The sequence below is a fragment of the Streptomyces sp. NPDC000348 genome (genome assembly GCF_042898795.1).
GTDB lineage: Bacteria > Actinomycetota > Actinomycetes > Streptomycetales > Streptomycetaceae > Streptomyces.
Map to the genome: position 1 here is coordinate 57,672 of NZ_JBIAZD010000008.1, position 57,671 is coordinate 115,342.

35 protein-coding genes and 1 pseudogene (2 of these 36 cut by a window edge) are annotated in these 57,671 nt (G+C 69.8%); 23 read left to right on the forward strand and 13 right to left on the reverse strand.

What is annotated here, in order from left to right:
* The 5 genes from ACFY3N_RS17520 to ACFY3N_RS17540 all read left to right on the forward strand — a co-directional run.
* Positions 1 to 2,227, forward strand: partial view of an AAWKG family protein gene (locus ACFY3N_RS17520; RefSeq protein ID WP_390817568.1) — the 3' portion only. Its footprint begins 476 nt before the window's first position; 2,227 of the gene's 2,703 nt are visible here — the last part of the coding sequence; its start codon lies beyond the left edge, outside the window; the stop codon is at positions 2,225 to 2,227.
* Positions 2,228 to 2,286: 59 nt separating this feature from the next.
* The gene (locus ACFY3N_RS17525) at positions 2,287 to 2,736 is read left to right on the forward strand and encodes a YbaB/EbfC family nucleoid-associated protein (protein WP_390817793.1); all 450 of its coding nucleotides are present in this window, start codon (positions 2,287 to 2,289) and stop codon (positions 2,734 to 2,736) included.
* Complete coding sequence (locus ACFY3N_RS17530) at positions 2,729 to 3,088, forward strand: hypothetical protein (protein ID WP_390817569.1); 360 nt, start codon at positions 2,729 to 2,731, stop codon at positions 3,086 to 3,088. The genes ACFY3N_RS17525 and ACFY3N_RS17530 overlap by 8 nt, the downstream gene beginning before the upstream one ends.
* A 719-nt stretch (positions 3,089 to 3,807) precedes the next feature.
* A complete protein-coding gene (locus ACFY3N_RS17535; protein WP_390817794.1) occupies positions 3,808 to 4,482 on the forward strand; it encodes a ricin-type beta-trefoil lectin domain protein in 675 nt (224 codons plus the stop codon).
* Positions 4,483 to 4,628: 146 nt separating this feature from the next.
* Positions 4,629 to 26,045, forward strand: a complete 21,417-nt coding sequence (locus tag ACFY3N_RS17540) for an EndoU domain-containing protein (RefSeq protein WP_390817570.1) — start codon at positions 4,629 to 4,631, stop codon at positions 26,043 to 26,045.
* A 322-nt stretch (positions 26,046 to 26,367) separates the two neighbouring features.
* Here the strand turns inward: ACFY3N_RS17540 and ACFY3N_RS17545 are convergent, their stop codons facing one another.
* From ACFY3N_RS17545 to ACFY3N_RS17585, 9 genes and pseudogenes are all read right to left on the reverse strand, one after another.
* Positions 26,368 to 26,691: a putative quinol monooxygenase gene (locus ACFY3N_RS17545; RefSeq protein WP_087788960.1), complete on the reverse strand. Its 324-nt coding sequence runs from the start codon at positions 26,689 to 26,691 to the stop codon at positions 26,368 to 26,370.
* Between the two features lie 66 nt (positions 26,692 to 26,757).
* On the reverse strand, positions 26,758 to 27,582 hold the full coding sequence (locus ACFY3N_RS17550; protein ID WP_390817571.1) for an alpha/beta fold hydrolase: 825 nt from the start codon (positions 27,580 to 27,582) through the stop codon (positions 26,758 to 26,760).
* A 160-nt stretch (positions 27,583 to 27,742) separates the two neighbouring features.
* Positions 27,743 to 30,502 (reverse strand): ATP-binding protein, encoded by a 2,760-nt coding sequence (locus tag ACFY3N_RS17555; RefSeq protein WP_390817572.1) that lies wholly within the window; start codon positions 30,500 to 30,502, stop codon positions 27,743 to 27,745.
* Positions 30,499 to 30,900 (reverse strand): hypothetical protein, encoded by a 402-nt coding sequence (locus ACFY3N_RS17560; protein WP_390817573.1) that lies wholly within the window; start codon positions 30,898 to 30,900, stop codon positions 30,499 to 30,501. Before ACFY3N_RS17560 ends, ACFY3N_RS17555 begins: the two co-directional genes overlap by 4 nt.
* 40 nt (positions 30,901 to 30,940) lie before the next feature.
* Positions 30,941 to 31,297, reverse strand: a complete 357-nt coding sequence (locus ACFY3N_RS17565; RefSeq protein WP_390817574.1) for a hypothetical protein — start codon at positions 31,295 to 31,297, stop codon at positions 30,941 to 30,943.
* Positions 31,298 to 31,363: 66 nt separating this feature from the next.
* Positions 31,364 to 32,605 carry a low temperature requirement protein A gene (locus ACFY3N_RS17570; RefSeq protein WP_390817795.1) on the reverse strand — a complete coding sequence of 414 codons (1,242 nt, stop codon included), beginning with the start codon at positions 32,603 to 32,605 and terminating at the stop codon, positions 31,364 to 31,366.
* Positions 32,602 to 32,895: a hypothetical protein gene (locus ACFY3N_RS17575; protein WP_271059202.1), complete on the reverse strand. Its 294-nt coding sequence runs from the start codon at positions 32,893 to 32,895 to the stop codon at positions 32,602 to 32,604. Before ACFY3N_RS17575 ends, ACFY3N_RS17570 begins: the two co-directional genes overlap by 4 nt.
* 82 nt (positions 32,896 to 32,977) lie before the next feature.
* Positions 32,978 to 33,481 (reverse strand): annotated as a pseudogene (locus tag ACFY3N_RS17580) (SDR family NAD(P)-dependent oxidoreductase); the annotation flags it as partial.
* A 7-nt stretch (positions 33,482 to 33,488) separates the two neighbouring features.
* The gene (locus ACFY3N_RS17585; RefSeq protein WP_390817575.1) at positions 33,489 to 34,946 is read right to left on the reverse strand and encodes an aldehyde dehydrogenase family protein; all 1,458 of its coding nucleotides are present in this window, start codon (positions 34,944 to 34,946) and stop codon (positions 33,489 to 33,491) included.
* A gap of 701 nt (positions 34,947 to 35,647) precedes the next feature.
* Between ACFY3N_RS17585 and ACFY3N_RS17590 the strand changes: the two genes are divergently transcribed.
* The 4 genes from ACFY3N_RS17590 (at position 35,648) to ACFY3N_RS17605 (ending at position 38,908) form a co-directional block, all read left to right on the forward strand.
* Entirely contained in the window at positions 35,648 to 36,874 is a 1,227-nt protein-coding gene (locus tag ACFY3N_RS17590) for an MFS transporter (protein WP_390817796.1), read from the forward strand.
* Between the two features lie 187 nt (positions 36,875 to 37,061).
* Positions 37,062 to 37,307, forward strand: coding sequence for a DUF5133 domain-containing protein (locus tag ACFY3N_RS17595; protein ID WP_390817576.1), 246 nt, complete (start codon positions 37,062 to 37,064; stop codon positions 37,305 to 37,307).
* Positions 37,308 to 37,678: 371 nt separating this feature from the next.
* Positions 37,679 to 38,092, forward strand: coding sequence for a hypothetical protein (locus ACFY3N_RS17600; RefSeq protein ID WP_390817577.1), 414 nt, complete (start codon positions 37,679 to 37,681; stop codon positions 38,090 to 38,092).
* Between the two features lie 87 nt (positions 38,093 to 38,179).
* The gene (locus tag ACFY3N_RS17605; protein WP_390817578.1) at positions 38,180 to 38,908 is read left to right on the forward strand and encodes a DUF6766 family protein; all 729 of its coding nucleotides are present in this window, start codon (positions 38,180 to 38,182) and stop codon (positions 38,906 to 38,908) included.
* 305 nt (positions 38,909 to 39,213) lie between these two features.
* Here ACFY3N_RS17605 and ACFY3N_RS17610 read toward each other — a convergent pair whose 3' ends face one another.
* The 3 genes from ACFY3N_RS17610 to ACFY3N_RS17620 all read right to left on the reverse strand — a co-directional run bounded on the left by ACFY3N_RS17610 (position 39,214) and on the right by ACFY3N_RS17620 (position 42,919).
* Positions 39,214 to 39,630 (reverse strand): STAS domain-containing protein, encoded by a 417-nt coding sequence (locus ACFY3N_RS17610; protein ID WP_390817579.1) that lies wholly within the window; start codon positions 39,628 to 39,630, stop codon positions 39,214 to 39,216.
* A gap of 55 nt (positions 39,631 to 39,685) precedes the next feature.
* Entirely contained in the window at positions 39,686 to 40,906 is a 1,221-nt protein-coding gene (locus ACFY3N_RS17615) for a PP2C family protein-serine/threonine phosphatase (RefSeq protein ID WP_390817580.1), read from the reverse strand.
* A 714-nt stretch (positions 40,907 to 41,620) separates the two neighbouring features.
* Positions 41,621 to 42,919 carry a glycosyltransferase gene (locus tag ACFY3N_RS17620; protein WP_390817581.1) on the reverse strand — a complete coding sequence of 433 codons (1,299 nt, stop codon included), beginning with the start codon at positions 42,917 to 42,919 and terminating at the stop codon, positions 41,621 to 41,623.
* A gap of 517 nt (positions 42,920 to 43,436) precedes the next feature.
* On the opposite strand from ACFY3N_RS17620, the gene ACFY3N_RS17625 reads away from it, so the two are divergent.
* The 9 genes from ACFY3N_RS17625 to ACFY3N_RS17665 all read left to right on the forward strand — a co-directional run bounded on the left by ACFY3N_RS17625 (position 43,437) and on the right by ACFY3N_RS17665 (position 52,321).
* Positions 43,437 to 44,036 (forward strand): NPCBM/NEW2 domain-containing protein, encoded by a 600-nt coding sequence (locus ACFY3N_RS17625; protein WP_390817582.1) that lies wholly within the window; start codon positions 43,437 to 43,439, stop codon positions 44,034 to 44,036.
* A gap of 236 nt (positions 44,037 to 44,272) precedes the next feature.
* Positions 44,273 to 44,446: a hypothetical protein gene (locus tag ACFY3N_RS17630; protein WP_390817583.1), complete on the forward strand. Its 174-nt coding sequence runs from the start codon at positions 44,273 to 44,275 to the stop codon at positions 44,444 to 44,446.
* A gap of 551 nt (positions 44,447 to 44,997) precedes the next feature.
* Positions 44,998 to 47,130: a cellulose binding domain-containing protein gene (locus ACFY3N_RS17635; RefSeq protein WP_390817584.1), complete on the forward strand. Its 2,133-nt coding sequence runs from the start codon at positions 44,998 to 45,000 to the stop codon at positions 47,128 to 47,130.
* Between the two features lie 144 nt (positions 47,131 to 47,274).
* On the forward strand, positions 47,275 to 47,451 hold the full coding sequence (locus ACFY3N_RS17640; RefSeq protein WP_390817585.1) for a hypothetical protein: 177 nt from the start codon (positions 47,275 to 47,277) through the stop codon (positions 47,449 to 47,451).
* A gap of 584 nt (positions 47,452 to 48,035) precedes the next feature.
* Positions 48,036 to 50,468: a nitrate- and nitrite sensing domain-containing protein gene (locus tag ACFY3N_RS17645; protein WP_390817586.1), complete on the forward strand. Its 2,433-nt coding sequence runs from the start codon at positions 48,036 to 48,038 to the stop codon at positions 50,466 to 50,468.
* Positions 50,465 to 50,905, forward strand: coding sequence for a roadblock/LC7 domain-containing protein (locus ACFY3N_RS17650; RefSeq protein WP_390817587.1), 441 nt, complete (start codon positions 50,465 to 50,467; stop codon positions 50,903 to 50,905). Before ACFY3N_RS17645 ends, ACFY3N_RS17650 begins: the two co-directional genes overlap by 4 nt.
* A complete protein-coding gene (locus tag ACFY3N_RS17655) occupies positions 50,902 to 51,300 on the forward strand; it encodes a DUF742 domain-containing protein (RefSeq protein WP_390817588.1) in 399 nt (132 codons plus the stop codon). The genes ACFY3N_RS17650 and ACFY3N_RS17655 overlap by 4 nt, the downstream gene beginning before the upstream one ends.
* Positions 51,281 to 51,871 carry an ATP/GTP-binding protein gene (locus tag ACFY3N_RS17660; RefSeq protein ID WP_390817589.1) on the forward strand — a complete coding sequence of 197 codons (591 nt, stop codon included), beginning with the start codon at positions 51,281 to 51,283 and terminating at the stop codon, positions 51,869 to 51,871. The genes ACFY3N_RS17655 and ACFY3N_RS17660 overlap by 20 nt, the downstream gene beginning before the upstream one ends.
* Positions 51,872 to 51,958: 87 nt before the next feature.
* Positions 51,959 to 52,321, forward strand: a complete 363-nt coding sequence (locus tag ACFY3N_RS17665) for a cupin domain-containing protein (RefSeq protein WP_390817590.1) — start codon at positions 51,959 to 51,961, stop codon at positions 52,319 to 52,321.
* Positions 52,322 to 52,415: 94 nt separating this feature from the next.
* On the opposite strand, the gene ACFY3N_RS17670 is transcribed toward ACFY3N_RS17665, so the two are convergent.
* Positions 52,416 to 53,624: a S8 family peptidase gene (locus tag ACFY3N_RS17670; RefSeq protein WP_390817591.1), complete on the reverse strand. Its 1,209-nt coding sequence runs from the start codon at positions 53,622 to 53,624 to the stop codon at positions 52,416 to 52,418.
* 224 nt (positions 53,625 to 53,848) lie between these two features.
* Between ACFY3N_RS17670 and ACFY3N_RS17675 the strand changes: the two genes are divergently transcribed.
* The 5 genes from ACFY3N_RS17675 to gap form a co-directional block, all read left to right on the forward strand.
* Positions 53,849 to 54,433, forward strand: a complete 585-nt coding sequence (locus ACFY3N_RS17675; protein ID WP_390817592.1) for a helix-turn-helix domain-containing protein — start codon at positions 53,849 to 53,851, stop codon at positions 54,431 to 54,433.
* Positions 54,430 to 54,975: a GNAT family N-acetyltransferase gene (locus tag ACFY3N_RS17680; protein ID WP_390817593.1), complete on the forward strand. Its 546-nt coding sequence runs from the start codon at positions 54,430 to 54,432 to the stop codon at positions 54,973 to 54,975. The genes ACFY3N_RS17675 and ACFY3N_RS17680 overlap by 4 nt, the downstream gene beginning before the upstream one ends.
* Positions 54,976 to 55,005: 30 nt before the next feature.
* The gene (locus ACFY3N_RS17685) at positions 55,006 to 55,365 is read left to right on the forward strand and encodes an MmcQ/YjbR family DNA-binding protein (protein ID WP_390817594.1); all 360 of its coding nucleotides are present in this window, start codon (positions 55,006 to 55,008) and stop codon (positions 55,363 to 55,365) included.
* 380 nt (positions 55,366 to 55,745) lie between these two features.
* Entirely contained in the window at positions 55,746 to 56,702 is a 957-nt protein-coding gene (locus ACFY3N_RS17690) for a GlxA family transcriptional regulator (RefSeq protein WP_390817595.1), read from the forward strand.
* Between the two features lie 105 nt (positions 56,703 to 56,807).
* Positions 56,808 to 57,671, forward strand: partial view of a type I glyceraldehyde-3-phosphate dehydrogenase gene (gene gap / locus ACFY3N_RS17695; protein WP_390817596.1) — the 5' portion only. 135 nt of this gene lie beyond the right edge of the window; only the first 864 of its 999 coding nucleotides appear in the window; it begins with the start codon at positions 56,808 to 56,810; its stop codon lies beyond the right edge, outside the window.

A 57,671-nucleotide genomic window follows, 5' to 3' on the forward strand; every position in this document is an offset into this window, starting at 1 on the left:
GAGCACCAAGAATTTCGCCTACAACGGGTTGGCGGTCGCGGACGTCCACGCTGTCGATATCAAGGCGTTCACGCGCACGGCGCAGGCGTTCGACCGGGTGAAAAGTTTCTTTGTGGGCCAGAGTGACACGCTGGAGCGATGGGAGAATTCGCTGGGCGACGAGCAGGCGTCGTGGAAGGGAAAGGCGGCCCAGGTCTTCCACAACCTCATCGTTCAGGTGCGATCGAACTATGCCGACTACGTGGATCAGTTCGGAGGCAAGGATTACGAGCCCTCCCACACCACGCTCGACGGCTACCGGCCCCGCTCTCCCTTCGCCGATGCCCTGGCGGGAGCTCAGCTGAACCTGTCGATCCAGGCCAACGTGCTCCTGAGGGCATGGAACGCATGGGCCGCCGACGGCAAGAACGACCCGCACCGGGCAGTGCTGGAAGAGCTGAATGAGGTGTGGAATTGGGTAGTGAAGAACAACATCAGTCAGGTAACCAAGGTCGAGCATCACGGCAGCCGCTCGGGCATGTCGACTACGTACCACACCACCGAGGCCTTCAGTCAAGTCCACCCCAAGTACGGAGATCTCGCGGAACGCAGCACCTACAGGAAGATCGCCGAGGCGGCGGTGGAACGGTGGAACAAGCGTGTTGAAGATGAACTCGAATACTATGCCCGTGATGCCCTGGCCAGTCTCAACAACCATTGGCTCGACGCTGCGGCAGTCTTCGCTCAGCAGGTGGAGACCACCAGTCGCACCTCGCTGACGGAGACCTGGCAGAAGGAACAGACTCAGCTCAACCAGGAGAAGCTCGACCAGACCAACGACGCCCTCACCAAGAGCTTTGGCGGCCTCGGCAAGGCCGTCACCGACTTGATCAGCGGATTGAACGACTTCGGGAGTGAGCAGGGCGGCAGCCCCCAAAGCCTCAACGTCAATACGGACAGCCTTGCCGGAAAACTCTCCCAAGGCCAGGACGGCCCGAAGGCCGGGCTCGGTGATGTCGGCACCGGCGGCGGGTCCCCGGATTCGGCAGGGCTGCCGACAACCGTGCCGCTGAACCCCCTGCTCGGAATCGGCTCGGCCTCCAGCCCGAACTCCGACCCGGCCGGTACGAACAGCAGTCTCCGAAACCCGGACGGCAGCACCACCGTCCTCAATTCCGACGGGTCGTTGGCCACCGTGCACCCGGACGGTGGCCTGAGCGTCTTCAACCCGGCCACCGGCACCATGACCACGACCTCGCGGGACGGGAAGACAAGCAGTACCTCTCTTGACCCGGGTGTGGTGCTCGAGAATCCGGACGGCAGTACGACGACGCTGAACCCCGAGGGGAAGCTGACCACGATGTTCCCGGACGGGAGCAGCACGGTGGTTGATCCGTCGTCCGGTGAGACTGTGACGACCCGTCCCGACGGCTCGGTGACCACTGAGTTTCTGAATCCGTCGGTGGCCACCGGCCCCACGCCCGATGACAGCACGGCGCCGCCGTCGCATGCCGAGATCTCGGCCCGACGCCCGGATCTGACTCGTCTGAACGACTTGGTGACCAGCACCGATCTCAAGGGTGATGCCGACGTGGGAAGGGCCGGCATGACCCTTCCAGCCGCCGCATTCGTGGCGGACGCGACCGATTCCTCCTTCACATCCGACGACTTCGCGACTTCTCAGCTCAACCCAGCGGTCAGCCGGAGCGGTGACGACGGCACGTTGTCGTACGAGGAGGACGACAGCACCCCCTATTCCGGAGGCGCGTTGGGGGCGCCCTCGACCAACGAGTGGGCCTCCGAGACGGGGTTGCCGAGCGGCGCCGTTCCTCTGAATCCGGACCTCGCTGGTGTAACGGATGGTGCCGGCAGTGGCAGCGGCAGCGGCAGCACGGGCATGCCCATGATGCCGATGGGCATGGGTGGCATGGGTGGACCCGGCGGAGCCGGAGGGGGCGGTGGCTCGTCGAACGGCGAACGGGTCCGCAACGTGCTGACCGATGGCGACGGCGCCGCCGTGCGCAGGCCGAAGCCGCGTGCCGATACGGCCGAGGACGGCGAGGACAGGGCTTACGCCAGAGGAGGACGAACCACCACGTCGTCGTCCTACCTTCCGGCGGGCGGCCAGGGTACCCAGGGTGCCCAGCGGACGGAGTCGAGCGGCCGGGATCGGTCCGGTTGGGAGCCCGAGGACGGGGACGTCTGGGGCGCGGACGAAGGCGGCGCTCCGGCGGTCATCGGCCGGTGACGTCGGCCAACGGACAGGACAACAGGGCGAAGGAGAATCCGGTGACTGAACCGGCATCGATGGAGAAGAAGCTGGCCGATGCGATGGCCGAGCTCGAAGCGACCCAGGAGGCGGTGGCCAAGGCTGAGGCGGAGCTGAGGGAGGCGTCGTTCACCGTGCGGTCCAAGGACCGGGCGGTGGAGGTGACCGTCGGTCACCAGGGCGAGCTCACAGCACTGAGGTTCCTGGAGGGCAAGTACCGGAGCATGGCGGCGGGGGAGCTTGCCGCGAGTGTCCTGGACGCGGCGGAACGTGCCAGGACACAGATGTCCCGACATGTGATGGAGACGTTCCAGCCTTTCACCCAGCCGAGCACGGCGGTGCCGGAGCTGGCGGGAGTGAACATCGACTGGGCCGAAATCTTCGGTCCCGCGGTCCTGGAGGCACCGGAGCGGGCGGTCGGTCGCAGGGGCAGTGGCCGACTGCATGACGAGATCAACGAGGACGGGGAGGACGATCACGATGTCTGATGCCAACGCCTACACCGCTGATACCGCCCGGATCCAGGGTGGTATCCGGCAGGTTCACGAGATCAGCACGGCGGCGCAGAGCATGCTGCGGAATTTCGAGAACCGCCTGAAGCCGACCGCGGGCTGGCCCGGCGAAGACGACAGTTTCGCCAAAGCGACAAAGCCGCATGCGCAGAGGGAGAACGTGACGGCTGCGCAAACCATGCGGGCGATAGCGGAAGCGATCGTCGCCATCGCCGATGGCACCAGCGAGAACGTGAAGAACATCCGGTCCACGCAGGCCGGGAACCTGGACGCCATCCTCCGGTCGTCGGGCGGCAACTCCACTGGAACCAACGGCAGGAAGCACTGACTCCGGCACGGCAATCCCCTTCCCACCGCTGGTGAACAAGCTGTTTGTTCGTCCTTGGAGGCGAGCGGCCGTCCATGGAGTCCGGTGCCCCGCCCTGGGGATATTCCCGGACCGTGCCGCCGGGTGTCGAGCCCCTGCCACATATCCAGGGCAATGTTCGTATGATCCCGTCGCACCGTAGGAATGACACGATGACCACAGCACAGCCTCAGGGCACCCAGAACATTCCGTCGCAGGCCGGGGAATCGGCAGCAGCGCAAGGAGACACGGCAACAGGGGCGGTAGAGGCTGCGGGTTCCCCGGCGGTGCTGTCGGCTTCCCCGGCCGGAGGCGTTACACCTGTGCTTCCCGTCGTAGGGAGTGCCGAGCAGGGGACTCCCGGCCCGGAGCCGGAGCCGGAGTCGGCGTCGCCGGTCGTCGGGGAGTCGGAAGCGGCAGGTGTCGCGGCAACCGCCGGGGAGGGTGGTGAGGCGGGAGCGGAGCCTGCTGCAGCGGTCGATGTGGAGGAAGAGGCAGGTGAGACGGCTGGTGGCACGGACAAGGCTGCCGCGGACGTCCCGCCTGGGCGGCCGCACAAGAGTCTGCTGGCCGGGGCTGCGATCGTGGGAACTCTTCTGATGGCGGTGCCGTTCCTGGTGAGCAGCGGCGATGAGGAGGAGGGCGTGGCTCCTGCTGGTGCGATGCCCGGCACGGTGCTGGGGTCTCCGGCGGGTGGCGTCATGGTCGGCCCCATCGAAACAGCGTCGCCGACCGCGAACAGTACTTCTCAGAAGGCGCGTTCGGGCAAGAGTGCCGCTGGGCAAGGGGATGCTGGTGGGCCCCGGGCGGGAGGGGAGAGCGCTGCCGGGACACCTGTAGCCCGTGGGGTGGGGGGCAGTGGCCCTGCGTCGGCGGGTAAGGATCCGAAGCCGTTGCCGCGGCCCACGGTGGGTGAGGATCCGAAGCCGTCGCCGCGGCCCAGCGCGGCTCAGACTCTGGGTAAGTCCAAGTCGTCCAGGAAGTCCTCCGGTGTGCCCGGTGTTTCCATCCGTAGCCACCACTCGGGCCAGTGCATCGATGTCACGGACGGTGGGGGTGACGGTACGCCGTTGCAGATCTGGGGCTGTAACGGAGCGGCACAGCAGACGTGGCGTTTCATGGGCGACGGGACGGTGCGCTCCATGGGGCTGTGCATGGATGTCGCCTGGGGGGCGACGGGCAACGGTGCCGTGATTCAACTGGCCAGATGCAGTGGCCATCCCGCCCAGCAGTTCCGGCTGAACTCCTCGCACGACCTGGTCAATCCGCAGGCTGACAAGTGCGTTGACGTGAGGGAGCAGCAGGTGGCCAACGGCAGCCGGTTGCAACTGTGGGATTGCAACGGACAGGACAACCAGAAGTGGAGCGCCGGCTGAGGCTGACCGTTGGGTCGCGATCGCTGATGGCACCAGCGAGAACGTGAAGAACATCCGGTCCACGCAGGCCGGGAACTTGGCCTCGGTTCTTCGGCCACCGGGTGGCACCTCTACCGGAATCAACAGCAGAAAGTACTGAATCTGTCATGGCAATCCAGGTCTCACCGCTGGTGAACAACATGCTGTTCGTCCTCATCGGCGAGCGGTTGATGCAGGCGAATGAGGACCTGGCTCGTGACAGTCATGCGGCGTTCAGGAGCTTGGCTCATGATGTCCGTGGCCTGTCGGATGTCATTGAGCGTACGGTTTCGGGTACTGCGAGGGCGCTGCCGCCGCAGGTGGGGAACGATTATGTGCGTGCCATGGGTATGTTCGTGGATTCGGGTGGTACGGGGTATCTGAAGCAGTTCGCGGGGCAGTTGGACGATATTGCCGATGGCCGGGTGAAGACCTCGTACGACATCATGGAAGGCAAGTGGCAGATCAGTGCTGAGGTCATCCGGCTTCTGATCGAGCTGAAGACCCTTTTTTGGTTGTCGGCTGTCACGGGTGGTGCTACTGCGGGCAGGGCGGTGGTTGCGCAGCAGCGGAGTCGTGTGGCGGTGCTGTTGATTCTGCATCAATTGCTGAGCAAGACGCATTTGCTGCCGGTGTTGAGTGAGGCGTTCGAGGAGGCTTTCCAGTCGTTCGCTGTGCGTCTGGGGATGATTGCTTTCACGTCGGGTGAGCAGAGCTTCAACGGCTTCGACTGGGGGCAGATCGGGCAGGACGCGGTGTTCGGTGGTCTTGCCGGTGGATTTTTCGGTGGCATCGTCGGTGGCAACGAGAAGTTTTTGTCCCTGTTCCGTGATGATGTCAGGCGTGGGGCGTTTGCCAAGAGTGTTGCGGATGATGTGACGGTGAAGGTGGGGGCCGAGCCGGGGACTGGTCATGTGGACCGGGGGAGTGGTGTCGCCCGGCAGCCCAATGCTTCCAGTGTTTTCCTTGCCTCGGGTGGTTCGGAGGCGCTTGCGGAGATTCTGGGCAGTGGGTTTTTCAACGGCAACTGGACGACCTCGTGGGACACGTTCCTGGGTGCGGGCGTCAGTGGCAATGTCGGCGAGGGGCTCAATAAGGGTGCGGAGAAGACCGGTCTGGCGATCAATCTGGCGTTCAGCAATCGCTTGTCCTCCGAGGTTTCTTCATGGCCTGCCGGTGCGCAGAACGCCGGGGTGAACACGGTCGGTACCGACGAGGGTGACGGTCGCGGTGGCGGGGTCGCGGTGGGTGGCGGGGAGCCGGCCGCCGGCGGCACGGGCGCTACGGGCAGTGAGGCGGCCGGCGTTGCTGGTACTGCCGGGACTGCCGGTGTCACGGGTGCTGCCGCTGCTGGTGCTGGGGTGGTGTCGGGGCGGACTCCCACGGTGTCTGGTGCGGATGCCGGGGTGTCGGATGCGGGTGTTGCAAGGGATCAGGGCGCGGTGGGGTCGGCCGGGGTGCCGTCTGCCGGGAGCCTGGGAAGTGCGGAGTCGGGCGGGGGCCGGCCGCGTCCGGCCGGTGAGGTGGGCACAGGGTCTGCGGCCGGGGGTGTCACGGAGGTTGCGGCACAGGCGCTGCCTGCCGTGGGTTCGAGCGGCACGGGTGTGTCTGCCGTCGCCGGGCGGCCTGCTGAGGTGGCGGCGGTGGGTGAGGGGCGCGCCCCGGCCGCCGAGGTGACCGCGGGGCTGGAGCCCGCGGAGCCGGTGCAGGTTGTGGCGGGTGCGGTTTCCGGCGGGGCTGGTTCTGCGGCGATGGGAGCGAGTACCGCTGCTGTTCAGGCTGCCGGCCCTGTGGCCGATCCGGGTCGGGTCGCCAACCAGCCGGTGTCTTCCGCCGGTCGGCCGTCCACGGTGTCTGAGCCGGCCGGCGACACGGGGCGTGCTCGTATCGGTGAGCGTAGTGAGCAGGCCGGTGTCCGGCCGTCCGGCCAGGTGAACCCTTCGGCCCGGTCCGGGGCTGGTGACGGCTCGGGCGATGTGGTCGCCGCCGACGTGGTGCAGCAGGCCGAGACCGATGAGCGGACCGTGCCGGAGGCTGAGGATGCCGCGCGGCGGCCGGGCCCCGGTGTGTTGTCCCTGGGTGATGGCCGGGTTGAGGACTCCTCGACGCAGGCTGGTGGGGCTGGGACGGTGCTTTCGGCGGGTCCGGGTGTGTTGTCGGGGGGTTCGTCTGGTCCGGGTCGGTTGTTGGGTTCGGGTGAGGTGCGCACCGATCGTTTCGTCCCGGGGTCGGGGGAAGCGTTCGTTGTGGAGGCTGGCGAGGGCGGGTTGCCTGGTCGGGTGCTGCCTGGCGGGTCGGGGGGGTCGGGTGAGTGGACGGAGGTCGGGTTTCTTTGGGAGTGGTATGCCGGTGACCGGCCCGGTCAGGAGACGGTCCGTCTGACCCGCCGGATCTTCCTTGACGGCCAGGGTGTGGATCCCGTCCGGGTGGAGGTGATGCGGCGCAACGCTGTCGCGGGTGTGGCGGAGTTGAACGCGCAGGGGGTCCGGTTGCCGGCTGTCCGGCCGGGGGGCCTGGTCGATGGCTCGGATCCGTCGGGGCCGCGGTTGGAGCTCGTGGTGGAGTTCGTCGATTCCGTGGCGGACGCGCATGATGTGGTCCAGGTCAGGGACGGGCGGCCTCAGGCTCCTGGGGAGATGGTGCAGAACGTCTGGTATACGCAGGCGTCCCCGGTTCTGCTTGCCCATGAGATCGCGCACGGTTACGGACCCCGTGATGCGCAGGCCCACGATGATGGGGTCCGTGATGGTGGGCGGGCACTGCTGACGTCGCCGCGTGATGAGGAGGGTCGGCCGCTGGGGGTGCCGCTGACTTCTCATGACGATGAGGCGCAGCAGGCGGGTGAGGGCCGATGGGATCTGATGGGCCCGATCGACCTCGGTGAGCCGGGGCGGTCCTACGGGCTCACGCCGCATGAACTCGGGCAGATCGCCGACATTCTGAGTCCTTTCCTGCACCGCGGGGTCAGCGCTCCGAAGCCCCGTGTGGTGCAGGAGACGGCGTATGCGCGGCCGGCGGCCCCGGTCCATTCCGACGAGGGGCTCGGGTTCGAGGACGGGCTCGGGTTCGATGTGGATGTGGAGTCCGGGGGTTTCGGGGGCTTCGGTGTGTTTCCCGGTGATGACGGGGAGGCCGTGGGGTCGCGGGTGTGGGCTGTCGGGTCGGTGGATGAGGACGCGGACGTTTTCGCTCTGGCCGAGGAGTATTCGGGGTCGGCGGTGCGTCTGGGGGACGGTGTCGAGGCGTCCCGGACGGAGTCTGCGGAGAGTGGCCTCGTTGCGGGGGGCGGCAAGCGGCTCGGTGGTTCGGAGTCTTCGGTGGACGAGGACGACACCGATCGAAGCGCGCAGTATGGGTCGAAGCGGCGGCGTATCGAGGGTGAGGCCGGCACCGGCGGTGGCGAGGGTGTGCGGGACGAGGGCGCGGACAGCGACCAGGAAGCCCTGAATACGGCATCCGCGGGCCTCACTGAGCTGCTCGGGTCGGACTTCGGTTCACAGTCTGTTTCGGCGGGTGGGCCTGCCGATGTGGACATGGAGGGCTCGGAGGAGTTCGCGGGTTCGGCTGGATCGGTGGGGCTGTCGTCTGCGGTGGGTGGGGACGCGTCCGGTGCGGTTGGTGCCTCGGATCCGGGCGGGGCCGGCAGTGATGCGCGGCGGGAGCTGGAGGAGGCCGTCGATGACCTGACGTCCAAACTGGGATCGCTGGACGCCCTGCTCCAGAAGATTGGTGCCGCTCCAAAGGACAAGGAGGCCATCCGGGAAGAGGAATGGCACTTGGTGTCGCCCGAGGTGATGGACGCGATTTATGAAAAGCGGGAAAAATACCGTGATGCGCCGCGGTTCGCAGTCCGGGCGCAGGTCGCTCGGCAACAAGTAATTTGGCTGCAGAAGGAGAGGAGTAAGGGGTCCTCATACATCGCCAACAAAGTGGGAGTCACGAGGAATCAAGTAGAACACTTCAGGTATGGTCACCACGTTTTGCCGTTGGCGGCCTTGATGAGGATTGCTGGTCTGTATGCGGCTGAGGGGGGGGCGGAACTGCAGGTGCAGCAGCCTGACTCGCAGCGGGAGCTGGAGGATGTTGTCGATGATCTGACGTCCAAACTGGGGTCGCTGGACGCCCTGTTCGAGGAGATTGGTGCCGATTCTGGCGACGACAAGAAGGCCATCCAGGACGAGGAATGGCACTTGGTGTCGCCCGAGGTGATGGACGCGATTCATCGTTTGCGGGAAACGTACCGTGATGCGCCGCGGTTCGCAGTCCGGGCGCAGGTCGCTCGGCAGCAAGTGATTTGGCTGCAGTGGAAGAAGAAGGGGTTCTCATATGTCGCCAACAAAGTGGGGGCCACGAGGAATCAAGTGAGACACTTCAGGTATGGTGACCAAGTTTTGCCGTTGGCGACCTTGATGAGGATTGCTGATCTTTATGCGGCTGAGGGAGGGCCGGAACTGCAGGTGCAGCGGCTTCACTCGCAGCGGTCTTCTTCGGAGGAGATTCCGGCCGAGCTGAGTGAATTCCTGGACGGGGTGCGCTTGGACGAGTTGGAGGACCCGCCGGCCGCGGGGTCCGTGGATACGGTCACGACTGCGCTGCTCGGGTCGGGCTTCGGTTCACAGTCTGTTTCGGCGGACGGGCCTGCCGATGTGGACATGGAGGGCTCGGGGGAGTTCGCGGGTTCGGCTGGATCGGTGGGGCTGTCGTCTGCGGTGGGTGGGGACGCGTCCGGTGCGGTTGGCGCCTCGGATCCGGGCGGGGCCGGCAGTGATGCGCGGCGGGAGCTGGGGGAGGCCGTCGATGACCTGACGTCCAAACTGGGATCGCTGGACGCCCTGTTCAAGGAGATTGGTGCCGGTCCAAAGGACAAGAAGGCCATCCGTGAAAAGAAATGGCAATTGGTGTCGCTCCAGGTGGTGGACGCGATCCATGAAAAGCGGAGAGAGTACCGTGATGCGCCGCGGTTCGCAGTTGCGGTGCAGGTCGCTCGGCAGCAAGTGATTTGGCTGCAGTGGGAGAAGAAGGGGTTCTCATATATCGCCAACAAAGTGGGAGCCACGAGGAATCAAGTTCGCAACTTCAGGTATGGTCGCCAAGTTTTGTCGTTGGCGACCTTGATGAGGATTGCTGATCTGTATGCGGCTGAGGGGGGGCCGGAACTGCAGGTGCAGCAGCCTGACTCGCAGCGGTCTTCCCCGGGTGGGGCCGACAGTGATGCGCGGCGGCTGGAGGAGGCCGTCGATGATCTGAAGTCCAAACTGGGTTCGTCGAGAGCCCTGTTCAAGGAGATTGGTGCCGGTCCAAAGGACAAGGAGGCCATCCGTGAAAAGAAATGGCAATTGGTTTCGCTCCAGGTGGTGGACGCGATCCATGAAAAGCGGAGAGAGTACCGTGATGCGCCGCGGTTTGCAGTTGCGGTGCAGGTCGCTCGGCAACAAATGGTGTGGCTGCAGAGGGAGAGGGGGTTCTCATACGTCGCCAAAAAAGTTGGACTCACGAGGAATCAAGTTCGCAACTTCAGGCATGGTGACCAACTTCTGTCGTTGGCGACCTTGATGAGGATTGCTGGTCTGTACGCGGCTGAGAGGGAGCGGGAGCTGCAGGTGCAGCGGCTTCACTCGCAGCGGTCTTCTTCGGAGGAGGTTTCGGCCGGGCTGAGCTTGGACGAGTCGGAGGACCCGCCGGCCGCGGGATCCGCGGATAGGGTCACGGCTGCGCTGCTCGGGTTCGAGGACGGGCTCGGGTTCGATGTGGATGTGGAGTCCGCGGGTTTTGGGGACTTCGGTGTGTTTCCCGGTGATGACGGGGAGGCCGTGGAGTCGCAGGTGGGGGCTGTCGGGGCGGTGGATGAGGACGCGGACGTTTTCGCTCTGGCCGAGGAGTATTCGGGGCCGGCGGTGCCTCCGGGTGCCCAGGGTGATGCTTCGGCGGCGGACGGGGTGGATGACGGTGTCGAGGCGTCCCGGGCGTCCCGGACGGAGTCGGCGGAGAGTGGCCTCGTTGCGGGGGGCGGTAAGCGGCACAGTGGTTCGGAGTCTTCGGTGGACGAGGACGACACCGATCGAAGCGCGCAGCGTGGGTCGAAGCGGCGGCGTATCGAGTGGCTCTACGGGCTCGGCGCGGCGGATGCCGTCGATGACGTGCTGGGCGGGTTGGGCGGGATTGATCTGAGCAGTGCCTGGGGCATGGTCCCCGGCGCAGAATCCGAGGTGTCCTTCCCCGGCGCGGTGGAGACTGGCCGGGCCCGGATCGAGCCGGTTCCGCTCGATCGAGAGGACGCCCCCCAGTGGGTCGGGGAGCCCTACGGGGGCTGCCTGTGGATCAGGCACTTCGAGGCACGCCGGTATCTGCTGCCGTCGGGCGAGTTCGTCTCCGTCGCGGTGGTCCGCCTGTTCCTCGACCAGGAACCGGGTCAGCAGATCCCCGGAGAGGCGCTCACCGAGCTGGGGCAGCGCGCCCAGCAGGGTGTCGACGAGCGGTGGAACACCGGCCACAGGCTGCCCAACGGCGATCTCTTCCGGGTCGAGCTGGAGTTCGTGAACGAGAGGGATTCCGTACACCACGTCGTGACCGTGCACTCCGGCAATCCGCGTGCCGACCACATGAACTGGGGAACCGACACGGGACCGGAGGTGCTGGCGCACGAGGTGGGGCACCTGCTGGGCCTGGAGGACGAGTACCGGGAAGGCGACCGCAACCGCCAGCGTGCCGTGTATGAGGACGAGGGCCTGATGGGCCCCTTCGCGCGGGACGGCCGGGGCCGTCCCGCGGTGGACAACGACCACCTCGCCGTAGTGGACTCGGGCCGGATGCGGATCGCTCCGCGGTACCTGCGCCAGTTGGGGGCGTGGATCGAGGGCGCCCTGAAGACGGCCAGGCTCCAGACCGCGCACGGGGTGGCCTTCTCCACCGAGGACACCCTGTACCCGCGCGCGGACGGGCTGCCCACGCGCGCCCACTTCGCCCTGGACGTGCGCAGGTCGGTGCTGTACGGCGAGGCCCGCACCGGTGGGGGCGGGCGCATCACTCCCGCACCGGCCTCGGACCGTCCCCGGCCTGTGGCGCTGGAGGGCACGGACAGGCCCAACGGGACCTACCGCGCCACCTATCCGGACCTGCACCGGCGACCAGTACGGGAGAATCTCACCGATCTGATCGCAGGCGGTCTCCTGCTTCCGGCTCACCCGGACCCGGGGCCGGACCCGGGGCTGATGATGTTCCCCGCGCACTGGACCGAGGAGGACGCGGTCTACGCCGCCGAGCAGGCCTACCTGCACGCCCTGCGGAACGGCACCGTCCAGGCGGTGCCCGGGCGGTACGGTGTCCACACGTGGCGGGGCGAGTACGCCGGCGTGTGGATCGAGGGAGAGGTCCGGCAGGGGGTCTTCACCGGCTTCCGCCCGAGCGACGACCAGGCCGACACCCTCCCCCCGCCTCATGCCGCACCCCCTGCACTTGCCGCCGACAACCACGGCGGTCCGGTCTTCGGCCGTCATGTGGAGGACCTGGTCCGGTACGGCGACCGCCGCACCCGCACCGGCGCCCACCACGAACCCGGACTGACGCCGGCGGACCAGATGAGGTTCCACGGTCTGCAGATCAACCGCGGCCAGGAGCACCACAACAAGACGTACGACGCCCAGGTCTTCTTCCTCCACCCCGGGCTCCGCGTGGGTGAGAGCCGCCCGTTCCTGCCCCGTGCATGGGAGCAGCACGTGGACGGGGACAAGCATGTGATGTTCCCTCGCGAGTGGAAACCGGACACGCTGCTGGACAACGTGGAGAAGGCGCACGGGTCCGCGCTCGACGCGGGCACCGTCAGACAGGTCGACGACCGTGGCACGTACCACTGGGTCGGTACGGCCGCGGGCGTCCGCATCGAGGGCCTGGTCCGCGACGGACGGCATCTCGTCTTCCGGCCCACGTACGTTCAAGCGCACGTCAGCTGGCCCGAGTCCAGGCCGGTCGGCGAGGTGCGGGTTCCCTCGGTGACGGTCGCGAGCGACGACGGCCGGGTGCTCCCCTTCGACATCCGGCACCTGCTGTTCGCCAACGGTCAGCGCGCTGTCGAGCTGACCGTCCGGATACATCTCGCCCCCGCGCCCGGCACCGATCTCGCATGGATGGACGAGACCTTCGACAAGGTTCGGCAAGCGATGCGCGGTGCCTTCATGCGGACCGCGAACGTGTCGCCGATGAACGGTGCTCTGGTCGGGCTGACGCTGCTGCGCACCGATGACGTGGAGCAGGCCCATCACACACTGTTGGTGGTCGGGCGCGACGAGCGCCTCATGATCGGTGGAATCGTCGGCTTTGTGCCGAACGGCGCCGAACTGCGCACTTTCGTCGAGCAACTGGTGTACGGCTGGGCGCCGCCCGCCGACGCCTGGCGACTGCCCGCCGACGCCGACCAGGACGACGGATCTTGGGCACTGAGCCATGCCGTCGAGCGACTCGCATTCGCCGACCCCTTCGGCCGGCCCACCACACTGCGTGAACCCGATCCCTCGGCGAGGGGTGACTGGCCCTCGAACGTCCCGTCCGACGCCCCGTCGGCTCCGCCGGCGGACTTCGGCGACCTGGACGAAATGGAAATCTTCATCCTGTCCCTGGACGGTTTCGCTCTGGCCGAGGAGTATTCGGGGCCGGCGGTGCCTCTGGGTGCCCGGGATGATGTTTCGGTGGCGGGCGGGGTGGATGACGGTGTCGAGGCGTCCCGGACGTCCCAGACGGTGCTTTCGGCGGGTCCGGGTGTGTTGTCGGGGGGTTTGTCTGGTCCGGGTCGGTTGTTGGGTTCGGGTGAGGTGCGTACTGATCGTTTCGTCCCGGGGTCGGGGGAAGCGTTCGTTGTGGAGGCTGGCGAGGGCGGGTTGCCTGGTCGGGTGCTGCCGGGCGGGTCGGGCGGGTCGGGTGAGCGGACGGAGGTCGGGTTCGTCTGGGAGTGGTATGCCGGTGACCGGCCAGGTCAGGAGACGGTCCGTCTGACCCGCCGGATCTTCCTTGACGGCCGGGGTGTGGATCCCGTCCGGGTGGAGGTGATGCGGCGCAACGCTGTCGCGGGTGTGGCGGAGTTGAACGCGCAGGGGGTCCGGTTGCCGGCTGTCCGGCCGGGGGGCCTGGTCGATGGCTCGGATCCGTTGGGGCCGCGGTTGGAGCTCGTGGTGGAGTTCGTCGATTCCGTGGCGGACGCGCATGATGTGGTCCAGGTCAGGGACGGGCGGCCTCAGGCTCCTGGGGAGATGGTGCAGAACGTCTGGTATACGCAGGCGTCTCCGGTTCTGCTTGCCCATGAGATCGCGCACGGTTACGGACCCCGTGATGCGCAGGCCCGTGATGGTGGGCGGGCACTGCTGACGTCGCCGCGTGATGAGCGGGGTCGGCCGCTGGGGGTGCCGCTGACTTCTCATGACGATGAGGCGCAGCAGGCGGGTGAGGGCCGATGGGATCTGATGGGCCCGATCGACCTCGGTGAGCCGGGGCGGTCCTACGGGCTCACGCCGCATGAGCTCGGGCAGATAGCCGACATCCTGAGCCCCTTCCTGCACCGCGGGGTCAGCGCTCCGAAGCCCCGTGTGGTGCAGGAGACGGCGTATGCGCGGCCGGCGGCCCCGGTCCGTTCCGACGAGGGGCTCGGGTTCGATGTGGATGTGGAGTCCGGGGGTTTTGGGGACTTCGGTGTGTTTCCCGGTGATGACGGGGAGGCCGTGGGGTCGCGGGCGTGGGCTGTCGGGTCGGTGGATGAGGACGCGGAGGTTTTCGCTCTGGCCGAGGAGTATTCGGGGCCGGCCGGGGTGGATGACGTTGACGAGGGCGCGGACAGCGTCCCGGAAGACCTGAATACGGCATCCGCGAGCTTCACTGAGCTGCTGCCGGACTTTGGTTCCCAGTCTGTTTCGGCGGGTGAGCCTGCCGATGTGGACATGGAGGGCTCGGAGGAGTTCGCGGGTTCGGCTGGATCGGTGGGGCTGTCGTCTGCGGATGACGGTGTCGAGGCGTCCCGGACGTCCCGGACGGAGTCTGCGGAGAGCGGCCTCGTTGCGGGGGGCGGCAAGCGGCTTGGCGGTTCGGAGTCTTCGGTGGACGAGGACGACACCGATCGAAGCGCGCAGTATGGGTCGAAACGGCGGCGTGTCGAGGTTGAGGCCGGCACCAGCGGTGGCGAGGGCGTGCGGGACGAGGGCGCGGACAGCGACCAGGAAGACCTGAATACGGCATCCGCGGCCATCACTGAGCTGTTCGGGTCGGACTTCGGTTCACAGTCTGTTTCGGCGGGCGGGCCTGCCGATGTGGACATGGAGGGCTCGGGGGAGTTCGCGGGTTCGGCTGGATCGGTGGGCCTGTCGTCTGCGGTGGGTGGGGACGCGTCCGGTGCGGTTGGTGCCTCGGACCCGGGCGGGGCCGGCAGTGATGCGCGGCGGGAGCTGGAGGAGGCCGTCGACGGTCTGAGGATCAAACTGGGATCGCTGGACGCCCTGTTCCGGAAGATTGGTGCCGATCCTGACGACGAGAAGGCCATCCGGAACGAGGAATGGCACTCGGTGTCGCCCGAGGTGATGGACGCGATTTATGAACAGCGGGAAAAGTACCGTGATGCGCCGCGGTTCGCAGTCCGGGCGCAGGTCGCTCGGCAGCAAGTGGCGTGGCTGCAGAAGGAGAGGGACAAGACTCTCTCAGACATCGCCAACGAAGTTGGAGTCACGAAGTATCAAGTCCACAACTTTAGGAATGGCAACCGAATTCTGTCGGTGGCGGTCTTGAAGAGGATTGCTGGTCTGTATGCGGCTGAGGGAGGTCCGGAGCTGCAGGTGCAGCAGCTTGACTCGCAGCGGTCTTTGCCGGGCGGGGCCGGCAGTGATGCGCGGCGGGAGCTGGAGGAGGTCGTCGACGGTCTGAGGTCCAAACTGGGTTCGCTGGGCGCCCTGCTCCGGGAGATTGGTGCCGAGTCTGACGACGAGAAGGCCATCCGGAACGAGGAATGGCGCTCGGTGTCGCTCCAGGTGATGGACGCGATCCATGAACAGCGGGAAAAGTACCGTGATGCGCCGCGGTTCGCAGTTGGGGTGAAGGCCGCTCGGCAGCAAGTGGCGTGGCTGCAGCAGGAGAAGAATAAGACTCTCTCAGACATCGCCAACGAAGTTGGAGCCACGGCGGACCAAGTCGGACACTTCAGGCAGGGTAAGTATTTTCTGCGGGCGGCGGTCTTGATGAAGATTGCTGGTCTGTATGCGCGTGAGGGGGGGCCGGATCTGCAGGTGCAGCGGCTTCACTCGCAGCGGTCTTCTTCGGAGGAGGTTCCGGCCGGGCTGAGTGAAGTCCTGGACGAGGTGGAGGACCCGCCGGCCGCGGAGTCCGTGGATAGGGTCACGGCTGCGCTGCTCGGGTCGGACCTTGGTCCACAGCCTGTTTCGACGGGCGAGCCTGCGGAGGTGGGTGGGGACGAGTGGGCGGAGGTGGCTGCGCTGCTCGGGTCGGAGTCCGATCCGCGCCCTGTCTCGCCGGACGAGGATTCAGGCGTTCTATCCGAGGAGTACTCGGGGCCGGCGGCCGTGCATCTGAGGGCCCAGGATGACGCTTCGGCGGCGGACGGGGTGGATGACAGTGTCGAGGCGCTCCGAACGTCCCAGACGGTGCCTTCGGCCGCTCCGAGCATGCTGTCGGGGGGTTCGTCCGGTCCGGGCCGGTTGTTGGGCTCGGGTGAGGTCCGCACCGATCGTTGGATTCCATGGCGTCGTGATGGGGAACGGCCCGTTGAGCCGTTCGAATTCGCTGTTGCGCCGGACGGTAGGCGCAGAGTGCAGCGGCCTGATGGGCAGCGTGGGTTTTCCGGTGAGCGGACGGAGGTCGGGTTTCTTTGGGAGTGGTATGCCGGTGACCGGCCCGGTCAGGAGACGGTCCGTCTGACCCGCCGGATCTTCCTTGACGGCCGGGGTGTGGATGCGGGTCGGGTGGAGGTGATGCGGCGCAACGCTGTCGCGGGTGTGGCGGAGTTGAACGCGCAGGGGGGCCGGTTGCCGGCTGCCCGGCCGGGGGGCCTGGTCGATGGCTCGGATCCGTCGGGGCCGCGGTTGGAGCTCGTGGTGGAGTTCGTCGATTCCGAGGCGGACGCGCATGACGTGGTCCAGGTCAGGGACGGGCGGCCTCAGGCTCCTGGGGACATGGTGCAGAACGTCTGGTATACGCAGGCGTCTCCGGTTCTGCTTGCCCATGAGATCGCGCACGGTTACGGGCCTGGTGATGCGCAGGCCCACGATGGTGAGGCCCGTGATGGTGGGCGGGCGTTGCTGGCGTCGCCGCGTGATGAGCGGGGTCGGCCGCTGGGGGTGCCGCTGACTTCTCATGACGATGAGGCGCGGCAGGCGGGTGAGGGCCGATGGGATTTGATGGGCCCGATCGACGTCGGTGAGCCGGGGCGGTCCTACGGGCTCACGCCGCATGAACTCGGGCAGATAGCCGACATCCTGAGCCCCTTCCTGCACCGCGGAGTCAGCGCCCCGAAGCCCCGGATGGCTGCGGAAGCGCTCTCCCCTGACGCGGCACCCGCGGTGAACATGAGCATGGTGGAGGAGCGCGATCGCCGTTTCGTGCGGCAGAGTCATCCGGGGGAGATCCTGTTTCGATTTGATGATCGTCCGCCGGAGGAAATCTATAAGGTCGGCGGCTTTCACCCTCGAGCTCCCGAAAACCTCACTCAAATTTGGGATTGGGCCAAATATACAAATTCTCCGTCGCAGTTTGTCTCGACCACCCGTAAACCCGAACTGTGGTTCAAGGGAAAGCGATATCGTTACGAGATCCATACATCGCTTATGGAGGACCCCTGCGGCATCGACATCAATGTCACCATAACCCTGCAAAAGGTGGGTGGACGGCTCCCTCGGGATTGGAGGAATTATTACCCGCGCGAGGAAGAGATCGCCTTCACAGGTTCGATTCCGGCGGAGGCTGTCGTCAGCTTTTATGACGGACACGAAAAGCGTAGGGGGACCTGGAATCCTGAATCCGGCGAGGTCGAGTGGTCGGCCGATGGTGAGGAGCAGCAGGGCGCGGTGCTCCCGTCTCCTGACCAGCTCGGTCAACCAGGTGGGGGTTCGGAGCCGACCGGCGTGCCGCATGTGACCGAGTCTGCCCCTCCGCCTGCGTCGGTTGACTCTGTGCCGGCCGGTGCGGGCGGGTCTGAGGCTTCGTCCGATCCGAGTGAATCGTCTGACACTTCGAGTGCCGACGGCAGCGACGGGAACGAGATGGCGTCGCCCGATGCGACGCCCGCGTTGTCGCACGAGCAGGCTGATGGGCCAATGGTGACGGCTGGGAACCCGGCCGGCCTGGATCCGGAGCCCGGGGACGCCGGCGTGAATCCCGACGATGACGAGTCCTCGGCGATGGCCGATCTGCAGTCGACCACTGCAACTGCCGTCGCGCAGGACGAAGATGATGGTGCGTGGACTGGGCGGCCCGCGCCCGGCCGACCGGAACTCGGGGAGAACGTCGCACTGGCTGCTGGCCTGTCGGCCGACGGCGAGGACTCCTCGAGACGGGCCGGTGGGGCGGGGGTGTCTTCGGTCGGTCCAGGTGTGTTGCCGGGGGATTCGTCCGGTCTGGGCGAGCTGTTGGGTTCGGGTGAGGTTCGTACCGATCGTTGGCTTCCTTATGGTGTCAATCCTGGACGGTCCGATGAGGAACGGTCCGAGGGAAATCGGCGTCGGGATGGGGAACGGCCCGTTGAGCCGTTCGAATTCATTGTCGCGCCGGACGGCAGGCGCAGAGTGCAGCGGCCTGACGGTCGGCGTGGGCATTCCGGTGAACGGACGGAGGTCGGCTATGGCTGGGAGTGGTACGCCGGTGACCGGCCCGGGCAGGAGACCATCCGCCTGACCCGCCGGCTCTTCCTCGAAGACCAGGATGCGGATCCGGCTCGGGTGGCTGCCATGCGTCTGCGTCTCGCTGCGTTTATGGAGCAGGTGAACCGGGAGGGGAACCGGCTGAACGTTTTCCAGCCTGATCAGGTCACCGGCCCGCAGTTGCCTGGCCCCCGGGTGCAGTTCGCTGTGGAGTTTGTCGGTTCGAAGGACCGCGCGCACCAGGAGGTTCAGGTCCGGGACGGCCTGCCCGGTGGAGACCGGGACATGGTCCAGAACCGTTGGTACACCGATGTGCACCCGGCTGCCCATTTCCATGAAGTCTTCCACGGATACGGTCCCCGTGACGACGATGCCTCGGAGAAGGTCCTGCTCACGCCTGGAGGGCGCAGCACACAGGTGCTTTCTGCGGGTGAATCGAGCTTGATGGGGAAATTTGAGAATCTTCAATCGCGCATCGTCATCACGTCCGACCATCTCCAGCAGATCGCAGATATCCTGACCCCCTACCTTCCTTATGGCGGCCGCGCCCTCACAGACCGGGTCCCTGCTGATGGCGCCGCCGGGGGTGAGGCAGACGCGGTGGTGGTGCGGCCGACCGCGGAACCCGCTACGGAGTCGGTTGCCCTTTCCGACGGTGCTTCCCCTGGTGAGACACAGGAGGCGCCAGTCAGCGGAGACACGGCGCCTGCGGTGGACTACCGCATGGTGCACAAGCCGGAGATGGCACCTTCCGGCAGTGGCCTCGACCACGAGCCCACTGAGCCGGGCGACGACTCCGCGAGTGTCCCGGATGCCGGTCGGCAGGAAATCGTCTTCGCCCGGATCGAGACGGCACTCGAGGTGCACCGGCCGCCGCGCATCGATCACTCGATGCCGTCGCCGTCCCTTGAGGGCGGACCGGTGCGCTTCGACGATGACAGCAGGCTGCCGGGGTACCTGACCGGGGACGGCGCGGACGACACCGAGGGGCGAAGTTACGGCCACAGCCAGGTCACGTTGCGCGGTGCCGACTTGGCCTTGCAGGAGATCAGCGAGATCGTCTCGACCCACCTCGGCGGCGAAGCGTCGACCGTGCCCGGTCTGAGCGAGGTGCTGGCAGATCTGAGCCAGGCGATGCGCACCGCCCCGCAGACGTTCCACGGTGACGGGTACCAGTCCTCCGCCTTCGGGAACTCCCCGATACGGGTGCTGCGGGTGGTCACCCGGCCGTACGGCAATTGGGAGCGGTTCACCGATCTCCACGGAGAGCCGGTGAAGATGGAAGTCGCTCAGCGCAGCCAGGTCACCGCAGGCGCCGTGCAGTCCGTGGGGGCAGGCCGGCGGGCGGCGCGAGGTGTCTCCGTCCTGCCCGCCCCGGGCGCAGCCGCTTTCGCACGTCTCGGCGTGACAGCCGGCTCCACCCGCACGGCCGAGTACGGCATGCAGGACGAGACGGTCAGCCAGGTGGAGACACGGACGGCGGAGACGTCGCACCTGCATCTGGATGACGTGGCGTACGAGGTCTCCCTCAGCGACGCGCCCGAAACCGTGAGCTCCGGTGGGCGGCCTGCCGGTTCCTCCGCCACAGGAGAGACGTTCACCTTCGCGGTGCGCAACGGGCTGGCGGTGCGGCTGGCGGACAGTGAGACCCTGGCCGCCGATCCGGGCCGTGTGCCGGACCGCATGGAGCTGGACGAGCGGTCCGACTACCGGTTGGTGCACACCGAGGGTTACGGACCGGTCCGGGGGTTGGCGGAGCAGCTCGTCGGCGGATTCGGAGCCGTTCCCGGCAGCGCGGCGTACGAGTACATCACCGGGCTCTTCACCTCGGAGAACTTCCACCGCGCAGCGGACCGTCTGGCCAAGGGCAATGTCCCCTCGGACCCCCTGTTCGCCGAGGACGGATCGCCGCTGGGGGCGTTCGTCGTGGAGAAGGTCGTCCCCGGAGAGGCCGAACTGCTCACCGAAAGCAGAGCCGCCGAGATGCGCCACACCATCCAACAGACAGCCACGAACGAACGGACACTCTCCACGACATCCAGCCGAGGAGTCAATCTCACGCTCGGTCCTTCCTTCGACCTCGGCCCCCTGGGCAGCCTGATGGCCGGCCCCTCTGTCGGCTACGACCGCAGCAGTACGCACAGCAGTACATTCGGCGGTTCGGGAGGGCGGAAGATCGTCGGTCGGGCCAAGAACGTGCCGACCGTCCTCTACAAGGTCCAGAAGACCGTGCATGTGCGCAGGACCGGTGGTGAGGTCATCACGTTCGACACCTGGAGCCTGGACCGGATGACACACACCGAGGCGCGGCGTCTCGCGGGCTGGGACGACGGCACGACTCTCCGCAAGAGGGAACCCGCCAACGAGCCGTATGCCCCGGCCTACTTGACCAAGGACCGCCCCGCTGTACTCGGTATGAGCAGGCCCGAGGCCTTCATCCACGACAGCGACCTCGTGAACGACGAGGACCAGCAGAAGGGCTGGCTGCACGCCTTCACCGACAGGGTGATCGGCAGCGCTGCCAAGACGTACCCGGACCTGCTGGCACCGCTGGAGGACTTCGGCGATCCGAACCACTCACGCTGGCGCGACCGGGAGCACTACAACCTCGCGCTGCGGAACACACTCCGTGTGATGAACGCCCTGTCACATCACCGCATGGCGGGCAGCCTCGAGGAGCTCATGACGGGGCTGGTGATCGAACTGGACGTCGCTCCCGGCATGTTCATGCGCCCTCGCCTTTCGATCAGGATCCGCGGTGTGCTGACCGGGCGCCGCTACGAGGGCACCCAGAACGACCTGATCCTGCGGCACAGCACGCCGGGCACCGAACGCCTCGACGGCTCGCAGAGCACGACGCACACCCGTGAGCTGGGAACCGACGTGTCGCTCTGGGGTTTCGCGGACACCGTGAATGTCTCGGGCGGTTACAACCGGAGAGGGCAGAACGGCCGCGGGACCCAGTATGGAGCCACCGCGTCGCAGGAGCAGCTGGCCATCAGCTCCCTCCCCTCCCACCTGCACAGCTACCGGCTGGAACTGACCGCGGAGATCGGCGGCTTCTGGCGCTACCGCAGCGGGCCGAGGGCGCTCACGCTCGGATGGCTCGGCCGACAGGAATACCTCCAGGACGAAGGGAGCACGGACCTCGTCGGCGGCAGCGCGGACGAGTTCGTGGGCCGGGTCGTGCTGGCCGTACCGGACGAGTACACGCCCGCCACCGATCCGGACGTGGCCGAGGGCACCGTCGCCGTCGAGGCGGTGGAGCTGGACCCCGCGCACACGCAGGCCTTGGCGACCCGTGACACCGCGGTGCTTTCCGAGGGGCATGGTCCTGACGTGTTCGGCGACCAGCCTCACCAGACTCTCGGCGTCGGCGCGGACGAGCGGCTCACGGACGTCGCCGTGGATCTCATGCGAACGGTCTCCGGCGCGTCCTGGCACTTCTCCCGTCCCGGAGCCCTCCCTCATGACGCCATCGTGCGATTCGTCCAGCCGCAGCTCCTGACAGGCGGCTTCGACCAGAGATCCGGGCCTCTCGGCTCGCGGATCTCCGTGATCGCCAAAGGCCACTGGCGGGACAGAGTGGGCGAATTGGTCCACCGCATGCGGATCCTCAACCTGCGCGTGGCATCCGGGCCGATCAAGTTGGGGACGGAGATGAGCGTCAGCAGTGATCTGCGCATGGCGGAGTCGGCGACCGCGGCCACGAGCAGTGGCTGGACCATGTCCGGCGGCGGCACCACAGGCGGGACCGAACTCAGCACCGTCGCCGGAGTGCAGTACCGCAGAGGCAGCTCTCGCACCGAGATCACAAAGGTGACCCGCACCGTCACCTCGGACATCAACCGCGACGACAGTGGCTACAAGATCCTGCTGTCCGGGGACGTTCAGCACGACATCGTGGCATCCGTGCGGCCGGAGGGGATTCTCGGCCCGTACCGCAACAGGTCCGACGGAAAGCAGCTCACCTTCCCCTCGAGCTATCTGGGCCAGGTGTCGGAGAAGGCCGCGCACCAGCTGGGAATCCTGAAGGACGGATTGGGGGACGTCCCCCGCTACGTGTCCCATCAGTGGGCCCAGACCACATGGTGGCACGACCACCCCTTCGGGTCGTATCCCGTCAACTCGTTGGACACCACCAAGGTACTGGCCGCCTTCGACGAGCAGTTGCGGCGCTGGAACGTGGACGAGGCGGACCGTGAGCGCGTGCACTCCCTTGTCACTCCGCGAGCGGTGCGGGCCCTTCGTGAGCAGATGACCTCCACCGGCGCGGCCGCGCGCACCCGGGTCGGCCGTTGGCGCACCCCGTTCCTCCGCATCGGAAGCCGCGCCGGTTCTTTGCGGGTGGAACTCATCGCGGGGGAGTCGGAGTTCGTCGGCCTTGACCACGGCGTCGTCATGGAGGACACCCGGATCGCCACCGTGACCCGGACGGACGGAGGGTCCTCGGCCCGCTCCCGCGGTATCGGTCCGACCGTCATGCAGCAGGTGGCGACGGCGGCCCCGGGATCCGAGCCGGGACTGGGCGGCCTCGAGTCCCTCCGACCGCAGTTCGGTGTGCAGACCACCAGTTCCGACCTGACCTCCCACGGCCGTTCCCGCGCACGCACGAAGCGGCACGTCTTCTACGCCCGAGAGCCGCACGCCGACTACCGCACCCCCTACACGCTGCGGCTCACACTCGACCTCGGAACGGACGAGCCCACCCTCACCGCGGAGGGCCCGGTGGGCACACTGCGCGAGCAGGTGCCGCTGAGCTTGAGCGTTGCGCGCATCGGCCAGGCGGACGATGTGCTCGGCCCGCCCTCGCTGGACGACCCCAGCGGTTCGGTCGTCCTGTGGCCGAGGGACGGCGCCGTCCTCCGGCACATCGCCGCGTGGCGTTCCGCACGGCAGCCGCACGGCGCACAGGGGCCGATCCGGTTGCCGTCCAGCGGCTTCCATGTCCGCCGGATCGTCGGCCTCGAAACGCTGAGGGAAGCCGGCGTTCTGGCCATCGCCACGGCATACGGCTCCTTCGTCGCTCCCGCCGGCTCACCCCTCACGCTGACCGGCGAGGACCTGGCCGACGCCCTGGGAGAGGCCCGCAGCACCGGGCTGACCCGCCCCGGAACCGACTCTGCGCTGGCCCTGGACAACGCAACCGGCGACGCGGCACTGGCCGCCTTCTTCGAGGACAGCGCGACCGCCACCGGTTACGAGGTCCCCGGCCTGAACGAGGGCGGCAGCGCCGGTGACTACCGGCTCTACTCCGGACCGGACTTCACCCGGGCCACGCTGCTGGCGGTGATACCGGTCAGCACCATGGAGAGCGCCGAACGGCACAGCGCAGGCCGGGTGGGGACTCAGGAGCACGCGAGCGGCTTCGAGTACTCACTCGGCGGGCGGGCGGCTTTCGCCGCCGACGATGCGGGCTCTGTCGCCCCGTCCGCCTCCATGGCCGGCCCGAGCACCGCGGAGGCCGGTGGTCAGGCCGTCGCCGGCCAGGAGAGCGCCCAGCTCAACACCAAGGTCGCCGGCCGCAGCTTCGTGTTCGCGATCCCGACCGACTGGCTCGGCGTGGCGGAGGTGACCCGCAGCAGCCCGTTCGGTCCCATCAAGTCCCGTCCGCAGGCGGTTGAGACACAGGGCACGATCATCGCCCTGGTCCACGAGGACGTGGCCCGCGAATGGGGCCTGATCAACGACGGGAACTTCCCGTCCCGGGTCGCGGACGCCTGGACCCAGGTCGTCAAGGCGGGCCAGGCCTGGACGGACGCGGACAGCACCTACTGGGAGCAGCGTCGCGCCCTGGCCGATCTGCAGGGGGAGGAACGAAAGCGTAAGCGGGCCTCCATGAAGGATCTGCCGCAACGGGCCAGGGCCCAGGCCACCATGAATCATCTGCTGCAGCAGGCCGACGCCGCGGCCGAGGAGTTCCACCGCGTGCGGGCGGCGGCCGACCGGCTCACACGGTGGCACCAGCTGCCGGCCGAAGCCCACCAGGCCGGTGAGCCGGAGCTGCGCGCAGGCCTGACCGAACCGCCGCCTGTGGTCTTCCAGCCGGTCCCGGTGGCGGAGACCGACAGCGCCGACGCCGAGCGCTACACCGTGCGGGAAAGCACACCCGACGGTCCTGGCCGGCTCATCTCGCCGGGAGGCGACCACTACACGGTTCACGACGTCCCCACCGACGGCGACGCCTTCTTCCACGCCCTCGCCGAAGCAGTGCACCACGCAGCCCCCGACCGGCTCACCGCCCGGGTGGACGTGGCCGACCGGCAAAAGATCATCGACGGTCTGCGGCGCCTGCTCGCCGACGAGCTGAGCAACCCCGGGGCCCGCGGTCTGCTCAAGTTCACGTCGCCCGACACCAAGGACACATTCAGCGATGCGGAACTGGCCGCCAGTGGCGTGGCCTTCCGCGAGGGCAGCCCCGAGCGCCGCGAGTACGAGGACTCGGGCCGTATACCGCTGCACGCGGAGCTGCCGGCCGAGCAGCGTCGACGTCTGGCCAGTACGCAGTTGCTGCGCAGCGGGGACACCGAGGGCGACGCGGGATGGAACCACGGCGCCGCCGACCTGCAACCCTCGCTCGCCGCCCGTGTCTTCGGCGCGCGGATCACCGTGGTCCGTGCGGACGGAGCGTTCCAGGACTTCCGGCCCCTGGACACCGTCGGTGAAGGAGCGGACGAGGAACTGGTGCACCGCGTCCCCGACGAAGAGCTTGTGCACATGGTGCTGCTGTCGAAGGACGGGCACTATCTGCCGGCCCTGCCGTCCGGCGACCCTCGGCGAGAGCCGCCGCTGCCCGCTCCGGCCGAGCGGGACACGATTGCCGGGGCCCTGGAAACCGAGACGCCCGGCGGCCAAGGGCTGCGTCCCGCGTACTCGACACCACCGTGGGAACGCGGAGCCACCAGCACCTGGCGCGCTGTCGTCACCCACGGGAAGCCGGCCACACTCGTCGACCCGGGCGGCACCGTTCACGAGCTCAAGGAACCAACCGGTGACGGCAACGGCTTCTGGTCCGGGATCGCCGACGCGCTGGAGCTGGCGGGTGCCACCGCGTCGGCCGCCGAGGTTCGGCAGCAGTCCATTCCCACGTCCCTCCGGTTGGACCGTGAGCGGCCGTTCACGGACGAGGAGCTCGTTCGCGCCGGGCTCTCCGAGAACGGCATCCTGTCTGCACGCCTGCGGCGAGCCGATGGCCGGATCCCCGCGGATTTCGAACTGACGAGAAGTCAGGAAGAAGCCCTCATCCGTCAGCAGGTGTTCACACCCCGCCGCTGGGACGACGCGACGGAGCGGAACGCAGCCGAGCTGGCAGCCGCCCGGGGCTTGACCCTGACGGTGGTCGCGGAGGACGGCACCTCGCGTACCCATGCCCCCAGCGACGGGACGAGCGGGCCGAGAGTGATCCTCTGGCGCAGGGGCAGGGATTACCTGCGGGCCGAGCGGCCGATGCCCGATCCGAAGCTCGTCGATCTGCTGAACGAGCCGGCCTTCGCGGAGACCCGTGTACGGCGTGAGCATCTGGAGGCGATCGGGCTGTCCTTCTCGCCGGAAGAGACGACCATGTGGCTGCTCGCGCCGGAAATCATGGTGCGGGAATTCCGGCTGAGCGTGGAGAACCGTGAGGCCCTGCTGCGTGCTCATCCGGACGATCTCTTCCCCGCGTCGGTGAGGGACGCCTACAAGAGGTTGGGGCCGGGCGGGAACGCGTGACGGGCGGAGGGGGCGGCCGGGGGTGTGAACGGAAGGAAGGCACATCGTCCCGCCCCCGTGCCGCTCCCGAAGACTCGAGGGCGCCGGCGAGGTGTACCTGGTGGGGTTTCCCCCGACCTCCCCTACTGGCACGGTCCGCCGCGCCGGCGTGTCGAACGTCAGCCGGGCACCGGCAAAGTCCGACGAAGTCTTCTCCCGAAGGGTCGGTGCCCCGCACGTCCGACTCGGACACCGACCACCACTCCAGCGGACGTGACCCCTTGCCGCTCAGCCGCCGTCGGCACGGGCAGGGCTTCCTCACTCAACCCGGACGAGGCCTGCTCTAGTGGGCGGGGCGGAACGGACGCAGCAGGCGGATGCCGTCCTCGATGGATCCGTCGATCAGTTCGAGCATCTGCGGGACGAGTTCCCGCATCCGGGGCGCGGCGAGGTGTGCGTCGAGGTGGGCGCGTGTCTCCCAGCGTTCGTAGATGACGAACTCGCCGGGTCGGCCCTCGACTTCGTGGGACTCGTAGTCGATGTTGCCGGGGTCGTTGCGCGAGGGGGTGACGGCGGCGGTGATGAACGCCTTGAGGTCGTCCTCCCTGCCCGCCTTCGCCTTCGCGTCCCAGACGACGGTCACGTAGCCGGTGGGTGTTGCGGTCATGGTGATTCCTTTTCTGTTCCGTGTCGTGTTCCGTGCCGACGGGCTGTGTGTCGGTACCGAGCCGGGTCAGCTCCTGATGAAGTCGAGGAGGTCCGCGTTGACGGTGTCGGCATTGACGGTGCACATGCCGTGCGACAGGCCCGGGTAGACCTTCAGGTCCGCGTGCTCGACCAACGTGACCGCCGACTGGGCGGAGTTGGCGATCGGGACGATCTGGTCGTCGTCGCCGTGCAGGAGGAGCGTGGGCACGTCGATCGCCCGGAGGTCGTCGGTGAAGTCCGTCTCCGAGAACGCTCTGATCCCCTCGTGGTGCGCCTGCGCGCTGCCGGCCATCCCCTGGCGCCACCAGTTCTGGATGATGCCCTGGGAGACGTCCGCGCCCGGACGGTTGAACCCGTAGAACGGCCCGGAGGCGATGTCGAGGTAGAACTGGGAGCGGTCGGTGGCCACGCCCTCGCGGAAGCCGTCGAAGACCTCCACCGGCAGCCCTGCGGGGTTGGATTTCGTTTGGACCATGAGCGGCGGGACCGCTGCGATGAGGACGGCCTTGGCAACCCGGCCGGCACCGTGCCTGGCGACGTACCGGGCGACCTCTCCGCCACCGGCGCAGTGGCCGACGTGGACGACGTCGCACAGGCCGAGGTGCGCCACCACGGCGGCGGCGTCCGCCGCATAGCGGTCCATGTCGTGCCCGTGGCCGACCTGGGCGGAGCGCCCGTGCCCGCGGCGGTCGTGGGCGACGACGCGGTAGCCCCGCCGGACGAGGAACAGCAACTGGGCGTCCCAGTCGTCCGAGCTCAGCGGCCAGCCGTGGTGGAACATGACCGGCCGGCCCGAGCCCCAGTCCTTGTAGAAGATCTCGACTCCGTCGCCGGTGGTGACGAACGGCATGGTCCGCTCCTCGTGGTCTCGCCCGGGTACCGGGCGGATTCGATGTCTCCACGAGAATGGCTCGGCCACCGTGCCGACAGCCTCCGTCAGCTGACTGACATCCGGCCGACGGCTCGCCTACGTCAGTACCGGGGCAGTGCTGAGACCCGACCGGTGGTTCTTACAGCCGGGTGGCCGGAGGCTCGGGAGGCAGCGCCTCCAGAGCGTCGCGGAGCCCGGCCCGCGACGTGATCCCCAGCTTCGGGAACACACGGTAGAGATGCGACGACACGGTCCGCGGCGAAAGGAACAGACGCGACGCGATCTGCGGGTTCGACAGCCCCGTCGCCGCCAGCCTGGCGACCTCCAGCTCCTGCGGGGTGAGGGCCTCACCAGCCTTGTTCCGGCCGGTCCGCGTCATCCCGGTGGCGCGGAGCTCCGCCGCGGCCCGGGCCTCCCACGAACGGGCCCCGAGCTCCTCGAAGCGGCCGCGGGCGGCGGCCAGCTGCACCCGGGCCTCGCGGTTGAGCCCTTGACGGCGCAGCCTCTCGCCGTACGCCAGATGAGCACGGCCGGCCTCGAAGGGCCACTGCTCGACGCCCGGCAGCCCAAGCGCCTCCTCGAAGCACCGGACCATGTCCTCGGCAGCCGATGTCATCGCCGTGACCGTGGCCGTGCTCAGCGCGAACCGCGACGAGAGGTGACCGACACCGGCGTCGCGCAGCGCGTCCGCGTGCCGTCGTGCCTCCGCGTGCCGCCCGGAGCGCACGGCGGCCTCGACGAGGTCCGGCGCGGACCACACGGCCTCGGGGTTGAACGGCGGCAGCACACCCGGGGCGCAGATCGCCGTGGCGTGCCGGAACGCCGTCTCGAAGTCGGCGGCGCCGAGGGCCACCCGGGCCGCCGCCTGGTGGGCGCAGTTCTCCAACCGCCGCAGGCCCCTGGGACCCGACCACCCCCAGATGTCCTCGCAGTGCTCCCGGCACGCGTCGAGGGCGCCGCGCTGGGCCGCGGCCATCGCAGCGACGTAGTGCCCCACCTGGGCGAACAGGTGGTACCCCGTCTCCTCGGACAGTGCGATGAGCTCGTCCGCGGCGCCGGCCGACGCCTGCCACCGGCCGGCGTACAAGTCGTCCATGGCGACGAACATCAGGGCCGGCATGCTCGACCCCACCGCGCCGCCGTCGCGTATGACCCGGGACACGGCCTCGCGACAGCCCGGAAGCCGGTCGAGGTACGAGGCGGTCAGGGCGGTGCGGATGACCACGTCGGCGTCACTCTGGTCCCTCAGCCGCGCGATCTCCTCGTCCAGGCGGCGCAGCATGCCGTCGGTGACGGAGCCGAGGTCGTGGTGGACGCGCCCCAGCGACGCCGCGGCGGCGGGCGCCGCCTCGGGGAACCGGGCGAGCACGTCGACCAGAGGCTGCCAGTGCTCGGGCCGGCCCGAGTACTGGCTGGCGAGGGTGAGGGTGAACAGCGCGGTCTCCAGCTCCTCATGCGGCGGTCCGGGCGTCACCGGGGCCTGCTCGACCGCCTCCATCAGGAGTGCATGGGCCGTATCGGCGTCGCCTTCCGTGACGAGCACCAGGAAGCCGGCCGTCGCGGCCGCCGAGAGCGACCGGGCCGCCGGATTGCCCTCGACCTCACGCATGATCTCGTGGCTGACCTCCAGATGGCCTGCGACCCAGGCGGCGGCATAGGCGGCCTGCGACAGGCGGCGCCTGCGGTCCGCTCGGTCGGGGCTCAGCTCGGCCGCGCGCCGCAATCTCGCTATCGCGCCGTCAGCGTCACCGCGCCGCAGGCTGCTCCGGGCCGCCGACTCCACGACGGCGGCGACCGCCTCGTCGGGCGCCGTCGTGGCTCTCGCGAGGTGATCACCGCGCCGCTCGGGCTGGTCGGCCAGCGCGTCGGCCAGCCGGCGGTGGGCGCCGCGCCGCTGTTCACCGGTGGAACCGTCGACTACCGCGGACCTGACCAGCGGATGCCTGAAGCGCACCGCGCGGCCGTTCTCCGTGACCATGACCAGGTGGTCACGCTCCGCGGGAGCGAGTTCCTCAAGGCTGCCCGGCCCGCCGGCCGCCTCAAGGACGCCGATGTCGCCGGAGCCCTCAAGAGCCGCGAGCAGCAATACCTCACGCGTTCCCCGCGGCAGTCGTCCGACGCGGGCGCCGTACAGAGCGCGGACATCCCGCCCCGGGCCGCTCGCCCACCCCGCCCCTTGGCCGTGTCGGTCGCCGGACACCCCGGTGGACCCGGCGAACTCGAGCAGCGCCAGGGGATTTCCCTGCGCCTCGCGGGCCACGGTCGAAAGAACCCGGCGGGGAAGGTGAGCAAAGCGTCGGGACAGCAGCCGCAGGGCGTCCGCGTCACCCAGCGGCGCGACCTCGAGTTCCGACAGACCGGTGGACCGGAAGGATTCGCCGGACTCCGCCCGCTGCGCTCCGAGCAGCCCGATGCGGCGGCCCCCCAGTCTTCTGGCGACGAAACCCACCGCGGCCCGGCTCGCCTGGTCGACGACATGAAGGTCATCGACCACGAGGAGCAACGGCCGCTCCTTCGCGGCCTCGTCGAACAGGGACAGTGCCGCGTTCAGGACGGCGATCCGGCTCGGCGCGGGACCGGCGCCGAGACCGAGGGCGACCTCGAGGGCCTCCCGCATGGAACGCGGCAGACGACCGAGCTCGTCCGGCAGCGAGCCGACGAGCTGATGGAGCCCCGCGAAGCTGATGTCCGTCTCGTACTCGACACCGCTCCCGCGGACGACCCGCACTCCCTTCGCCACCGCCAGCTCGGCGGTGGCGTCCAGGAGTGCCGTCTTCCCCACGCCCGGATCACCGGTGAGCAGCAGGACAGCTCCGTCCATCCCGGCCATGTCCAGGAACGCCGCAAGCTCGGCGAGCTCGCCCTCCCGGCCGACCAGCCCGGTCGGGCCGACGTTCATGCCTGTCCCTGACTTCGCCCACATCCGCCGCGTCCCTCGTCCTGCCTCGCGAAGCAGTCGAAACACCAGCCACGCACCTGACCAGGAAGTATTGCAGAGGCCTGCGCGGCCATGATGAACGACTCGTCGAGCAGCTCGCCTCCCGCGCCCACACCAGCGGACAGCGCAAGATCCACGTCCGACGCGACGAAGACGGACGGATCATCGGCGCCGGCACCGGCGGCGAGGACGACGGCGAAGACCGGGAACACTACGACGCCGACGCCAACCAGCATCCCGATCAAGAGCTCCGAGCCCGTGAACTGCACGAACGCCTCGGCATGCCCACCGGCGAGGCATCCGTCGACATCACCCGCAGCCGCCTCGGACGCCTCACCCGCCAGGGCTTCCTCACTCAACCCGGACGAGGCCGCTACCAGAAGCGGACTTGACGCCCGCTCAGGTCTGCCTCGTTGATGGTGACGCGGCCCTGGTGTGGAGCCAGAGGTAGTCCTTGGTGGAGAACAGGTCCTCGTTGTCAGCCTTCCCGGGGAGCCCTTCGAGTCGGCTGATGACGGTGATGTGGGTGGCGACGACGTTGGCGGCCTGAGCGGCGTTGAGGACCTTGGTGGTCTCGGCTCCGTCGATGCGCGCGCGCCCCACTCGGCGGTGCCCACGGCGCGTACGGTCACGTGGGTCACCGCGTCCGCGCCCCGCCGTGAGGACGTTGTCCAGGGCCAGCGGGTTCGCGGTGCCGAGCGGGTGCGTCCCCGTCGTCGGCGTGAACAACGTGTCGCCGTCGTCGAGCAGGTGCACCGGGCGCACGGCACGGGCGCCGTCGTACGCCGTGCCGGCCAGGTTCCCGCGGCGGCGAGGGTTCCCTCACAGAACTGGCACCGCGACGCCTTCCTCGCCCCTCCTGCGCTCCGGGCTCGCCCCGAGCGCCGTCAGCGTCGCCCCGGCTGCCACCGCCAGCGCCGCCACCAGCCCCGCCGCGAGCACCGCCCAGTGACCCAGGAACGTACAGACGACGACCAGCAGCGCCGTGGCCGGCAGCACCGACTGCTGGGCGATCCCGACCTTGTAGAAGCGCGAGTGCAGCGCCCACACCGTGAGCAGGAACAGCGCTGTCGGCAGCGTCACCGCCGCCGACGCCGACAGCGCCGAAAGGTGCGTCCTGCCCACCGCCTGTTCCACCGCCACCTCCAGGCCGGCCCCGATCGCGGCACCCGAGACGAAGATCAGGTAATGGCCGTAGCCCCAGAGGAAGGACTGCCGGTTGGAGCGGAGGTGCCCGTGGATGGGGACCGCGAAGTACACCCACCAGGCGGCGAAGATGATCAGCAGTCCGCCGGCGGCGATGGCCAGCAACTCACCCAGAGCCTCGTGCTCGTCGATCCCCGACTTCACGGCGACGGTGGCCGCCGCGATGGTCTCGCCGAGCACGATGAGCGTGAGCAGCCCGTACCGTTCGACGATGTGGCGGGGGTGCCACGGCGTGGGGTGGGCCCGCTCCGCATACAGCGGTACGGCCATCTCCAGCAGCGCCATCACCAGGAAGACCCACGGGCGGCCGGCCTCCGGCAGGGCCAGTAGCCCCAGCCAGCCGATCTGGCACAGCCCGATGGCGTACCGCAGCGCCATCGTCCGCTCGGGGCCCCGGCTCGACCGCGCCACGCGCAGCCACTGCGCCGTCATGGCGAGCCGCATGATCACATAGCCCAGGACGACGACCGGGTACGCGTGTTCCTCGAATGCCTGGGAGACGCCTGCCGTCAGGACGAGCACGCCGGCCATCTGGATCAGCGTGACGATCCGGTACAGCACGTCGTCGTTGTCGTAAGCCGAGGCGAACCACGTGAAGTTCATCCACGCCCACCAGATGGCGAAGAAGATCATCAAGTAGTTGAGGATCCCCTCGCCCGTGTGTCCCTCGACCATGGCGTGCACCAACTGGGCGCCTGCCTGGGCTATGGCCACGATGAAGCACAGGTCGAAGAAGAGCTCCAGTGAGGAGACGCCGCGGTGGGTCTCGTCGCGGCCTCGCGCCGTGAGCCTGCGCAGTGGTCTGTGGTGTGCGGGCGCCGCGGAGCACACCGGCGGCGGAGCCGGGCTGCTTGTCATCTGGTGAGCCACGCTCCGAAATGCCGCTGCAGTCGGGGATTGATCTGCCAGACCATCGCCGCTGCCGCCGCCGGGACGAGTACAGCGAGTCGCACCGGCAGGTACAGATCCTCCAGCACAGGGTTCGTGGCCAGGCCCAGCAGGACGATGGTGGGGTAGATACCGCACACGGTGAGGAGCCACAGCTTCCAACGCCGGACGGCGGCCGGAACGGTGGGGCCGAGCCGGGGTTCGGCGTTCGCGAACGCGTTCCGGCTCTGCTCCCGGAGCGTGTGCCGGATGTCTGTCACTGCCGGTGGGCTTGGCAGTCCAGGGTCGTCGGCACCATAGGCATGGGAAACAATTCTCTCGTTCATGGACCACTCCGAATCGAAATGCTGCGTATCGTTTTGATTCCGTCGGTTCCTGCGCGACCGAGGTGATGTTGGCGCTGCGTGATGGGCTGCCCGCGCGCAACAGTGGCAGCAGTTGCCGGGTGAGCAGCACAGGGCTCAGATGGTTCACCGCCGGCCGCTGCTGGTATCCGTCTGCTGACATGCTTCGGATGGTGCTGTTCCAGGTGAAGCCCACACCCGCGTTGTCGACCAGCACGTCGAGGCGATCGTGCCGTGCCGCCACTTCGGCCGCGAGTCGCTGGGTCCCGGCCGGAGCGGACAGGTCGGCGACGTATTGCCCGGCCCCGAAGCGCTGCGCGATCGGCACCGGTCGCTGCGGGGCACGACCGTGCAGAAGCAACTGGTGCACGGCTTCCGCAAGCTCCTCAGCCGGAGCGGGACCAAGACCGTTCGTCGCTCCGGTGATCGGAATCGACGCCTGGTGCAACCTTCCCGTGCAGGGGGACGGCCCGGCGCCCAGGTGGGCGCCGGGCCAGGTCATGATCTGATCAGTGAGCGGCCTGGGTGTGGTCCTGCTCCACGTACACCTTGAGGGCCTGGAACTCCTCGATCGCGCGCGGGCCGCACAGGTAGCCGTAACCGCTTCCCTTGACGCCGCCCTCCTCGAAGTCCTCGCTGATGGCTCCCCAGGTGTTGATCCATACCGTGCCGGTGCGGATGCGCCGGGCGATCCGGCGGGCCTTCATCGAGTCCGAGCTGAACACCGAGGCGGCCAGGCCGTAGATGGTGGCGTTCGCCTTGGTCACGGCGTCGTCCTCGTCGTCGAAGATCTCGAACGTCTGGACCGGGCCGAAGACCTCTTCCTGCACGATCCGGACGTCGGTGCGGTCCACCTCGATCAGGCTCGGCCGGTAGAACGCGCCGGCGGCCAGCGGGCCGTCGGTGACCACACCGCCGCGCAGCAGTACCGTGCCGTACGAGGTGGCTTCCTCGACGATCGCGTCCACCCGCTGGGCGGACGCCCGGTCGATCACCGGGCCGAGCTGGGCCTTCTCGTCGTCGCCCGACCCGAGCCGCACCTGCGCGAGCGCGGCGGTGAGCCGAGTGCGCACCTGGTCGGCGATGTCCCGGTGAACCAGTACACGGGAGCCGGTGCAGCAGAACTGCCCGTTCATCAGCACCAGCGACTGCACCACGGTGGGGATCACCATGTCCAGATCGGCGTCGGGAAAGATCACCATGGGCGCCTTGCCGCCCAGTTCCAGACCGAGCCGCTTGAGTGTGGTGGAGGCCGCGGCCGCGATAAGGCGCCCGACCGGCGTACTGCCGGTGTAGTTGATCACGTCGACCTTGTCCGAGGAGACCAGGAACGGGGCCCCGGTGTTGCCGGACTCGGTGAACACGCTGACCACGCCTGCCGGGATCTCCGGGACCGAGGCCAGGACCTGCGCGAAAAGCTCATTGGTCAGCGCGGTCTGAGCCGGAAGTTTGACCACGACGGTGCAGCCGGCGGCCAGCGCCGGGCCCAGTGCCCGCACGGTCAGCATGATGGGGGAGTTCCAGGGAGAAATGATGCCGGCGACACCGAGCGGCTCGGGCACCGAGTGGGTGTACTGGCCGGGTGCCGTCTCGGCGGCGCGCCCGGCGGTCTGAGTGCGCGCAGAGGCCGCCGCGTACCGCAGCCACCCGACCGCACCGCTGACCTCCCACGTGGTCTCACCCAGCAGCTTGCCGTTCTCCCGGGACAACATGGCCGCAACCTCGGGTACCCGGGCCTCGAGGGCGTCGGCCAGCCGGCTGAGTGCGGTCGCCCGGAGCGAGGGAGTGCGCGCCCATTCGGTGGTCTCGAACGCGGCGGCGGCCGCGTCCACGGCGGCCGAGGCCTCTGCCTCGCCACCGTCGTAGAACGAGCCGACGACAGTGCCGTCGGCCGGGTCGATCGATTCCAGAACCGAGCCGGAGCCTGTCCACTGTCCATTGATCCAGTGCTGCGCGATGGTGTTCATGGTCCGCTCCTCGTGGTCTCGCCCGGGTACCGGGCGGATTCGATGTCTCCACGAGAATGGCTCGGCCACCGTGCCGACAGCCTCCGTCAGCTGACTGACATCCGGCCGACGGCTCGCCTACGTCAGTACCGGGGCAGTGCTGAGACCCGACCGGTAGCTCTCAGTGGGCGTTCACATAGGACTCTTCCGGTGTGCCTGCTTCACCCATGACCCACTTTGGGCGTCTTCACCGACTAGAGGTTATTCGTTCCCCGCAAGGTCGAGCACTCGGCTGTCCGTCTCATGTGGTTCTGCGCTCATACGCCTGGATCAAATGCCCTCTGAGACGTCAAGCCCGGAATTTGTTGAAGGGAAAAGCAGGGCCACGGATACGGGCATGGACCACACCGTCACCCGCGTATGTGTTCCCGTCAACGGAACCCTGCCGAAGCCGCATGAGTACGGCACATCGCACGCGCATACGGCGATGCGCGCAGCGAAGAAGAAGACCTGCCCAAGTAGCGCGTGACCCGGACAGTCGCACGGCATCGCCGAAGTGCCCCCACACGGGCTCCGTCCCCTGCGGCGACCGCACCTTCGCCATGAGCGGATTCGCGACGTCACCTTCACACGCAGCGCTGATGTCGCAGATCTGCCAGCCCTTCTCCGATCCGCCTGTTGAACTGATCACGCAACAGCACACTCATCACAGGACGGAATCCATGGCTTCATCCACCACCGTCACGACGCACGACTCCGGCGGGATCGCTTCGACGCACCGATCCCCGGCGATCGGATGGCTGGCCGTCGTTGCGGTGATGCTGGGCATCTTCTCGATCGTCACCACGGAAATCCTTCCCATCGGACTTCTCACCAAGATCGGCGCCGGCTTCACCGTCTCCGACGGCATGGCCGGACTGATGATGACCATGCCCGGCTTCCTTGCGGCGATCGCCGCACCGGTCATCACCGTGGCGACCGCGAGAATCGACCGTCGCCTGATGTTGTGCGTTTTCATGGCCCTGCTCGCCGGAGCGAACTTCCTGGCGGCAGCGGCCCCTGATTACTGGCTTGTCCTGGTCTCCCGCGTCATCGTCGGCATCGTGATCGGCGGCTTCTGGTCCATCGGCGCCTCACTGGCCGAACGCCTGGTACCCACCGAATCCGTTGGGCGTGCGACAGCAGTGATCTTCTCCGCCGTGCCCCTGGGCTCCGTACTCGGCGTGCCCGCCGGCACGTTCATCGGCGACCTGGCCGGATGGCGCACCGCGTTCATCGCCATGGGCGGTCTCACCGTTGCCGTACTGATCATGCTGCTGATCGTCATGCCACCGCTGCCGCCCCGCCGGACAACCCGCCTGAGCGTACTGCGCGGCATGCTCGACAGCGTCGCCACCCGCTTCGCGCTGCTCCTGACCGTTCTGGTCGTCCTGGCGCATTTCGGAACCTATACCTACGTCACCCCGTTCCTCGAACGGGTCACGGACGTCAGCTCCGGGCTGATCACCGTCTTCCTGCTCGTCTACGGCGCGGCAGGCATCCTCGGCAACTTCCTGGGCGGTTCCCTGGTGGCCCGTCACCCACGGGCCACCTTCGGCACCGCCGCCGGCCTGATCGCGGCCGCCACGTTGCTTCTTCCTGTACTGGGCCAGTGGAAAGCCGGAGCCATCGCTCTCCTCATCGTCTGGGGCGTGGGATACGGGGCGGTCCCGGTCTCCTCCCAGACCTGGTTCACCAAGGCGGCCCCCGACACCCCTGAAGCCGCTTCCGTGATGTTCACCGCCTCCTTCCAGGCCATGATCTCCCTCGGAGCCCTGGTCGGCGGACTCGTTGTCGACGGCAGCTCACCCTCGACGACCATGATCCTGGGCGGCATGACAGCCGTACTCATGGTCGTAGTCGTGGGGGCCCGCTGCGCCCGGCGCCCGACATGGCCGGACAACACCTGAGCCGTACGGCCTCCTTGAACCCCTTGTTCAGTGAGCATGGGCATAGACCTCTCGGTGCGGGGCAGGCGAAGGCCTGCTGGACGTTGCCCGGCGATGAGCCGTGGCGTCGGACGCCAGGGATGCGGCACGTTCCCTGTGGTGCGGCCGGCTGTCCGGTGGGACGGGATTCGAGGGGAGAGGCATCACCATGATCATTCCGGCGGAGAAGGAACTGCGCGCCGTACTGGCCCGGTTCGCCCAGGCACGCATCGAACACGACGTACGCCCCACCGGGCGCACCAGCCGGGCGCTCGAGGACGCCACGTACACGCTGTGCGTGATGACCGGGGCCCGCACCGCCGAGCAGGCTCTGCTCGCGGCGGACGCCCTGCTCGAACAGTACGGGGCGGGTCGTGCGGGTGTCCGCCAGGAGGACGAGACGCTGGCCGCGTAAGGCCGAACCCCTCTGCCCGCCGCCTTGGTGGGGCGACGGTGCGCGGCAGGATTTCTCGCTCTCGCACCGGTGACGTCGCCCTGCCGGACCGCGGGAGTGGCGTCGGTCGGCCCGCCGTCGTACTACTGGTGGTCAGGGTCCGCCGTCCGCGCGGCCGACGTGTCGACGCCCGTGAGGGCCGGCCGGCCTGTTCGGGGAGGCCCGACTGCCGGCCCGACGCGTACGTTTCGAGGGCCGGCGTGGCCCGGCCGGCGGTCGGCTCGTTCTTCTGCCGCGGGGAAGTGGCCGGATGCGCGTTCCGTGAGCGGGCGCACGCCGGCACATGATCGACCGGCTGGTCCGATCGGCCCCGGGGCCACGAAGGAGGCGGGATGCCAAGGCGCTGGTACGGCTCGGGTGCCGCCGCGGGCGTGGTGGCGGTCGCCGTGCTCACCTCGTGCGGAGCGACGTCCGGGCGGAGTGACCGTGTCACCGAGGACGTCACCCGGTTCGAGAGCGCGCTGCGGGCCGGGCGGCACGCGTATCTGTGTGCCGCCCTCGCACCCTCCACCAGGCAGGAGCTGGAGCAGTCGGCCGGAAGCCGCTGCGAGCAGGCGGTGGGTGAGCAGAAGCTGCCACCGGCCGGGGCCGTGCGGGGCGTGGAGGTGTACGGCGGTCAGGCCCGGGTGGTCCTGGAACACGACACCGTCTTCCTGGCGCGGTTTCCCACGGGCTGGAAGGTGACCGCGGCCGGATGCCGGCCACGCCCCCGACAGCCGTACCAGTGCGAGATCAAGGGTGGGTGAGAGGCCCATGAGGACGCTGTTCACCGGGACGGTTCTGGTGATAGTGGCCGGCTTGGCGTATTTCATGGCCCTGGGACTGATGCGCCGATGAGCGGCGCGGCACCGGTCCCCGAGCGGGAGACGGCTTCGACCGGGCGCCGTGTGCGGCGGTTCCTGCGCCACAACAGCCTGGGCCTGCTCTTCATGGCGGCGTTCCTGATCTGCCTGGCAGGCCAGGCGGCAGCGGGTCGTGCGGAGTTCAACAACCAGCTCAGAACCGACGGCATGGCGGCCCTCGGCTTCGGCGCCTACCTCACCACGTCGGACTTCGCCGTCGATGTCACCGAGAACTGGCAGTCGGAGTACCTGCAGTTCTTCCTCTACATCTTCGCCACCGTCCACCTGCTGCAACGGGGCTCACCGGAATCCAAGGAACTCGACAGGTCCGGTACCGAGTCCGACAAGGACCAGATGGTCGGCGAGTACGCCCGTGACGACTCCCCGCGCTGGGCCGCGGACAGGGGCTGGCGCCAAGTGGTCTACTCCCGTTCGCTCGGCTCGGCCATGGGCGGCGTCTTCCTGCTGTCCTGGCTGGCCCAGTCCGTCGCGGGCGTCGCCGCCTACAACGAGCAGCAACTGCGCCAACTGCAGTCCCCCATCGGCTGGACCGAGTACCTCTCCTCCGCGGACTTCTGGAGCCGCACTCTGCAGAACTGGCAGTCCGAGCTGCTGGCGGTCGCCTCGATGGCCGTCCTCGCGATCTACCTGAGGCAGCGCGGATCACCGGAGTCCAAGCCCGTCGGCGCGCCCCACTCCGCCACCGGCGTGGCGGGCTGAGCGCATCCGTGCCGCCCCCGCCGCGGCCCGTTCGGCCGGACGCGGCCGCCGCCTGCTGCCGTACACGGGCGGCGGCATCCCCTCGCCCCGTTCTGCGACGGCCGGCCGCACCGTGCGCGAACCCACGTCCGCAACCCCGAGTCGCACGGGCGAGCGGGTGCCCGGAAGTCCGGCGGCATGTCCGCGGACCGATGCTCCGCACCCCCGGGCCGGGAGGAGGGAGAGCGGAGCGGTCGACGCCCTCGTCGAGGCCGTACCCCGGAGGCGGGCGGCGCAGCGCCGCCCGCCCCTTGACACCATGGGCGTCACCCGGCTTCTCCGGGGGAGTCGTGCCGCTCGGTGCGCTTGCCGTGCACGGCGCGTGCGGTGCGGTGGTCGGGGTGGACGGGAAGGATCCGGCCGATGCCGGTGAGGGCCGGCATGCGCTGGACCGGGCGGCTGGGGGCGATCAGGGCCAGGTGTCCACCGGCGGCGGACACCGCGCGGCGGGCCCGCAGCAGACAGGTCAGGCCGGTGGAGTCGATGAAGGAGAGACCGGACAGCTCCAGCCACACGATCGGGGCGGATGTCTGCAGCACGGTCCGCAGTGAGCTGGTGAGCCGGGCGCCGGTGAGGTGGTCGAGGGTGCCGGTCAGGGTCAGCAGGAAGCCGTCGGACAGGACGGCGGTGTGCACGGTGAGCGTGTCCGCGGTGGCCGGCGCGTCGTCCCGGTGGTCGGGCATCGCCCCTCCTCGTGGTCGTGCCGCCCCGTCCCCTGCCCGGAGTGCGGTCGGGACGTCAGGGGGTGAGGTCGTCCTGGTGGGGGTCGCGCCACTCGGCGAGCAGGACGGTGGCGTCGTCGTCGAGGTGCCCGTCGTGGTGGGCGAGAACGGCGTGGGTGAGCCGGCGCAGCGTCTCGTGAACGGTGAGACGGTCGGCGTGGTGGCGGACGAGGTAGTCGGTGAAGCGCTTCGGACCGAACTCCCGGCCGTCCGCGTCGCGGGCTTCGACGACGCCGTCGGTGTAGAGGACGATCCGGTCACGGGGCTGCAACTGCTCGTGGCAGACGGTCACCGGCAGTCCCAGGGCGACGCCCATGGGACCGGCCGGGGGACACCGGAGCTCGTGGGGCCAGCGTCCGGAGCGCAGGAGGATCGGCAGGTGATGGCCGCGGTTGATCCAGGTGAGTCCTCCGGTTCTCAGGTCGAGGTCGGCCAGGATCCCGGTGACGTAGCGGCTGGTGCCGAACTGCTCGGTCAGGGTGTCCTCCACCGCCTGGGAGGTCTGGACGAGATCGGCGCCCTGGCGGCGTGCGTTGCGGCAGGTGGCGATCGCCATGTTGGCGGTCAGGCCCGCTGTGGCGTCGTGCCCCATGGCGTCGAACACCGACAGGTGCAGTACATCGTCGGAGACGGCGTAGTCGAAGGCGTCGCCCCCGACGTCGTAGGCCGGCTCCGAGACCGCGGCGACGGTGGTGCGGCGGCCGGCGAAGGCCGACGGCGGGGTGAGACGCCACTGCATCTCGCCGGCCACACTCATCGGCGCGGTCCGGACCAGGCGGGCGTAGGAGTCGCTGAAGGCCCTCTTGCTCAGCAACAACAGCGCCACCATCGACGCCAGCGCACGCAGCGCGTCGCGGGTCGCCTCGTCGTCGTGAGCGGTGTCCGCCCGCAGCACTCCGAGGCGCTCCACCCCGTCGGTGACAGGCACCCACCACCGGCGTCCCGCCCGCCCGGACGACGCGTCCGGCTCCACGACCAGATCCACCCGCTGGAACGCCAGCCCCGCCACGGTCGCGTCGACGGCCAGCTCCGCACCGCCGGCACCGGCGTCGAGTCCCCGCCCGGTGATCTGGCGCAGCACCGTGCCCTGCAGATCGACCAGGAAGAACGCCACGTCGCCAAGGCCCACCGCCTCGGCGCGGTCGGCCACCATCCGCGGCAGATCCTCCAGCGTCGCCATATGGCTGGCCATCATCAGATCGGTCAGCGTCCTGCTCACCTTCGCCGGTTCGGTCACAGGACGTATCCCCTTTCCACTTCGCCCCCGGAGACCCGCTGAGGGGACCGCAGGCCCACCGGGTACCCCGTACGCGCGCACAGGATGGGCCGCAGAGGGGAGGACCGTGCCACTCCGGTGCGAAGCGGCGGTCGCACCGAGGCGCTCCTCCGGATCCCGGCCCCCGTTTCCCCGGTGGCACGGGACGGTGCCGGCCGACGAGGCCACGGGCCCCGACGAAGGGACCCCCGACGAATGCCGATGACGCGTACGACGGCAGCCACACCACCCAGTGTCCGCTCCGGACCGATGCGCCGGAGGACCTCCTCCCAGGGCCGACCGGCACCGCCCCGGCCTTCACCGGGCGCCCGGCACCATCGCCGGGCGGGGGACGGGGCCGGTTCCCGGGGAAGGGGCGGTGCGCACCGTTGCGCGCGCCGGCGGACCGGCACCGTGTCCGTGCAGGTCGCCGCACCGGCTCCTTGCGGCGGCGTCTCTCCGCTGCCGGGGAGGAGGCCCGGAGACGACGAGGACGGCCTCGTGCAGGATCCGCTCGGGCGCTCGACGCCTCCCTGGGCCTGCGGGACCTCCTCCAGGAGCCGTGCGGCGATCCCGGCGGTGAGGAGCCGCTCCGGCCGGCCCTCCGCCTCGACGGCCGGCCGCGGGAGCGGAGCTCTGCCACGGGGCGCGAGCGGCCGGGAGCACGGGACCCGGTTCGCCCGGGGGCCGGTGGGATCAACCCGTGGCGGCCCGCTCGATCAGATCCGCGGCCCTGTGCAGTCCGTCGCGCGCCCGGATCGTCTCACCGGCCTCGGTGAGGGTGCGCCGCAGAGCCGTATCGCCGAGCAGGCGGTCGATCGCGCCGTGGAGTCGGGCGTCGGTGAAGCGGTACGGGTCGAGCCGGACGCCGTACCCCAGTTCGGCCATGCGCTGGGCGTTGTCGTGCTGGTCCCAGAACAGCGGCAGCAGGATCATGGGCTTGCCGAAGTGGAGGGCCTCGGTGGTCGTGTTGTTGCCGCCGTGCGTGATGACGAGATCGACGAGCGGGAGGATCCGGGGCTGCGGCAGGAACTCCTCGCCCCACATGTTCGGCGGCAGCTCGATCTCCTCGTGCAGCGGGCCTTTGGAGACGATGCAGCGGTGCGGGGTGCGGGCGAGCGAGGCGATGACCCGGCGCATGAGGTCCACGTCGGCCGAGCCGAGCGAGCCGAGGCTGAAATAAATCAGCGCGCCGTCGCCGTCGGCCAGGCCGGGGGGCAGTGTGAACCTCTCCCGCGTCTCGCGGACCGAGGAGTCGAGCCGGTGCCAGGTGGGGCCCAGCGGACGGGCGTCCGTGTAGTCGGCCGACTCGGGATAGACGTACAGGTTCAGATCGCCCTCGTGGATGAACTCCAGGTCGGGCAGCGGACGCGCGCCCTGCGCGGTCACCCAGGCGCTGAAGTCGCTCCACAGGCTCCGATGCGTGCGGTCGTACGCGGCGCGGAACTCGTCCCATCCGCTCCGGTCCCCGGCCGGGTGTCCGGAGAACGGCGGCGGAACGCGCTCGCCCTTCATCTCCAGCGGGTTGCACGAAACGATCCGCACGAAAGGAACGCCCGCCGTGGTCAACGCCGGGAAGCACACGACGTTGTCCTCGACGATCACATCCGGCCGGACCCGGTCGATGATCTCCTTCAGTTGCGGCTCGCAGTACCGGGCGCCGGAGACCAACTCCTCCCACACCGGCCTGATCCAGGTGCCCAGCTGCTCGATGGTCGGCTTCCGGAACTCGGGTGCGGTGTCGCGTACGAAGTCCTTCCAGAACTGGCCCGCTTCCTGGGGCCGTTCGGGCGGCGGGGCCAGATCGACCAGGTCCTCCTCGAAACCGAGCGGTGTGAGACGGCCCTTCCAGGAGGCCTCCGCCGCGAACACCACACGGTGCCCCCGGCGGCGCAGGACGTCCCCGATCCCCACACAGTTGTTCGTCGGCCCGTACGCGCTCTCCGGTGCGAAGAGGATGGTCAGGGGCCGTAACGGTCCTCCCGTGGATGACAAGCCCAACTCCTTTGCAAGCGAAGGATGTTCCGGAGTCTCGCACCGGGTCCGAAGGCCGGGCAAGACTGCCCGGACCGCCGAGGAGCTCACCGTCCACGACCCCCTCGCGGGCCGGTCCGTCCCGTCCGTGCGAGCGCGCCGGCCGGTGGGAGCGAGGGGGAAGGCGCAGCTCGGACGTTGTCATGCCCGAGCTGCACTCCATGACAAGGACGACTGCGCTCCCCGCCGAGGACTGAACGACCGATGCCCGGCACAGTGGAGCGGTGACACCCGAGTGGGCTCGCACCTGCCCGGCGCCGGCTCCCGGAGCCGGGCTGATCCGATGAAAGCACCGATCCGTGAGGGGAGTTGGGAGATGAGCGCCGGGCAACCCGGTTCGGGGGTACCTCCCTACCCGTCGACACCGCCACCGACACCTCCACCGACACCGCCTCCACCGGTGTCGCCTCCACCTTCACCGGTGCCGCCTCCACCGGCGCCGCGAGGCGGCAGCCGGAGAGCCGAGACGGCGGCGCTCGTGACCGCTTTCACCGGAGTCGCCGGGCTGCTCCTCGGATTCTTCGGTGTTCCCGCGCTCGTGACACCGCCCACCGCACACACGGTCACGGCCACGACGACCGCGACCGTGACGGCGACCGCGACCGCCACCGTGACGGCCGCCCCCGCTCCCGGAGCGAGCGGAACCACGGGCGGAACGCCGAGTCCGCGTGCCGGTGAGGACAAGGACGTACCGCTGATTGACATCGCACCGCTCAACGGGGCGTACGGCAACTGGGAGGTCGAGCCGGTGGTCATGGGCGGCGAACGCTTCGACAACGCCATCACCACCGAACCGGGCTTCTACGAAGGCTTCGGCTACAGCATCAATGAGCACTACGAGAGCCTCACCGTCACCGTCGGCCTCGACGACGACAGCGCGGCGTTCCCGGCCACAGTGACGTTCACGGGCGGCGAGGAGGGCGAGAAGACGCTCAAGAGCGTGAGTGCGCAGATCAACCGGCCGGTCGAGGTGACCGTCGACCTCACCGGCGTCGCCATCCTCCGCATCGAGGCCGGACAGGCCGACGGGGAGTCCACGAAGGTCGCACTCGGCGATCCGGTGCTCCACCGCCCCTGACGGAGACCGCCGGCGCCGCCGGCGGGAGCAGCGGCGACGGCGCGCGCCGGGCCAAGGAGGAAACCGACACGATGAAGAGGGACGGCATGGGGGAGCCCGAGGGCGGACGCCCCTGGGCGCGTTCGAAGGCCCGGAGCGAGCCACCGCCGGGCGGCTCCGGCGGCCCGGTCCGTCCTGGTGGGCCCGATCACCACCGTACAGAGGACGGTGACGGCGGATGGCGCACGACGCGGAGCGTGCCGTCCGCCGTCGTGGTGGTCCTGCTCGCCGTCTGGACCGTCTTCGCCGTGCAGTGGAAGGAACAGGACTGCGCCCTCGTCCCGACCTCCTACGTTCTCGTGATCACTCACGGGACTCCGAGCGTCTTCGAGGGATGCGGCGATCACCCCGTCGACGTCACCGGCGACTGAACGGGGTCGGTCACCGCGCGGGGCGGCCGAACGGTGCCTTCGCACACCTCCTCGGACCGACGGATCGGAAAGCCGGCCGGCTGCCCGCACCGCACGAACCGCTGTCCGCCGACCGCCGTCCCGGCCGCGGCGTGCCGTACGCCCGCGGGTGCTCCGGAGCCTTTCCGGGCGGCCCTTTCCGCACGGGACCGGCTCGTCCCCGGCGCCGGCGGGCAGGTGTCCCGGGCGGCCGTTCCACCGCACCGCACGCACCGGGCAGGTGCAGGACGTGCCGTGTGCACGCGTCGGCGCCGAGGGGCCGTGTCGACCGGTCGATGTCCCCAAGGCTGCCCGTCTGTTGACAGGGTGTCACACCACTCCCATCATGGGAGCGCTCCCATCGACGAGATCCGCCGCGCGACGCCCGTGTACGACCGCACCGCATCCACGCACCGTTCCCTGTGCCACCGGCGCGGAACGTCCTGCCGCCGCAACGGCACTCCGCCTGTCCGGCCGCACGGTCCCGGCGCCCGCCGCCCCGCCCGTGCCGCCGGCCCCCGAGGGAGGTCCCCATGCCCTTGCCGCAGAGACCCGGCCGGCCGGCCGGTACCGGCGTCCGCCACTTCGCACGCGCCGCCGCCGCGCTGACCGCCGCGCTCGCCCTGCTGTCCCCGCTGAACGCCGCCGGCGCCGCGTCGGCCGGCACGTCCGAGGCCCCCGCCGCGGACGCCGACGTCCGGGTCAACACCCAGGCGTCGCTGGGCCGCATGTCCGACACCGCGCGCGGAGTCAACACCGCCATCTGGGACTCCCACATGAACGATCCCGAGGTCGCCGACCTGATGAAGGCGGCCGACGTCGGGGCGATGCGCTACCCCGGCGGCTCGTACGCGGACATCTACCACTGGGAGACGCACACGGCGCCCGGCGGATACGTCGCCCCCGGCACCGACTTCGACTCCTTCATGGGCACCGTCCGCGCCGCCGGCGCCCAGCCGATCCTGATCGCCAACTACGGGTCCGGCACGCCCGAGGAGGCGGCCGGCTGGGTCCGGTACGCCAACGTCACCAAGGACTACGACGCGCGGTACTGGGAGATCGGCAACGAGATCTACGGCAACGGCCACTACGGCAACGGCTGGGAACACGACGAGCACGAGGACAAGAGCCCCCGGGAGTACGCCCGTCAGGTCCGCGCCTACGCCGAGGCCATGAAGGCCGTCGACCCCACCGTCAGGATCGGCGCGGTGCTCACCACCCCGGGCCACTGGCCGGACGGCGTCGTCGGCGAAGGCGATCCGGGCGACTGGAACCACACCGTGCTCTCCGAAGTCACCGACGTCATCGACTTCGTGAGCGTCCACTGGTACGCGGGCGGCTCCGACACCACCGCCGAGGACGCCATGACGAGGCTGACCAGGCTGCCCGGCGAACTGCGCGAGGTGCGCAACCAGATCGACCGGTACGCGGGCGCCGACTCGCCGCGCATCGGGATCGCCCTCACCGAGATCAACACCAACACCGGCGGCGCCATGCTCACCGCCCGCCCCAACGGCCTGTTCGCCGCGGACGCGTACCTGACGGCCCTGGAGAACGGTGTCTTCACCGTCGACTGGTGGAACACCCACAACGGCGCCGGCCGGATCACCACCGTCGACGGCGAGACGGACTACGGCGACATGGGGATGCTCTCCAGCGGCGCCTGCACCGGTGACGTCTGCGAGCCGGCGCCCAACACGCCGTTCCACCCGTACTACGGCATGAAGATGACCGGCGAACTGGGCACCGGGGGCGACACCCTGGTCGCCGCCGAGTCCTCCGCGCAGGACGTCTCCGCACACGCCGTGCACCGTCGTGACGGACGTCTGGGCGTCCTGCTCATCAACAAGGACCCGGACGCCGCCCGGACCGTGGACCTCGCGTACACGGGCTTCACCCCGTCCGCCGCCGCACCCGAGGTCAGCCGTTACGCGCGCGGTGACAGCGACATCACCGACCTCACCGGCGGCGGGGCGTCCGCCTCCCGGGTCACCGTGCCGCCGTACGGGATGCTCGCCGTCACCCTCACCCCGCAGGCCGGCACCGGGTCGGGTGCCTCCGACGCCGGGGCCCCGGGGACGCCGCTGCCGGAGGCGGTGACCGACACCACCGCGCGCCTGTCCTGGGAGGGCGCGACGGGCGCCACCCGCTACCTGGTCCAGGAGCGCGACGGCGCGCACACCCACGTGGTGGGCGAGACCACCGGCACGTCCGTGACCCTGCGGAACCTGCCCCCGGGCAGCACCCACACGGTCAACGTGCTGGCCGCCGACGCCTCGGGCCGGCTCTCCGCGCCGTCCGCTCCGCTGACCTTCACCACCGGCACCCCGCCGGACGCCCCCTGCGCGGTGACCTACCACCGCGACACGAGCTGGGGCAACGGCTTCGTGGCCACGGTCACCCTCCGGAACCTCTCGGACACCCCGGTCACCGGCTGGACCGTGGACTGGGACTGGCCGACCGACCGCCAGTCGGTGGCCTCCGGCTGGAACGCCGCATTCCACCAGACCGGCCGGCACGTACGGGTGACCGCCCCCGAGGGTGCCGGGCCGCTGGCCCCGGACGGCGGGTCGACGGCCTCGTTCGGCTTCGTCGGCGCCAATGACGGACCCAACCCGCAGCCGACGGTCTTCCGCCTCAACGGCAGCGTCTGTTCGGGCGGCTGACGCCCCGTCCGCCCGGGACCGGTGGCAGGGCGCCCCGGTCCCGGAGCACCCGCCGGTCCCGCGGTACGGCCCCGGAGCCGCTCCCGGACCGGGGCCGGGTGTCCGTGGTGCCGGAACCACCGGGCACGGGAGGCGGTCCCGCGAGTGACGTGCCTCCCGGGTCAGCAGGAACTTCCGCAGGACGACGAACTTCCGCAGGACGACGAACTTCCGCAGGACGACGAGCTCCCGCACGACGACGAGCTCCCGCAGGACGAGGAACCGCCGGAGCAGCCGCTCGACGAACCCCCGTCCGCGCCCGTCTCCCACCAGGAAGGGTGACCGGGAAAGCCGCCGGCGTCATGCGCCGACGTTCCGCCGTGCGCGGTGCCGGCCCCGGCCCGCCATGCTCCGTGTCCGGATCCGGCACCCGAGTGGCCGGCGGTCGCCCGCACGCCCAGATCGTCCCAGGCGCGGCGCCACGCCCGGCGCACCATCCAGGTGACCACCGTGACGAGCGCCAGTACGCACCCGCCCACCCCCACGAACGCGATTGCCATGACGTCCCCCTTCCGCCGGGCCTGCGCACCGACTGCCCACAGGCTGCCCCGTCCTCCGGTGACCCGAAGCGCCTTTTGAGCAAGACCGGAGCTTCGGCGCGGCCACGACCCGCCCGGAGCCCCCGGACCGGCGGGAACGGCCCGACGGCACCCGCGGGTCGGCCGGCCGTGGTGACGAGAACACCGTGATCGGATTTCCCGTTACGGGGTGACAGGTCCGTTTCGGCAGGCCGCGTTCACTTGCGCCGTCGAATGTGTTTTCGGCCTTCGAGCACTGTATGGCTAATATCAAGCCACCAACCGCTACTGTCTGGCGCGTTCTCGTCACAGGTGCGGCTGACCGGTGACGAGGAGAGTGGCCTGCGGGTGAGCGGATCGAACAGGAACGGACGGCGCGGAACGGACAGTGCGCGGGCCGGCCGTCGATGGAGGGGCGCGACGGACAAGCGGTCGCGGGCGGCCGGCGAGCGGCGCCTGCCGCTGCGCACGGTGCTGCTGGTGCTGCTGCTCGTGCCGAGCGTGGCCCTGGTCTCGCTGTGGGGCCTGGCCACCTACGGACTGGGCAACGAGTACCGGGTGCAGTCCGCCCAGCAAGAGCTGAAGACGGCCGTGGGCCCGCGCAACGCGGCCCTGTTCAACGCCCTGCAACAGGAACGGCGGCTGACCCAGGAGGTGCTGGTCTCGTCCCGGGCGTCCCGGACCGAGCTGAACCGGCAGCGCACGGTCACCGACCGGGCCCTGCGGGCCTTCCGGCCGCTGGCCTCCGTGGACACCAGCGACGGCCAGCAGGGCCTGGCCGCCGCGATCGCCCGGACCGTGCGGGTGACCGACCGGCTCGCGCAGGAGCGCCGCGCGGTGGACACGGGGACCGCCGACGAGGACCGGGCGTTCACCTACTACACCGAGGCCATCGAAGCCGGCACCGAGATCTTCGCGGCGATCTCCCGCGGTTCCAACGGTGAGGTGACCGGCCTGTCCCAGGTCCTGTTCGACCTGAACGGGGCCAGGGACATGATCGGCCGCGAGGACGCGGTGCTGGCTCGCGGCTGGGCCTCGGGCCGGCTGTCCGCCGAGGACTACGACCTGATCGTCGACGCCGTCGGCACCCACGAGTACCTGCTCAAGTCGCGTGTGGTGCCGAACCTCGGCCCCGAGGAGAGCCGGCTCTACACGGCGATGACCGAGAGCGAGGAGTGGAGGACGCGGGTCGCGCTGGAGGAGCGGCTGCAGGCCGCCGACGGTGAGGGCGTCGCGCTGTCGTCGGCGCGCGCCGAGGAGTGGCGGACCGCGGCCGACGGCTCGGTCGCCCGTCTCGAGCAGCTCATCGGCGCGCACAGCCAGATCACCAACGCCGCCGGCGCCGACGCCGTGCGGCAGCTGAAGGTGTACCTGTACGTCATGTCCGCCCTGGGCCTGCTCGCCGTCGTCCTGGTCCTGGTGATGACCTGGCGGCTGACCACGCTCCTGCGCCGGCGCGTGCTGGCCGTGCACGGCCAGGCGCAGGACCTGGAACAGCGGCTGCCGCAGGTGGTCACCCGGCTCGAACACGGCGAGGACGTGGACGTGGACGCCGAGGTCCCGGAACTGTCCCCGGCCGCGGACGAGTTCGGCGAGCTGAGCCGGGCGCTGAACCTGGCCAGCCGCACCGCGGTGCACACCGCGGTGCGCCAGGCGGAGCAGCACCGCGGCTTCGAGCGGCTGCTCCAGCGCATCGCGCGCCGCACCCAACTCCTGATCGGCCTGCAGCTGAAGAAGCTGGACGAACTGGAGCGCCGGCACGAGGACCCGCAACTGCTGGAAGGCCTGTTCGACCTGGACCACCTCACCGCCCGGCTGCGCCGCTACGAGGAGAACCTGGTGATCCTCGCGGGCGGCCAGCCCCGGCGCCGCTGGCGCAAACCGGTGCCGCTGCTGGACGTCCTGCGCGCCGCGCAGGGCGAGGTCCAGGACTACCGGCGCATCGAGATCGACGTCGAGGGCCGGCCGTGGATCTCCGAGCGGGCGGTGGGACCGCTGATCCACGTCCTGGCCGAGCTGATGGAGAACGCGACCGCGTTCTCCAAGCCGCCGGCTCCGGTCGAGATCAAGGCGACGCCGGTCAGCCGGGGTGTCGCGATCGAGATAGAGGACCGCGGACTGGGCATGGAGGTTGGGCAGTACGAGGCCGTCAACGCCCTGATGCAGGCGCCCCCGCAGATGGACGTGATGACCCGCGCCGACGACGTGCGCCTGGGCCTGTACGTGGTGGCCCGCCTGTCGGCGAGCCTGGGCCTGCAGGTGGAACTGCGGCCGTCGGCGTTCGGCGGCACCCGCGTCATCGTCCTCGTCCCGCGTGACCTCGTGGCAGAACGGCCCCGATCGGTGCCGGACGCGGCCGACGGTCCGTCGCCGGACGACGTCGGCACCCCCTCCCTCCAGCCGCGCCGGCCCGCCGGTCCCCGTCCCGCGGACGACACCCCCCGCGCGGACGCCCCGGACGACCTGCCGGTGCGGTCGCGGGGACGGGCGATGGCCGACGCCACCGCACCGGTACCGGCCCCCGCGGATCCGCCGGACCCGCGGACCGGACCCGCACCGCTGCCCCGCCGGACGCGTCAGGCCAGCCTGGTGGCCGAGCTGCGCGCACCGGCACCGCAGGAGCCCCCGGCCTCCCCGGCCCCGTCCAGTGCCCCCGCCCGCTCCGGTGCCACCGTCGGCGCCTTCCAGCGGCAGTCCCGCAAGAACCGCGGCGTCGGCGCGCGGCCGTCCGCGCCCAGCACCGACCAGTCCGAACCGTCCACGAGGGAAGACCGAGGATGACTCAGCGAACCACCGCCACCGACGCAGACCTGGACTGGCTCCTCGACGGACTGGTCGACCAGGTGGCCGGTACCCGGCACGCCGTCGTGCTGTCCGACGACGGCCTGGTGATCAGCCGCTCGAAAACCGTCGAGCGCTCCGACGCCGAGCGCCTGGCCGCGATCGCCACCGGTCAGCAGAGCCTGGCCCGCGGCGTCGGACAGCTCTTCCAGGGCGGCCCGGTCCACCAGGTCATCGTCGAGCTGGCCGACCTGTGGCTGTTCGTCACCGCGGCCGGCCGGGGCACCCATCTGGCCGTGGTCGCCTCCCAGGAGGTCGACGCCGAGGTGATGGCGGTCGCCATGCACACCCTGGTCCAGCAGGTGGGCCAGAAACTGGGCACCGACGCACGCACCCCGCAGTCCGACCCGCCCCCGCCCGCCGGGGCCGGCGCATGAGGCACTGGACGGAGGACCTGGAGGACGACGCCGACGAACCGCTGGTCCGCCCCTACACCATCACCGGCGGCCGTACCACCGCCGGCCGTGACGACCTGACCCTGATCACCCTGATCACGGTACGGACCGTGTCCGGTACGGACACCGCGGCCGGCCGGCAGGCACTGCAGCCGGAACACCGCACCGTCCTGCGCCTGTGCGCGCGCAGGCCCGTCGCGGTGGCCGAGATCGCCGCCGAGCTGGACCTGCCGGTGTCGGTGACCAAGATCCTCATCGGCGACCTGATCGACGCCGGCCGGGTACGCGCCCGGCCACCCCTGTCCTTCGCGCACAACGGCACCCTCCCCGACATGACGATCCTTGAGGCGGTGAGAGATGGGCTCCGCGGGCTCTGATCCGGCACAGACGGCCCAGGCCGTGAAGATCCTGATCGCCGGCGGCTTCGGCGTGGGCAAGACCACCCTGGTCGGCTCGGTCAGCGAGGTCGCCCCCCTGCACACCGAGGAATACCTGACCCGTGCCAGCGTCGGCGTGGACGACCTGGTCGGCATCGACGGCAAGACCACCACCACCGTCGCCCTGGACTTCGGGCGCATCACCATCAGTGACGAACTGGTGGTCTACCTGTTCGGGACCCCCGGCCAGGAACGCTTCTGGTTCATGTGGAACGACCTGGTGCTCGGAGCCCTGGGGGCAGTGGTCCTGGTCGACACCCGCCGCCTGGAGGTCAGCTTCGCCTCCATCGACTTCTTCGAGAGCCGTGGTGTCCCGTTCGTGGTCGCGGTCAACTGCTTCCACAACGTCCGCGACCGCACGCTCGAGGAGGTCCGCGCCGCCCTGGACCTGGACCCGCAGGTCCCCCTGGTGATGTGCGACGCACGCGAACGGGCCGAAGGCCGGGACGTCCTGCTCACCCTGATCGAACACCTCATGGCCCGCAGCGCCGCGTCCCGGCCGGCCGTGTGATCCCCTGCCCGTGCCCCTCCTCCCGGAGCACGGGACGGCCCCGGTTCCCCGCCGTGACGGGAGGGTGACACGGCGCAGACCGGTGGCATGCGCAGGTTCGCGGCCGTGAGCGGGCGGACGGTGGGCTCCGAGAAGCTGTGGATGGGCCAGACCCACGTCGCTCCCGCGACCTCCTCCTCCGACCACCACCACGGGGAGTCGGAGACGGCCATCTACGTGGTCGGCGGCCACCCCGAGTCCGTGTTCCTGGACGACTCGGGCGGCCGTACCGAGGAGGTGCGGCTGCGCACGTCCCCGGGCGACTACATCTTCGTCCCGCCGTTCGTCCCGCACCGGGAGGAGAACCCCGATCCCGCCGAGGAGGCGGTGATGGTCATCGCCCGCAGCACCCAGGAGGCGATCGTGGTGAACCTGCCCCGGCTGTACGCGCTTCCGGCCGAGGACGCCTGACCGGCGCCGGTGTGCCCCGGAGGACGGTCCGTCCTCCGGGGCACCGCGGTTCAGGTCCGGTGGTTCACGCCGGCACCGCCGGGCCGGGCAGCCGTCACGGTACGAGCTTCAGCAGCCGGTTGGGCGAACCCGTGCCGGCGCCGGTCACCTTGCCGGTGGTCGCGCCGTTCACCAGGGCCGAGGCGACCTGGGCCGGGGTGGCGGAGGTGTGGCCGGCCAGATAGACCGCCGCCGCTCCGGCGACGTGCGGGGTCGCCATCGAGGTGCCGGAGATGGTGTTGGTCGCGGTGTCGCCGGTGTGCCAGCCGGCCGTGATCGAGGAGCCCGGGGCGAAGATGTCCAGCACCGAGCCGTAGTTGGAGTAGCTCGCCCTGGCGTCCGTGCTGGTCGTGGCGCCCACGGTGATGGCCTCGGTGACCCGGGCCGGGGAGTGCGAGGAGGCGTTGGCGCTGCTGTTGCCCGCGGCGACCGCGTACGTGACGCCGCTCGCGATGGAGTTGCGGACCGCGGTGTCCAGGGTGGTGGACGCGCCGCCGCCGAGCGAGAGGTTGGCGACCGAGGGGCCGGAGTGGTTCTTCGTCACCCAGTCGATGCCGGCGATGACCCCGGCGGTGGTCCCGGACCCGTTGTTGTCCAGCACCCGTACGGCGACGATCTTCGCCTTCTTGGCCACGCCGTAGGTGGATCCGGCGATGGTGGTGGCCACGTGGGTGCCGTGACCGTTGCCGTCGGAGGCGGTGGTGTCGCCGTCCACGGCGTCGTAACCGTAACTGGCACGACCGCTGATCTGCTGGTGGGTGATGCGGACACCTGTGTCGATGACATAGGCCGTGACACCACTGCCCGCGCTGTCCGGGTAGGTGTAGGTACCCGACAGCGGGAGCGAGGCCTGGTCGATGCGGTCCAGACCCCACGGCGCGCTGGACTGCGTGGTGTCGGCGACGCTCACCCGCTGGTTCTGCTCCACGGAGGCCACCGCCGGGTCGGCGGCCAGGCGCCTGGCCTCGGTGGCGGAGAGGGCGGCGGTGTAGCCGTTCAGCGCGCTGCCGAACGTCTTCCGCACGCTGCCGCCGTACCGCTCGACCAGGTCCTCGCCGGCGGCCGAGGACGCCTTGAACCCGGCGGCCTTCTTCAGCGTCACGATGTAACTGTCCTTGACCGCGGTCGCGGAGCCGGCGGCGAGCACCGTGCCCTCGGCGGGGGCGGCCTGGACGGGAGTCGACGTGAGCCCGCCGGCCAGGGCGGCCGTCGCGGCACCGGCGATCGCCGCGAACCGTATTCTCTTGCTGCGCAGTCGTGCCATTACGAGGGAATCCTCCTCTAGGCGGCGCGCCTGGGTGGGGCGCGCTTCTGTGGGGGCGGGCGCGCACGATCACGCACCCCTGCCGGGAGCGTTGCGTTCCGCTCCCGGCCGCAAGCAAGACTCATCCATGACTCCCTTGAAAAACAAGGGAGTTGAAAGCTTGTCAACAATTCCGTCATGAACACGACACATGAGAATCTCGAATGTGGGATAGTGTCCCGGATATGAGAAACGAGAAGGCCGGGGTCGAGCCGGACCCCGTCGACGTCCGGCTCGGTGCGCGACTGGCCGCACTCAGGGCCGAGCACGGCTGGTCCCTCGGAGAGCTGGCCGGACGCAGCGGGATCAGCCGCTCCACCCTGTCCCGGGCCGAACGGGCGGAGACCAGCCCCACCGCCTCCCTGCTCAACCGGCTGTGCGCGGTATACGGGCGGACTATGTCCCAGCTGCTCAGCGAGATCGAGGCGGAGCCCGCCCCGGTGGTGCGGGCCGCCGACCAGCCGGTGTGGGAGGACGGCGCCTCCGGCTTCGTGCGCCGGTCCGTGTCCCCGCCGCACGGCGGACTGCGCGGCGAACTCGTCGAGGGCCGGCTCGTCGCCGGCGCGGACATCGCCTACGACCGGCCACCCGTGCCCGGCCTGGAGCAGCACATCTGGGTGCTGGAGGGAGCCCTCACCGTGACGGACCGGGACGTCGAGCACCGGCTCGGCGGCGGCGACTGCCTCAGGCTCCGCGTCTGGGGGCCGACCCGGTTCCGCTGCCCCGGTCCCGAAGCCGTGCGCTACGCCCTGGCGGTGGTGCGGCCGTGAACGTCGTCCCGCTGGATTCGGCTCGACTGACGGAACGGGCGGCGGAGTTGGCCGATCTGCTGGCCGACACGGTGGACGGCGGCGCCTCCGTCGGCTTCCTCGCCCCGCTCGACCGCGCGGAGGCGGCCGCCTGGTGGAGGGAACGGTCCGCGGCCGTCGCCGCCGGCCGGCTCGCGGTCTGGGTGGCGCACGAGGAACCCGCGGGAGTGCTGGGCACCGTGAGCCTCGCCCTTCCCGACAAGCCCAACAGCGCCCACCGCGCCGAACTGGTGAAGCTGATGGTGCGCCGTGACGCCCGCGGCCGGGGTCTCGGCCGGAGGCTGCTGACCGTCGCGGAGGAGGCGGCCGCCGCGCGCGGCATCACCCTGCTGCACCTGGACACCGAGACCGGCAGCCCGGCCGAGCACCTCTACCGCTCCTCCGGCTGGACCCCGGTCGGGGCCATCCCCGACTACGCGGCGGACCCCGCCGGGGTGCTGCGGCCGACGACGATCTACTACAAGCGCCCGGGAGCGGGCCCCGCGCCGGCCACCACCGGGTGAGTGTCAGTACCTGCCGCTACGGTGCCTGCCATGCCGGATGCCGAAGACGTACGACGGATCGCCCTGTCCCTGCCGGAGACCACGGAGAAGGTCGCCTGGAGCATGCCCACGTTCCGGGTCGCGGGGAAGATGTTCGCCACCCTGCCCGAGGACGAGACCTCCATAGCCGTGCGCTGCCCCAAGGAGGAGCGCGACGAACTGGCCCTCGCCGAACCGGAGAAGTTCTGGATCGCCGGCCACGAGGCACAGTTCGCCTGGGTCAGGGTCCGCCTCGCCGCCCTGGAGGACGAGGGCGAACTGCGCGACATCCTCGCCGACTCCTGGCGCCAGGCGGCCCAGCCTCGGCTCCTCGAGGCGCACCCCCGGCTGGGTCTGCCGCCCGCGGACTGAGGACCGCCCGGGCGTCGCCGGCGCCCCGTGGCGCGAGCCGTACGCCGCCGCCCGGGCCGCCGCCTCGGCGGCACGGCGGATCGCCGCGCGGCAGCGGGCCGGGGCCCCGCCGGACTCAGGGACCGGTCACGAGGACGTGTGCGGCGGCCGGCGCGCGGAGTCCGGCGGCCACCGGCCGGCACACCGCCGGGCGACGGCCTCACGACCGCGCCGGGCCGGACTCCGGCGTGCCGCGGGGTGCGAGCCCGGCCGTGGCGCGCGGGGCGCCCGCCCGCGGTGCCGGCGCCGCGGGCGAGGGGGCGTCGACGGTCCGGCCGGCGCCGTCCGCCCGGTCCGCGCGGTGGGCGTGCCGAGGCCACGCCCCACGTACCCTCTCTCCCGTGTCAGCCCCACGCCTTCGTCGCGTCGCCGTCCTGATCCTCGAGGGTGCGAAGCCGCTCGATGTCGGCATTCCCGCCCAGGTGTTCACGACCCGCGCGAGCATGCCGTACGAGGTACGGGTGTGCGGAGCCGTACCCGGCTCCGTCACCGGCGGCGACGGCCTGTCGTACTACGTCGCGCACGGCCTGGACGCGCTCGCGTGGGCCGACATCGTCTTCATCCCCGGCCACCGGTTCCCGGACCGCGACGACCCGCCACGGGCAGTCGTCGACGCGCTGATCGCCGTGCACGCCCGGGGCACGCGGCTCGCCGCCATCTCCACGGGCGCCTTCGCGCTCGCCGCCACGGGGCTGCTCGACGGCAGGCGGGCCACGACGCACTGGCACTACACGCGGGCGCTGGCGGCGAAGTACCCGCTCGTCCGGGTCGACGAGAACGTCCTGTTCGTCGACGAGGGCAGCGTGCTGACCTCGGCCGGCGCCGCGTCGGGCATCGACCTCTGCCTGCACATCCTGCGCGGCGACCTCGGAGTGGCCGCGTCCAACCACGCGGCCCGCCGCCTGGTCGCGGCCCCCTACCGCAGCGGCGGTCAGGCACAGTACGTGCCGCGCAGCGTGCCCGAACCGCTCGGCGAGCGGTTCGCCACCACCCGCGAGTGGGCGCTGCACCGCCTCGGTGAACCCCTCACCCTGGAGGTGCTCGCCCGGCACGCGGCGGTCTCGCCGCGTACGCTGTCGCGGCGCTTCGTCGAGGACACGGGCTACACGCCGATGCAGTGGGTCATGCGCGCCCGCGTCGACATGGCCCGCGAACTGCTCGAGCGGTCGCAGCGGAGCGTCGAACGGATCGCCGCCGACGTCGGCCTCGGCACCGGCGCCAATCTGCGGCTGCACTTCCAGCGCATCCTCGGCACCACGCCGAGCGAGTACCGGCGGACCTTCGCCCGGGGCGAGTAGCCCTTCCGGGCAGGTGGCACGATCCTTTCGAACCGTGGCGATCACGCCGCTGTCAGGGGCGGACGCCGCACGCGACGCTGGTGGCGAACCGAAGGGACACCACTCATGACTCGCATCGCGATCAACGGATTCGGCCGCATCGGACGCAACGTGCTGCGCGCACTGCTCGAACGCGACAGCGACCTCGACATCGTCGCCGTCAACGACCTCACGGAGCCCGCCGCCCTCGCCCGGCTGCTCGCCTACGACACGACGGCCGGCCGGCTCGGCCGCCCGGTGGACGTCGACGGGGACGCCCTCGTCGTCGACGGCCGCCGCATCACGGTGCTCGCCGAGCGCGAACCGGCACGGCTGCCCTGGGCCGAACTCGGCGTGGACATCGTGCTCGAGGCGACCGGCCGCTTCACCTCGGCCGGGGCCGCCCGTGCCCACCTCGCCGCCGGCGCGAAGAAGGTGCTCGTCGGCGCACCGTCGGAGGGCGCCGACGTCACCCTGGCATTCGGTGTCAACACCGACGCGTACGACCCGGCCGCGCACACCGTCGTCTCGAACGCCTCCTGCACGACCAACGCGCTCGCGCCGCTGGCCGCGGTGCTCGACGAACTCGCCGGCATCGAGCACGGCTTCATGACGACGGTGCACGCCTACACGCAGGAGCAGAACCTGCAGGACGGCCCGCACCGCGATGCCCGCCGCGCCCGCGCCGCCGCCGTCAACATCGTGCCGACCACCACGGGTGCCGCGAAGGCGATCGGACTCGTGCTGCCGAACCTCGACGGCAAGCTGTCGGGCGACTCGATCCGGGTGCCCGTCCCCGTGGGCTCGATCGTCGAACTCAACACGACCGTCGCCCGTGAGGTGACGCGCGACGAGGTGCTGGCGGCGTACCGCGCCGCGGCGCAGGGGCCGCTCGCCGGTGTCCTCGAGTACTCGGACGACCCGCTGGTGTCGTCCGACATCACGGGCAAT

Bases quoted from the DNA above. Each gene is read 5' to 3' on its own strand.
- ACFY3N_RS17525 (WP_390817793.1), top strand. From the start codon at position 2,287: ATGGAGAAGAAGCTGGCCGATGCGATGGCCGAGCTCGAAGCGACCCAG.
- ACFY3N_RS17530 (WP_390817569.1), top strand. From the start codon at position 2,729: ATGTCTGATGCCAACGCCTACACCGCTGATACCGCCCGGATCCAGGGT.
- ACFY3N_RS17535 (WP_390817794.1), top strand. From the start codon at position 3,808: ATGGTCGGCCCCATCGAAACAGCGTCGCCGACCGCGAACAGTACTTCT.
- ACFY3N_RS17540 (WP_390817570.1), top strand. From the start codon at position 4,629: ATGGCAATCCAGGTCTCACCGCTGGTGAACAACATGCTGTTCGTCCTC.
- ACFY3N_RS17545 (WP_087788960.1), bottom strand. From the start codon at position 26,691: ATGACCGCAACACCCACCGGCTACGTGACCGTCGTCTGGGACGCGAAG.
- ACFY3N_RS17550 (WP_390817571.1), bottom strand. From the start codon at position 27,582: ATGCCGTTCGTCACCACCGGCGACGGAGTCGAGATCTTCTACAAGGAC.
- ACFY3N_RS17555 (WP_390817572.1), bottom strand. From the start codon at position 30,502: ATGAACGTCGGCCCGACCGGGCTGGTCGGCCGGGAGGGCGAGCTCGCC.
- ACFY3N_RS17570 (WP_390817795.1), bottom strand. From the start codon at position 32,605: ATGACAAGCAGCCCGGCTCCGCCGCCGGTGTGCTCCGCGGCGCCCGCA.
- ACFY3N_RS17585 (WP_390817575.1), bottom strand. From the start codon at position 34,946: ATGAACACCATCGCGCAGCACTGGATCAATGGACAGTGGACAGGCTCC.
- ACFY3N_RS17590 (WP_390817796.1), top strand. From the start codon at position 35,648: ATGGCTTCATCCACCACCGTCACGACGCACGACTCCGGCGGGATCGCT.
- ACFY3N_RS17595 (WP_390817576.1), top strand. From the start codon at position 37,062: ATGATCATTCCGGCGGAGAAGGAACTGCGCGCCGTACTGGCCCGGTTC.
- ACFY3N_RS17600 (WP_390817577.1), top strand. From the start codon at position 37,679: ATGCCAAGGCGCTGGTACGGCTCGGGTGCCGCCGCGGGCGTGGTGGCG.
- ACFY3N_RS17605 (WP_390817578.1), top strand. From the start codon at position 38,180: ATGAGCGGCGCGGCACCGGTCCCCGAGCGGGAGACGGCTTCGACCGGG.
- ACFY3N_RS17610 (WP_390817579.1), bottom strand. From the start codon at position 39,630: ATGCCCGACCACCGGGACGACGCGCCGGCCACCGCGGACACGCTCACC.
- ACFY3N_RS17635 (WP_390817584.1), top strand. From the start codon at position 44,998: ATGCCCTTGCCGCAGAGACCCGGCCGGCCGGCCGGTACCGGCGTCCGC.
- ACFY3N_RS17650 (WP_390817587.1), top strand. From the start codon at position 50,465: ATGACTCAGCGAACCACCGCCACCGACGCAGACCTGGACTGGCTCCTC.
- ACFY3N_RS17655 (WP_390817588.1), top strand. From the start codon at position 50,902: ATGAGGCACTGGACGGAGGACCTGGAGGACGACGCCGACGAACCGCTG.
- ACFY3N_RS17660 (WP_390817589.1), top strand. From the start codon at position 51,281: ATGGGCTCCGCGGGCTCTGATCCGGCACAGACGGCCCAGGCCGTGAAG.
- ACFY3N_RS17665 (WP_390817590.1), top strand. From the start codon at position 51,959: ATGCGCAGGTTCGCGGCCGTGAGCGGGCGGACGGTGGGCTCCGAGAAG.
- ACFY3N_RS17670 (WP_390817591.1), bottom strand. From the start codon at position 53,624: ATGGCACGACTGCGCAGCAAGAGAATACGGTTCGCGGCGATCGCCGGT.
- ACFY3N_RS17675 (WP_390817592.1), top strand. From the start codon at position 53,849: ATGAGAAACGAGAAGGCCGGGGTCGAGCCGGACCCCGTCGACGTCCGG.
- ACFY3N_RS17685 (WP_390817594.1), top strand. From the start codon at position 55,006: ATGCCGGATGCCGAAGACGTACGACGGATCGCCCTGTCCCTGCCGGAG.